We start from the raw sequence: 56,022 nt of genomic DNA on the forward strand, positions 1-56,022 counted from the left end.
CACCAACTTCTCAAAACTCTTCAATCACATAAAACAAAACCCCGCCGAAAATCGACGGGGTTAGTCAGCAGTCTGGGGCCCGCCACGCGGCGGGCCTTTTTGCGTGCAGAGACAACCGAACACACGGGCAATCGCCTGCGCGTGTTCATTAGGCATGCGTTGAATGTTGAGCCTCGGGAACGATTTGGCGCAATTCCCAGTTGTCACACCGGAAGTCCTGCGTCCCTAGTCCCTATCGGATCGGACGAAAGGGCGATGGGCCCGCCGGCAAATCGTTCAAGCTTGCGGTCCACTAGGAAAAGGTGCATGGGTCGAGATGGGTAGAGATATGGGCGAGATCGTCGACGACCGAATGTGGCCGCGGCGCTCGGATGGGCAGATGTATTTTCCGCAGTTTCTTGTGGGAATGGTGGCAACGCTTCTGGTGATCCTCGGTTGGACTTACGCCTCCACGGGATCTGTCTGGATGGCGATCGGCTGGACATTCCTGGCGGCAGTGGTTCTGCAGGCCGGCTATTTCGTGGCCGTGCTCTGGCTCGTGCATGGCGAGACCCGCGTGACCGACGAACGCAAGGCGGACGCAAGCTCGGCACCGGCCAAGATACCCGGCCCGTTCGAGCGCGACGGCATCATCCACGCTCTCATCTTGTGGCTGTTCCCGAAACTGCTGCCTTAATCGCTTTGAGCGGCGCTTTGCGGCCGGGCTGCTGACCGACCGTCTTTTCGTTTTCGAGAGGTCGTCGCACCACAATAGCCGGCGCTCCGCATTCTCCGCTCGAACGCAGGGACCGGGCTACGCCTCGGTGCTAAAGTTCCGAGGCGCCATCAAATTTGTATTGTCGCCGGCCGGCCGCCTTTCACCACGTCAATGCGGCGCAACGCAAACGGCCGGCTTGCAGCCGTCGGAACCGTGGTCCGAGCCGGCTGCAATCCTGTGGTTCGCCGAGTTAACGCGCGTGGCCGGCGAAGCCGAGCGGACCGTCTCCGAAGACGAGAAGACAACGAAGCCAAAGACCAGCACCGCAGCGGCGACGATCAGCGAGCCGATCGCCACGACCGGCTCGATCTCCGGATGGCCTGCCGCCAGCATCCAGTAGAGCGCCGGCAGCATGATCACGATGCCGACCGTATAGAGGCCGTAATGGATCATTGCGATGCGGCGCTCGGCCTTGGCCGGGTTGAGCGCATAGTAGCCGCCGAAGATGGCGCTGGTGACCCAGCCAAGAAGGTTGATGTGGGCATGCGCCGGAAAGGCACCGTGATCGCCCGAAATCGCCATCTGCAGCCCGGCGGCGATGCCCAGAATAAGAAAGACGATGGCCGTCTTGAAGAAAAGCTCCGATACCCGTGGCATTTTGTTGTCCTCCCAATGCCTCTGTAAACCCGACTCCGCGAAGTCTACATCCTGCAAGCCATATTAGCCATGGCGTACCTAAGTCAGTGGGGCTTCGGGCGAAAGCCGCGAGATGTCGACGGCTTTGCAAAAAAATGGCCCGCCTCTTTCGAGGCGAGCCAAAAAGGAGCCGGGCTTGAGGTCGGCCCCATCCAGGTTGCCACCTGAATTTCAAACGGCGCTAACGTAACAGAACCCGGAATTTATTCCACCGCTATAGCGGACTGACACGGTAAGGTTTTCCGACCTTGAACAGCGCAAGCCCTTGCCGATCGGCCATCGGAACCAAGGCACTACCAGACAGGACGTCGCCCCTTTTTCAGCCGGCGGGTGAAAGCATGGGCTTCAGCGTCCCATCCTTCTGCTAGAACCGATGGTGCAGCACGGCAAGGCGATGCGCCTTGCACGTCCGCAGCATTTGAGCAATGCTTGGCGACGGGGGTGGTTTCCGTAATTTCGGAAGCACGATTACATGTTCATTGACTACTACGAACTTCTGGAAATAAGCCCGAATGCCAATTCTGAGACCATCGAGCGGATTTTCCGCTACTTTGCCATGCGCTACCACCCCGACAATCGGGAAACAGGCAACGAAGCGCGCTTCAGCGAGATCGTGGAAGCCCACAATACGCTGCGGGACCCAGTCAAACGGGCTCAGTACGACATCCTTTACCGGGAGCATCTTGGCCTTCGTCACGAACTCACGGAAGGAGCCCGCGACGGCGGCGGCATGGAGAGGGATACCGTCATCCAGGCCAATCTGCTGTCGCTCCTCTATGTGAGGCGCCGGCGGGACGTCAACAATCCGGGCATCGGCGACGACGAGCTCGAGCGCCTGTCGGGCTGCCCTCGCGAGCACCTGGAATTCCACCTGTGGTACCTCAAGGCGAAGGGCTTCATCGGCAGGACCGAGAACGGGACATTCGCGATCACCGTGGAAGGCATCGATCACGCCGGGACCAAACAGGGCCGGGATCGCCCCGACGCCACCCGCCTGCTCGATCACGCGAGTTAGGCCGACCATCAAAAGCCCGCCGACTGGCGCCTGAACCAGTGGCGGGCTCGATGAAGGAACAGCTACATCCCTGAGGAATCGACTGTCGTCTTCTCAACTCCCCATATCTGGGCTCGGTTCGCCGGGGCGGCGGAGTCTAAGCCATGCACCATGACGGGCAAGACGAGGAGTGCAGGGTTACATTGGCGTTATATTTCGCCGAATACAAGGTGACCGAGGTCTGACGTGCCGACGCATTGGGCCGGTGCCGACCCGTCGGGGGTGATTACGAGGACGCCCCGCCAACAGCTTGTTTGAAGCAATACCCGCGTGGCTGGCGTTCGAACATCAAAAGTTGTGGCCGGCCTGTCATGCCGACGATAAGTGTATCGTAACACGACATTTTGCGAAAGCCGTCAGCGATACCCGAACATCCTCACCGCCAGGGCCGGCGCCCATGCTTTTCATCGTCCAAGAAAGCAAGCATTCGTGAAATCAGGTGGCAACCTGTAGCGGGAGCCGACACCAACAGTGCTCCGCTTTGGCTCGTCTCGACCGAGGCGAGCCATTTTCTTTCTGAAATCGCGAGTGCGCGGCCGGCGACATACCGACAAAAAAGCCGCCGGGCGGGCCCGGCGGCCTTTCGTTCACCCTCTGGTCGGTTCGCCCGGCCTTACGGTGTTGTCGTCGCCGTGGCAGCGGCTTGCGCGTCGATCTTGCCCGCCAGCGTGTCCTTGGCCCAGGCGGTGACGTCGGGGTCGACCGGCTTGTTGGCCATCTCGGCAAGGGCCGCATCCAAGGACGCGTCAGTGGGGGGCGGCGCGTTGTCAACCGCGGCCTGGGCATCGGTGACCGCCTGATTGTCGGCGGTGATTGCCGTGTTCTGGGCGTCAATCTGCCCCTGAACCTCGGCAACCTGCGCATCGAGAGCGGCCTGCTGTTCGGTCGTGAAGCCGGTCGTGTCGGTCGCGTTGAGATCGGCGAGTTGCTGAGTGAGGTCGGCGAGCTTGCTCTGGTCGGTGGTCAATTGGGCGTTCGCGGCGTCGAGCTTGGCCTGCGCGTTCTTGGCCGCCGCGGCCTGCGTCACGTAAGCTTGGACGCCGGCGAATTTCTTGCTCTTGGAATGCTCGTAGGCGCTCAGATTGCGCTTCAGCGAGTTCAACCGGCCGAGCTTGGCGTGAAGGTTCTTCTCCTTCGACGTGGCGGCCGTGGTCGTGTTGTCGGTCGAGCTGTCGTCGGACGCGCTGTCGTCCGAGGCGCTGTCGGTGCCCTTGTTGTGGCCCGGAGCCGAAGCCGACTTGCCGTGCGAGGCGCCGCTGTTGCCGTTGCCATTACCACCGGCATTGCCGCCGCCGTTTCCATTGCCGCCATTGCCATTGCCGCCGCCATTACCGCCGCCATGGCCGTTGCCGCCGCCATTGCCGCCAGCGTCGGCAAGCGCGGGGGCCGCGGCAAGCGCCAGAATGGCAAGAGATGCCAGAAGTGTCTTTCGCAATGTCATTTTGCTTCTCCGCAGATGAATCGTCGTCATGGCCCAACCGCTAGGCAGCCTCTTATGAGAATTTCCTAACGGCGTCGGATAAACTTTAAGCAATTGCGGTCGCGAAATGAGAGCATGGCCGCCGCGGCCCGGCGATCTCCATCAGATAGCGTGTTAACCCATTGAAATTTAATGAAAATACAAAGGGCCGAGCGCGCTTGGGCCGTTTGGAACAATGAGGGCCCTTGTCTCGCCAGACCATGGTCCCAAGGACATTCCCGCCCGGGCGAAACCGTGCAAACCCGGAACGTCCGCCCGGCGCGAGAACCAGTCCCGGTCGGCCAGAAATGCGCCCGGCGCGACGCGCCTAAAGCGAAGGATCCGAGGCTTGCGTGTCGCCTGCATCCTGATCCGTGGGTACCGCGGCGCCCGGCTCCTGGCGTTCACCTGAACCGGTCGGGGAAAGGACCGTCAGATCCATCCGAGCTATGCGGGACGCGGCTTTTCCTTGCGCATTCGGCTCGCTGTCATCCGTCTCGCAAACCGAGGCCTTTGCAAGGTGGCCAACGCTTTCGCCACTCTTGCCGGGAAGGCTTCCGACGACGCAGGAGGTTTGCTCGGATGATGCACCAAGCCGGTGCCGTGCTGGCTTCCAACAACAGAGGTCATGGCTGCGCTTCCGATATGGATGACAGGCAAATTTCTAGTTTAGCACTCCGGGCTGGCGCGAAACTTACGAGATTTAGAGATCGCTAATGTTCTAGCTTGATACCGGGCGGCGATCGACCTTCTAGCCGCCGACCAGCGGCACGGTCACCGAGGTGGTATAGCTGATCGGATAATCGCTGAAATAAGGAAAGCTGATGACGAAGGCGTAGCTGGCGTTGACGTGCGCCATGCGGAAGCCGCCGCTCGCCGGGTCGGTGGTGATGGTGACGTTCACGTTCTGCAGGCCCAGCGCCTGCAGTTTCTGCGTCGCGACCGCCTGTATGTCGGCCTGCGTCAGCGTGTTGTTGAGCTGCAGGGAGCGCGCGGAGGCTTCAAGCGCATAGCGTACGCTGGAGATGTTGTTCATCGACCAGCCAAAGGCGAAGATGCCGAACAGCAGCATGATGAGGAAGGGCGCAACCAGCGCGAACTCGAGACCGGCGCCACCCGAGATGTCGCCGACAAATGCTTGACGCCTTTGCTTAGCGGACACGGACCACCTGCAGATGACCGATCGACGTGTCGCGCGGGAAGACGCCGAAGATGAAAGGCGGCTTCCAGGTGCCCGACGCCTGGATCTGGACGAAGACCGAGGGCACTTTCGGCCCGCTGCAGATGGTGGTCGAGGTGACCACGGTCGTTCCGCATTTGTAGGCACGGCTCACCGCGATCGCCGCATCGTCCGGTTTGTGTTCCCAGCTCGCCAGCGCCGCGGCCTGGGTGGCGCTGTCGTCGGTGCCGCCTGCCATGACAAGGTTGGCGGCCGTCTTCACCCCGGCCCGCATCGCCAGCGAGCTGGTGACGTAGGACCAGCCGTCCAAGACGCCCAGAAGAGCGGCGCACAGCACCGGCATCACCAGCGCGAGCTCCACCGCGGCGATGCCGGCGCGGTCTCTGCCGAAGCGGATTGCCCGTAGCCGCATGGCCGCTACTCGACCACCGCAACCGACTGGGTGGCCGGGATGTCCTTCATCCCGAGGCTCGAGCAGTCCTGGTTGATGGTCGAGTTGCCCGACCACTGAATGGTGTCGGCAACAACCTGGGTGCAGCCGTTCTTACCCGAGAAATTGCCAAGGTAATTGACCTGCTGCCTGGGAAAATAGATTGCGCCGGTCAAAAGCGAAGTCGCGTTGCCGTTGAAAGTGCTTTGCGCCGCCGTCCCTGTCCGGTCGCCGTAGAACAGCACGCCGGAATAGGTGCCCGTGGTCGGGGCGGCCAGCGTCACGGTGGCGTTGCCGTTCATGCTGACGGTGTTGCTGCCGGCCATGAAGATCGTGACGTCGCTGCCTTGGATGACGGCACCCGCATTGATCTTCAAGTCGCCCTGGACGACGTAGACACCGGGGGAAAGCGTGATATTGCCGTTGAGGTTCATGCCGCTGCAGTAGGTCCCGGGCTGGATCGTTTGCGTCGTCTTGTTGCCGTTGATCTTCTGGCATGGGTTTGAGGTCGCGGGAGCCGGCAAGCTGGCGAACGGGTCGGCCGCTGGCAGGGCTTGGGTGATCGGAGACTTGCAAACCATCGTTGGCGGATTGTTCAGCACCATGCCGCCGACGGTGATCAGACAGTCGGTCTGGACAGCCGCCGAGCCCTGGATCTTGATTGCGTCGGAGGCGTTCGAATTCGCCATGTCAACGCAGCCGATTTTCTTCGCGTTGGTGTTGCCGGAGAAGAGCAACGCCTGCGAAGCCGTGAGACTGAGAGCTATGTCGCAAGCTTTGGAGGCATCGGTGATCAGTGCCACCGCCCTCGCCTGCTCCGGCACCTTGGTCTGCGTGAAGATGGAGGTGAACATGCGGTCGAGGTTCTGGTTGAGGATCACCTCGACCGCCTTCTTGGCCGTGTTCGGCCCGGACGCCGGCGGGGTGTTGACGACGATGGTGCCGCCGCCCAGCCCGTTCGAGGCGGCCGATGTCGTGGCGGCGGCGGTGATGGTGGCGGTGTCGGACCCCGCGATCTTTTCCAACGCGCCGGCATAGGCGGCCGCGTCGGCGATCGCCTGCAGCTTCAGGCTCGAATAGTACCAATAGGAGGTCTCGACGCCGAGCCCGGCGCCGCCGATGACGACCGGCAGGGTCAGCGCGAAGATGGTCGCGACATTGCCGCCCTTGCCTTCGCAAAAGCGTCGAGAGACTAGTCCAGAAAAAAGATTTCTGATGAACCGACCTGAAAAGGCCATGGCCGAGCGCACCCAAGCTATCCCAGCCGTTACGTCATCATTGTCATATGAACGAATGCCTAATTATTTCGCTCGACTTGCGCTGTTAGGACTGCATCGGGCCGCCACCCCCGCCTTGCGCCGTGCACACTAAGACTTAAGGCCCAGAAAACTCTCGGACTTAAGGTGTAACCATTAGTAAAACCATATAATTTAACACTTTCTGCATTTTATCTTTTTTGGAAATCGCCCGTAGAGACAGCGTGCCTATCACTCTCGAATATACGACGAGGGCGGACTTCCATGTTTGCACGTTTCTGGGCTTCGAGGCGCGGCAACTTCGCGGTCGCGACCGCGGTGGCCATGGTGCCGCTGATGCTTGCCCTGGTAGGGTCCATCAACTTGATCGGCACCAGCGACGACGCCGCGCAGTTGCAGAATTCGCTTGACGCGGCCGACCTTGCAATCGGTACGAAATACCAGGCGAGCATGTCGGCGAGCGACGTGCAGCAACTCGGCCAGACCTTCTTCGCGGCCAATATGAGCACCGCCGACGCGCAGGAATATGCGGGCAGCGTCGCCGCCTTCCAGGCCGGGGCCAGCGGCGATCCGAGAGCCTACTTCATTTCGGTGTCGTCGAGCATCAGCCGACCGGCCTTCGTCCCCGGCATGCCGGCCTGGCCGGCGACGCGCTCCGCCTCGGTCAAGATCAAGCCCGGCGCGCAGGCCTGTGTGCTCGCGCTCGATCAGAATGCCGACGGCGCGGTCAGCCTGCAGGGCTCCACCAATGTAGCGATGAGCGGTTGCGTGATAGCGGCCAATTCGGATGCCGCCGACGCCGTCAGCCGGGGTGGCTCGGCGATCGTCAGCGCTGGCTGCGTCTCGACGGTCGGCGGCACGCAAGGGTTGACGCCGCCCAGCGCCACCCTTTCCTGCGGCGCGCCGCAGGAAAACCAGTATGCCTCGTTCGATCCGCTGGCCGACGTCGTTCCGCCTCCCTACACGCTCTGCCTGCCCGTGCCGAACGGCAAGACGATAACGCTTTCGCCGGGTACCTACTGCGACAAGACGCTGTCGGGAAATATTACCCTCAATCCGGGCACCTACATCATGCGCAACGTCACCATAAAGCCAGGCGGCAACGGCAGCCTGAGCGGCCAGGGCGTGACGATCTTCCTGATGGAGAACTCGCAGCTCATCATCAACGCCAACGAGCAGGTGAACCTGTCGCCGCCGGCCAGCGGCCCCTACGCCGGCATCACAATCTACCAGGCGCGCGGCAACACCCAGGCGCTGACGCTGAACGGCGGATCCGGCTCGGTGGTGAGCGGTTTCATCTACGCCCCGGACGCTGCCATCACCTATGCCGGAAATTCGGACATGAACGCCGAGGGCAGTTGCCTGCGGCTGGTCGGCGACACTGTCGCAATGACGGGGAGCTCCGCCGTTAAATCGGATTGCACGGCCGAGCTTGGGAACCGCGCTATGTATGCGGGACGGATGATCACCCTGGCGAAATGAACGCCAATCTCGTCATCCCTTTGAACGCAATTCCGGACGGAAAACCGCTCGCGCCTTTCCTGGAATTGCTTCTAGGGAAGATCACAACTCGCCTATGATATCCGCGCCCGCCTGCTCGTCGAAGAGCACCGCGCAGCCGCGCTCGAGCGCGACCTGCGTCAAGGCGTTGGCCGCATCCGCATCCGACGAGACGAAATCGCCGGTCAGGACGCGAAATTCCTCGACGGCCTTCGACATCGGCACCAGGCGCCCGGCAGACAGGTCGCTCGCACATGCGTCGATGACGCACAAAAGATCGATGAGTTCGAAATTATGCATGGCGGCCTCCGCCTGCGCCATCCCTTCGCTCAATCAACGGTACGAGGCGCGGACTGGTTCCCTCGCCTGCGTTCGGCGGATGGCCTGACTGGCGCAAGCTTGAGATCGAAGCGAGCAGGCAGGCATGGCTCGGCACAGGCCTTGCGCACCGATCTGGTGGCCATCGTGTCGATCGGAAGAAGGACCACCATCTGGGCATGGCGTTGTGGCCAGAGCGGCCTTCCGAAGAGGAGGAAGACGCCGCCGATCAATCCCGCCAAAAGCAGCGCGGCAAACAGGTTCGCGATCACGTTGCCGGGTTGCACGGCCAGCAACTCCAAGAGAGTTTCCAGGGCGAAAGGAATGCCCGCCATATCGCAGGAATGGCGGGCACCCATCGTCAACCGCCGATGAAGGGACTTTGTCCGGCGGCTTGCTAGCCAATGAAATGGGGCCGTTGTTGTTTCCCGGAAATCGGCACCTCGGGCCTCTGCGTTCGGCGGGTGAGACTTCGGTCGGAGCATGGCCCCGGACCGTCGCCCGAGGGCTTGGCATATCCGTCTTCCACGACGACGCGCCAAGCGCCCGGCCGAGCTCGCTCCGATTACATTAGCAATAACTCATAATAAGGCTTATAAATAACGTCGCGGTCGCCGACGATCGCAACGTCAGGCGCCGCTTCACGCATGGAGGGATACCATGGCCGAAGCTGCAATGCAGGTTACAAAACTCGAATCCAAATCGCACAACACTCCCGACGAGGTCCGCGCGCCCGCCAAGACGCGCGTCGAAATCGTCCGGCTGCCGGGCTATTCCCTGGCGCGAATGAACATGCAGCCGGGCTGGAAATGGTCCGAATGCGTCAAGCCGGTGGTCAAGACCGACAGCTGCCAGGTCTCGCATGTCGGCTACGTCGTGTCCGGATCGATCACCGTGCGCATGACCGATGGCACGCAAAAGACCTTCGAGGCCGGCACGTCCTATACCATCCCGCCGGGCCATGACGCCTGGGTGGAAGGCAATCAGCCCTTCCAGTGCATCGAGGTGCTGAGCGCCGAGCAATACGCCAAACCAGCATAGGCCGGATCCAGCCGATGGGCGGCTATGAAGCTGCACCAGCCAAGCTGCGGGATCAAGGCGACGTCACCTTGATCCCGTTCGCAGGTGCGATCGCCGCCTCATTCGAATGAATGAGGCAGGCTCATTCATTTGTATGAAGACACAGAAAGCAGGCTCATAGGGGCCTTGACACTAGACTGCTTTTGTTCTCTTTATGTTCCCTAAATCAGCCTTTTCCAACAGAGAAATCTAATACTGCACCGCGGCAAAGCGGGCGCTGCAGACGGGAGCGCAGGATGCTCGCTAAGGACGCCGCTGCCGCCACCATCCTGCATGCCGATCTCGATGCCTTCTACGCCTCCGTCGAGCAATTGCTCGATCCGTCATTGCGCGGCAAGCCGATCGCCGTCGGCGGCGGCGTGGTGCTGGCGGCTTCCTATGAGGCCAAGGTCTTCGGCGTGCGCGGCGGCATGTCCGGCCGCAAGGCGCGCGAGCTCTGCCCGCGGCTCATTTTCGTCGGCGGCCATTTTTCCGAGTACCAGCGTCTCGGCGATGCGGCGATCAAGGTGCTCGACGATTTCACGCCGGTGGTCGAACGCATCTCGATCGACGAGGCCTTTGCCGATGTCGCCGGCTGCACGCATCTGTTTGGCCCTCCGCAAGAGATCGCGCGAAAAATCCGCGCGCGGGTGAAGATCGAGCTCGGCCTGCCGATCTCGATCGGCGTGGCGCGGACAAAACATCTCGCCAAGATCGCCTCGCAGGTCGCCAAGCCAGACGGATTGGTGGTGGTCGAGCCCGGCACCGAGCTCGCCTTCCTGCACGATTTGCCCGTCACGCTGATGTGGGGCGTCGGCCCCGCGACCAAGGCCAGGCTCGCGGAAATCGGCGTCGAGACGATCGGGCAATTAGCGCGCACGCATAGCGGGGCGCTGGAGCGGCTGATCGGCCATGCCGCCGGCCAGAAGCTTGCCGCGCTTGCCTGGAACCGCGACCCGCGCAAGCTCGAGACGCATCGGCGCGCGCATTCGGCCGGCGCGCAATCGGCGCTGGGCAGGAAGCCGGCGCTGCCGCGCGTCTTCGTGCCGACGCTGCTCCATCTGGCCGACCGTGTCGCCAGCCGCTTGCGCGCCAAGGACCGGCCCGGGCGCGCGGTCACGGTGCGCGTGCGCTTCGCCGACATGCGCGCGGTGAGCCGCTCGATTACGCTCGAGCAGCCGATCCAGGCGACCGCGATGCTGGCCGAGATCGCCGAAGAGCTGGTGCGCGGCGTGCTGGCCGCCCATCCGGGCGAGCGCGACATCTCGCTGCTCGCCATCTCTGTCTCGCATCTGGAGGAGCATGCCGAGCTGCAGCTCGAATTGCCGCTCGGCCTGGCGGACGAGAAGCTCAGGCCCGGCAGCCGAAAAGGTCTCGCGCGCTTCGGCGCAGACCGCGCCATCGACAAGATCCGGCAGCGCTTCGGCAAGGAGGCCGTCGGCTACGGGACGGTGGCGCTGGAAGGCGCGCGCTCGGTGCCGGACGGGTTCAGGGAACTGGCGGAGAAGGAGTTGTAAAGGGGCCTGCGCCCACCTCCACCCAATCCATCCGCATCGTCACACTCATCGTCGCCCCATCATCGAGCACCGTCAGCCCCTGGCCATGATGCGCATCGACCGGGTGCGACACCGGCTCGAAGCAGAAGAAGCCGGCATCATGCGACGGGGAATAGAGGATGAACACGCCCAGTTCGGGCGAGGCTGCCAGCTCAAGCACAATCCCCTGCGCCGGCTGGACGATGGTAGCGCGACGATCCCAGCCGACAAAGGCGTTGTTTACCCAACCCGCCGGCAAAAGCGAGAGCCGCGAGAAATCCCACCACGGATGCTCAGCAAGCGGCGCGACGCCCGTTGGCAAATGGCGCTCATCCTCCAGCCAAACCCGCCCTGCCTTCGCCTTCAGCGTGGTCCTGGCGCCGCGTGGAAACCAGGGATGGAAACCGAGGCCATAGGGCAAGCGCATGCCGGCACTGTTCTCCACCGTAAGGTGGGCCTCGAGAGCGCCGTCGTGTAGCGAGTACACAACGGAGGCCGCGTAGCGGTAAGGACCGATCGCGCCGTCATCGAGCATCAGCTCGGCCTCGGTGTCGATATGGCGGGCAAGCCGCCAGGGCTTCTGGAAACCGTCGCCGTGGATCGGAAAGGCTTCGCCGGGCACATTCGGCCCGATGGCATGGAAGCGGCCGTCGAAGGTGAAGCCGCCGCCGGAGATGCGGTTCGACCACGGCACGAGGAGTTGGCAACCGGACGCGCCGGCGCCGTCCCCTGCCCGCAAAAGCGGAACCCGCGCACTGCCGACAAGCGCATCATAACGGGCGATCGCGCCACCCTTGTCGGGCGCGAGCACGAGCCGCGCGCGGCCATCGCGAAGCTCAACCATGCCAGCCCTCACCAGCCGCCGTCGACGGCGATGTTCTGGCCGCTGATCATGTCGGAGGCAGGCGAGACGAGGAACAGCACGAGATCGGCGACGTTGCCCGGCTCGATGCGCTTCTTCAGGCTCTGGTTCGCGAGAATCCAGTCATTGTATTCCTTCAGCCGATCGCCGAAGACGCGCTCTTCCGCCTCCGAGACCACCGCGCCCGGCGATACGGCGTTCACCCTGATGCCATGCGGCCCAAGCTCGCGCGCCAGCGATTTGGTGAGGCCGAGCATGGCGCCTTTCGACGCGACATAGGGGCACGTAGCCGTCCCAGCGGCCGTTGAGCGTGATCGAGCAGAAGTTGACGATCTTGCCGTGACCCTTGGCCTTCATGCCTGGAGCGCAGGCCCGCGCCAGCGCGAAGGCGGCCGAAGAGTTGACGCGGATCTGGTCCTCATACTCGGCGAGCGAGAATTCCTCGAACGGCCGGTTGATGATCAGCGCCGCGTTGTTGATCAGGATGTCGATGCCGCCTTCCTTCGCCGCAAGCGCGGCAACCGCCGCTTCCGCCTCGGCCAGCCGGTTGAGATCGCAGCCTATGAAGGCAATGTCGCCTGCGGCCTCGCCGGCCAACCCGGCGACTATCTCCGCCGCGCCCGTGGCATCAGGGCGGTCGAGCAACAGCACGCGCGCGCCGGCTCGCGCCAGTGCCACCGCCTGGGCCCGGCCGAGCGAGCCCAGCCCGCCCGTCAGAAGCACCTTACGACCAACGAGCGCCTTCATCGCCTATTCCTCACAGCACGGAATGGACTTCGTCGATCGAGGTATCCTCGATACGCTTGTCCAGCACCACCTCGCCGCGCGCCATAGCCACGATGCGGTCGCAGCAGTCGAAGACGTGATGCATGTTGTGGCTGATGAAGACGCCCGTCACCCCCTGCTCCTTCAGGCCGCGCACGAAGCCGATCACCTTGTTTGTCTCCTTGACCGAGAGATGGTTGGTCGGCTCGTCGAGGATCATCACCTTCGACTTGAAATGCATGGCGCGCGCGATGGCGACGCCCTGGCGCTGGCCGCCGGAGAGCTCACCGACCAGCGCCTCCGGCGAGCGCAAATGCAGATCGACATTGGCGATGGCGCGGATGCTTTCCTCTGCCATCTTCTTCTGGTCGAGGATGCCGACGCCGAGGATCGAGAAGCGGGTCGGCTCGCGGCCGATGAACAGGTTCCTGGCGATCGACATGGTGGGGACCATGGAGTTGTACTGGTAGATGGTCTCGATGCCGAGATCCATGGCGTCGCGCGGCGTGGCGATGCTGACCGCCCTGCCCTCGACCTGGATTTCGCCCTGGTCGGCGCGGTGGACGCCGGACAGGATGTTGATCAGCGTGGACTTGCCGGCGCCGTTGTCGCCGACAAGGCCGAGCGCCTCGCCGCGCTTGAAGTCGAGCGAGACGCCCTTCAGCGCATGCACGCCGGAATACCATTTGTGCAGGTCGCGCACCGAGATGATCGCGTCGCCCACGGCTCAGCCCTCCATCTTGATCGCCTTGGCGCGTTTTCGCATCCAGGCATTGGCGACGACGGCGAAGATGGTGAGGAAGCCGATGGCGAACTTGAACCAGTTGGCGTCGACGTGGCTGAGCACAAGCCCGTTGTCGATGACGCGGATCAGCGTCGTGCCGATGATGCCGCCCATCACGGTGCCGATGCCGCCGGTGAGCGAGGCGCCGCCGATGACCGCGGCGGCAACCGCCTGCAGCTCCATCCCCTCGCCGATCGAGGGCAACGGCGAGCCCAGCCGCAGCACCTGCAGCATGCCGGCGAAGCCGGAAAGCACCGAGCACAGCATGAAGCAGACGATCTTGACCCTGGCGGTCGGGATGCCCATCGAGGCGGCGGCCGGCAGGAAGCCGCCGGTGGCCTTGATCCAGTTGCCGAAATTGGTGCGCGACAGCATCAGCGAGGTCAGCACCGCGACCGCAACGAACCACAGGAAGGACATGCGGAACATGTTGCCCGGCCCGACGAAGGAGGTGAACAGCCAGTTGGGCAGGTCGGCGGGTAAGAGCGGCGGGAAACCGCCCGAGACCACGACTGTCAGCGAGCGCGCCATGAACAGCATGCCGAGCGTGGTGATGAAGCTGGGGATGGCGAAGCGGATGGCGATGTAGCCGTTGATGAAGCCGATCGCCGCCGCGACCGCCAGTCCGGCGAGCAGCGCCAGCGGGAACGGCCAGCCATGCACCATCAGCACCGCCATCGACATCGGCATCAGCGCGAACACCGACCCGACCGAGAGGTCGAACTCGCCGCTGATCATCAGGATGGTGACGCCGATGGCGACGAGGCCGGCCTCCGGCAGGATGCCGAGGATGCCGCGCAGATTGTCGGCGTTCAGGAACACGCCGTGCGAGCGCACCTGGAACAGGACGATGAGCAGCACCAGAAGGATCAGCCCGGCCAGCTCCGGTTTTTCGAGATAGGTCTTGAACAGGCGCTTCAACGAAAGGCTCCGGGGTTCGGGATTAAGACGCATCGGCGACGGCTGGCGCCGCCGATGCGGGTCTCGCTGTTGGAGAGCTTATCTCAGTCCCTGGGCGGACAGCGCCATGATGCTGTCGGCTTCCTTCGGCCGCACGATGCCCTGGCCGGTGTCGATATCCGACGGAGCAAGGCCTATCTTCTTGTTCAGATAGGCCTCCATCACCGGCATGAAGCCCTGCATGTAGGGCTGCTGGTCGACCAGCGCCTGGACATAGCCCTTCTGCATCTGCTGCAGCACTTCCGGAACGAGGTCGAAGCCGCCGAGCAGCACCTTGCCGGGCGCCACGCCGCGATCGGCCAGCACGCGCGCCACGCCGGCGCACCAGAAGCCGGTGTCGAAATAGGCCGTGGTGTCGGGATGGGCGTTCAGATAGGCGCCGACGCGGTCGGAGGTGATGGCGAGATCGGTGCCGCTGTCAATGCGCTCCCACGACACGTCACGGTCTTTATGCGCGGCCTTGTACTCATCGAGGAACTGCATGATGCCGGCGCCGCGGCTTTCCGACCAGTTCTGGCCGGGCGCCGAAATGCCGACCAGCACCTTGATCGGGCCGTCCTTCGGGAAGCTCTCGGAAATCGCCTTGGCGAGCGAATAGCCGGCCGGCTTGAAACCCTGGCCGACGAAGGCCTGCCGGGCGTTGCCCTTGGCGCCCTCGGTGTCGTCGACATTGACGGCGATCACCAGCACGCCCGCGTCGCGCGCCTCCTTGATGACGTCGTCCAAGGCGTGGTCGTCGACGATGGAGGTCAAAAGCGCGTCGGGCTTGGCGGCAAGCGCGGCGCGCATGTTCGCGACCTGCTGCTCAACCGAGCCCTCGGTCTGGGTGAAGACCATGTTGCAGTTCGCCTCGACCTTGGCGCAGGCATCGTCGAAGCCTTTCTTCACCGCCTGCCAGAACGTGTTCGAGGCCGACGAATGATGGGTGAAGACGATGTTGAGCCCGTCGGCACGGGCCACGGTTTGGCCACCGATCAGGGCGACGCCGAGCAATAGCATTGCGGTGAGTTTCTTCATGTCTGTTCCTCCCTTTGGATTTTTCAAATGCTTGCCCCGTCGCTGACGCGGCGATGGACGGTGTAGGCGCGGCCGAGGTCCGGACTGAGCGCCAGCCCCAGCCCCGGCCCGGGCGGCACGGTGATCATGCCGTCCTTCACTTCCGGCAGCGCGGTGACCAGATCACGGTACCAGGTGCGGTAGAAAGCGCGCACGCTTTCCTGGACGAGCGCATTGGGCGCGTTGAGCGAAAGATGCGTCGAGGCGGCGAGCACGACTGGACCGGTGCAGTCATGCGGCGCCACCGGCAGCCGCCAAGCCTCGGCCATCGAGGCGATCTTGCGCGCTTCCGACAGGCCGCCGCACCAGGAGATGTCGAGCATGACGATGCCGGCCGCTCCCGTCTCCAACAGGTCGCGAAAAGCCCAGCGGCTGCCCAGCGTCTCCGAGGCCGAGATCGGCGCCGGGCTTGCCGCGGCGTAGCGCCTGAGGTCGCCGAGGCTGTCCATGCGGATCGGATCCTCGTGCCAGTAGGTGGCGTAGGGTTTCAGCGCTTCCGCGATCCTGATGGCCGGCAGGAGCTGCCACATGGAGTGGAACTCGACCATGATGTCCATCTTGTCGCCGACGGCTTTGCGAATCTTTTCAAACGGTTCCAGTGCCGCCTTCAGGTCGGCGGCGGAAATGTCGTTGCCACGCGTCTTTTCCGCGGCGTGGTCGAACGGCCATATCTTCATGGCGGTGATGCCGTCCTCCAGCAGTTCCCCGGCCAGGTCGCCGGCGCGGGTGAGGAAGGCGTTGAGGTCGTCATAGTCGCGCCCGGCGCCGATGCCGTAATTGGCCGTCGTCTGGCCCTTGGCGTCCTTGATGTATTCGGTGCCGGCGCAGGTGTTGTAGGTGCGGATCGAACGGCGGCTGAAGCCGCCGAGCAGTTGCGCGACCGGCTGGCCGGTGGCTTTGCCGAAAATATCCCACAGCGCGATGTCGAAGGCCGAGTTGCCGCGCACTTCGGCGCCGCTGGAGCGGAAGCCGAGATAGCCGACGAGGTCGGCGGCCAGGAGGTCGATCTGCAGCGGGTCGCGGCCAATCACCCGCGGCGCAACATATTCGTGCAGATATTCCTCGACGGTGCGCGACAGGAAGAAGGTCTCGCCGAGCCCGATGATGCCCTCGTCGGTATGAACCTCGACCCAGAGCAAATTGGGCCGCTCCTCGATGCGGACGGTTTCGATGGCGCGGATCTTCATCAGGCAATCCCCGCGTCGAGCAGCGCCTTGACGCTCTTGTCGAAATGCTCGGCCATGTGCTCGGCCGCCAGCCGTGGATCGCCCTTGAGGATGGCGTCGGCGATGTCCTCATGGCCCTTGATCATCTTGAGCTGGGCCTCGCCGGACGAGCGGGTCCGCCAGCCGATCACCCAGGTGCGGCGCGTGACACCGCTGAAGGCGGTGACGATCAGCGAAAAGACCGGGTTGTGCGAGGCCGCCGCGATCGCCTCGTGGAAGGCGATGTCATGTTCCATGACGGCCTCCGGGTTCGTGAAATTCTCGCGCATCAGCCGGGCCGACCGGGCGATCGCCTCGGCCTCCTGGTCGGTACGGCGCAGTGCGGCAAGCGCAACCGTGCGCATCTCGATGGTGCGCCTGACGTCATAGACCTGCTGGACGCTTATCTGCTGGGTGGTGATGCCGTGCTCGATGACCATCGACATGGCGCCGGTATCGAGCTTGGCGACGGTGGCGCGGCGCCCGGCGCTCATGTCGATCAGGCGCATCGCCGACAGCGAGCGGAAGGCCTCGCGCACGACGGTGCGGGAGACGTTGAGCTGGCGCGTCATGGCGGCTTCGCTGGGCAGCGGATCGCCCGGCGCCAGGCCTTGCGAGCGGATGTGCTGGGAGATCGCCTGGATCGCCGTGCTGACCAGTCCGGGATTCGGTTCGCCCGGTGGATCTGTCTGCTCCTGCATGCCGCTCCCTCAAAACCTGTATGACAGGTTGTTATTCAATTGCTCATATTTCATGCAAAAGCTATATGTCAAGCCGATTTCTGGAACCCTGCCCCTGGAGAAGCCTCATGCACGAAACGGAAGCCGGCCTGATCTTCGACGCGCGCGACGTGGTCGGCGAGAGCCTGGTGTGGGATGACCGCTGCGGCAGGCTGGTCTGGGTCGATATCATCGGCCGCCGGATCCATCGGCTGAACCCGTCGACCGGAGCGCATGAGAACTGGCCGACGGACGACCTCGTCACCTCGGTCGGCCTGCGCGCCGATGGCGGCGCCGTCGTCGGGTTGCGCAAGGCGATTGCGCTGTGGGATTTCGGCGGGCCGTTCCGGACGCTCGCGACGATCGAGGCCGACCGGCCGGGCACAAGGCTGAACGAAGGCGTGGTGGCGCCGGACGGCTCGTTCTGGGTCGGCACGATGGCCAACAATATCGGACCTGACGACGCGCCCTTGGCCATCGCAAGCGACGAGGGCCGGCTCTACCGGGTCGGTTCCAACGGCAAGGCGGCGTCGCTCAGCGAGGACCGCTTCGGCATCACCAACACCATGGCGTGGCTGCCGGACGGCCGCTTCGTCACCGCCGACACGACGAAGAACGCGCTCTACAGCTATGAGTGGGATGAGAAGGCCGGCCGGCTCGGCGAACCCCTGCCCTTCTTCACCGGTTTCGAGCGCGGCCTGCCGGACGGCTCCTGTCTCGATGCCGAGGGTTATGTATGGAACTGCCGGGTGGTGGGCGGGAGCTGCCTCGCCCGCATCGCGCCCGACGGCAGGCTGGACCGGATCGTCGAACTGCCCTGCAGCTGGCCGACGAGCTGCGCCTTCGGCGGCGCGGGTCTCGACACGCTGTTCGTGACCTCAGCGCGCTTCACGATGAGCGCGGAGCATCTTGTCGCCAATCCCTCGGAGGGCGGCCTGTTCGCGCTCAAGCCCGGCGTGCGCGGCGTTGCGGCCAACCGCTTCGGATAATCTCGCATCGGCCGGCGCGTGGCCGTCGAAGATGGCGATGAGCGCCTTTGGGGTGTGAGCCAGCGCGCGAACCGCCAATCGCGGACGCCTTGGCGCAATCCAATCCGGTTCATCCCCCGCGCTCCGCATGCTAACAGGATCGCTTTCAACCTAACACCCGGGATGGACAGCGACATGGCAGTAGAAAAAGTAGCTCTGGTGACGGCGGGGGGCAGCGGCATGGGGGCTGCCGCGGCCAAGCGGCTGGCGGCGGACGGTTTCAAGGTCGGCGTGCTCTCCTCCTCCGGCAAGGGCGAGGCGCTGGGCAAGGAACTCGGCGGCTTCGGCGTCACCGGCTCCAACCAGTCGAACGAAGACCTGAAGCGCCTTGCCGACGGCGCGCTGGAACGCTGGGGCCGCATCGACGTGCTGGTCAACAGCGCCGGCCACGGGCCGCGCGCGGAGATCATCGAGATCAGCGACGAGGACTGGCACAAGGGCATCGACACTTATTTCCTCAACGCCGTGCGCCCGACCCGGCTGGTGACGCCGGTGATGCAGAAGCAGAAGTCAGGCGTCATCATCAACATCTCGACCGCCTGGACATTCGAACCGAGCGCGATGTTTCCGACCTCGGCCGTGGCGCGCGCCGGGCTTGCCGTCTACACCAAGATCTTCGCCGACACCTATGCCGCCGACAACATCCGCATGAACAATGTGCTGCCCGGCTGGATCGACAGCCTGCCGACGACCAATGAGCGTCGCGACAGCGTGCCGATGAAGCGCTACGGCACGTCGGAAGAGATCGCCGCGACGATCTCGTTCCTGGCTTCCGATGGGGCCGCCTACATCACCGGGCAGAACATCCGCGTCGACGGCGGCATCACAAGGGCGCTGTAAGTCACGCCGCAGCGGACGGCGCCCGGTATTATTGCCGGGCGCAACGTCATTTGCGACGGCGAAGGTGCAGCAGCCAGAGAAAGCCCAACAAGGCAACGACAGCGGCGACATTGCCGAAAACGTTGCTCCAAAAACGCGCCGGGTCGTCTACACACGAAATCCAGCTGAGCCTGCCCCGGATTTCGCCGGTCTTGAGGCCGTAGGCAAGGTTATAGATGGCGAAGGCGGCGAGTGCCGCCACCAGGACAAAGACGGCGTCGTGCTTGTTGCGGTCCATGGAGCACGTTTAGCCGCGCCCGATGAAATTTTGCTTATCGTCGTGTGAAAGGTATGTCGCCTCGGATCATCCGAGCTTACGGGATTTTAGCACGCACAGAACGCACAGGAAGGCTATCGACGCCACCAGGACAATCGAATTGCCGACCACGATGTTCCAGAATCGAGTCGGATCGTCCGCGAGGGCGACCCAATGCAACTTGCCGCGGACTTCGCCTGTCCTTATGCCGCAGGCGATGTTGTAGATCGCGATGGCGGCGAGCGCGGCCATCAGGACAAACAGGTCGTTGTTCTTGTTGCGATCCATGGAAGCGGCTTTTAACAGCGCTTGGTGAAATTTTACTTACCTTGGGTAAGGCGGCGGCCGTTGCACCGGCCGCCGCCCACCACAACTTTACTGGTTGATCTCGGGCTCGACGAGCTTGGCCAGGTTGCGCAGCGATTCCTGCCAGCCGAGATAGCAGGCCTCGGCGGGGATGGCGTCCGGGATGCCGGCCTGGGTGATGTTGATCTCGGTGCCGACCGACACTTTCTTCAAGGTCACGGTCACTTCGATCCGGCCCGGCAGGTTGGGATCGTCGAAGCGGTCGGTGTAGCGCAGGCGCTCGCCCGGAACGAGCTCGACGAATTCGCCGCCGAAGGCGTGGCTGTCGCCGGTCGTGAAGTTGCGGAAGGACATCTTGTAGGTGCCGCCGACCTTGCCCTCGAACTGGTGCACCGTGCAGGTGAAGCCGTTCGGCGGCAGCCACTTGGCCAGCGCATCGGCCTCGATGAATGCGCGGTAGACTTTTTCCGGCTTGGTCGCCAGGACGCGATGCAGGTGGATTGTGCTCGGCATATCTCGGTATCCTTGCTTTGTTGATCGATGCCCCAAGGACGGGCGGCCCCCCAGCCGATCCGACAGAGGCCGTCAAATTTTTTGACTAGAGCATGGTGCCGAAAGTGTGAGGCGGTTTTTCGGATGACATCATGCTCTATCTTTTTGATCCAGAGTCGGGCGGCTACCGTGCGCCTTCCACTGAAGGGGAGCAGACATGAACGCTTCGATCAGACTCGGCATCGTCGGCGGCGTGGGCTGGCTGGGCGGCGCCATCGCGGATGCTGCGCTTCAGGCCGGCATCGTTCGCGCACAGGACCTTGCCCTCTCCTACCGGAGCGCCAAGCCGGATCGTTTTGCCGGCGCGTTCTGGACCGACGACAACCAGGCGCTCGCCGACCGCTGCGACATCATCATGCTTTCGGTACGGCCGCAGGACTGGCCCTCGCTCGCCATCGACGCCAAGGGCAAACTGGTGATTTCGGTGATGGCCGGCATCCGCCTTGCCGAGATCGGCGCGAAGCATGGCACGCGCCGGGTAGTGCGCACATTGCCCAACGCCGCGGCCGAGGTCGCGAAATCCTACACGCCCTGGATCGCCAGCAGCGATGCCACCAGCGAGGACCGCGCCATCGTGCGCGCGATCTTTTGCGCCTGCGGCAGCCAGGACGAGGTCGGCAGCGAGCGCGACATCGATTATCTCACCGGCCTGACCGGATCCGGTCCGGCCTTCCCTGCCCTTTTGGCCGACGCCATGATGCGCCACGCCGTCGCGTTTGGCCTGAAGCCCGAAGTCGCGCAGCGCGCCGTCAACACGGTGCTGACCGGCGCCGGCCGGCTGCTCGAGATGAAGGACGCCGCGCCCGCCGACACGGTGGAAGCCTTTCTCGGCTATCGCGGCACGACCGCCGCCGCGATCGAGACGATGCGCGAAGCCGGCTTCGACGAGGCGGTCGCCAAGGGGCTCGAGGCGGCGTTCAGGAAGTCGATTGCGATGGGCGAAACGTGAGCGGACGCTCCAATCCTAAAGGCCAAGACTCGATCGGCCACCACCTGTGGCTCCGCTGCGACAAACGCATCCATTCGCGGCTGTCTGCACAATCTTTTGGCAGAAAATCTTGCAAAATTAAGTAAATTGAGAATAACTCACGCCATGATTGTATTAGATACCACTTATTCTATCTTCACAAAATATCGATAAAAATACTGGCAATTTTCTCTGTACTAATTGCTTGTTTTCGGGAACCATAGTCCACGTTGCAAATTGGTTCGAAGTGGTCGTTTGAACCTGCAATGAACCTCCGGGCGGGGCAGCGCGGAAGGATTCTCCGATGAGCTTCGTCGTCAACGCGGTAGGCGTTCCTCTTTACTATAGCGGCGCTTCCAACCATTGGCTTTCGGCGGCCTCGTCCGGACCTGCCTTGTATGGCACCTCCGGCAACGACTCCATCTGGGGCGCCAGCGGTGTCAACGTCACCATGTATGGCGGCTCCGGCGACGACATCTATTACCTCTATTCGGCGAGCAACAAGGTGTTCGAGAACCCTGGGCAGGGCGTCGACACGATCAACACATGGATGAGCTACACGCTGCCGGACAATGTCGAAAACCTCGTCGTCACCAACGCCCACAACTACGCCTTCGGCAATGCGCTGGACAACATCATCACCGCCACGGCGGGCGGCCAGACCCTGGACGGCGGCGCGGGCAATGATGTCCTGATCGATGGCGGCGGCGGCGCCGACACTTTCATCATCGCGAAGGGCAACGGGAGCGACTCGATCGTCAATTTCGCGTCGAACGATACCGTGCGCCTCGATGGCTACGGATTCACGTCGTTCGCCGCCATCCACGAGAACCTGATCCAGGCGGGACCCAATGTGATGCTGAATCTCGGATCGGGCGAGATTCTCGAATTCAAGAACATGACGATCGACAAGCTGCAGCCCAACCAGTTCGAGCTGCCGATCGACAAGTCCGGCATGACGCTGTCCTTCAGCGACGAGTTCAACACGCTGAACCTTCACAACAGCCAGGGCGGCACCTGGGACACCAACTTCTGGTGGGGCGCGGCGAACGGCAGCACGCTCACCCGCAATGGCGAACTGCAATGGTACATCGACGCCAATTACGGCCCGACCAGCTCGGTGCATCCGTTCAGCGTGCAGAACGGCGTGCTCTCCATCACCGCCGCGCAGGCGCCGGCCGACATCAAGCCGTTGATCAACAATTACGAATACACCTCCGGCATCCTGACCACGCATGACTCGTTCTCGCAGACCTATGGCTATTTCGAAATGAAGGCCGACCTGCCGGAAAATGCCGGCGCCTGGCCAGCCTTCTGGCTGCTGCCGGAGGACGGCTCCTGGCCGCCGGAGCTCGACGTGATCGAAAAGTATGGCCAGAACCCGAATTCGCTGCTGATGACCGCGCATACCAACCAGACGGGCCAGCACACGACTGTCGGATCCACGGTGAACGCCATGGACACCGCCGGTTTCCACACCTATGGCCTGCTGTGGACGCCGGACAAGCTGGTCTGGACCTATGACGGCGTGCAGGTCGCCGAAGCGGCGACGCCGTCGGACATGAACAAGCCGATGTACATGCTGGTCGACCTTGCGATCGGCGGCCAGGCCGGCGCGCCGCCGGACCATCTCGCCACACCGGCCGAGATGAAGATCGACTATATCAGGGCCTATACGCTGAACGACTTGCCAAGCCAGGCGGCGGCGCTGACCAGCCACACCGCAAGCAGCACGCAGCAGCATCTCGGCACGGCAAGCGAGCATTCGGCCTGATTCGGACGTTAGGCGACTGCCCGTGATCCGGGTTGGAGAGGAGTGCGGGAAATGACGGGACAGTCGGGATTGCGGCCAGTCTTGCGTCGCGCGATCGCCGATGTCGGGCTGTTCTCGCTGCTCATCAACCTGCTGCTGCTGGTGATCCCGCTTTACCTGCTCCAAATCTATGACCGCGTCCTGCCCTCCTCCAGCCTCGAGACGCTTGTCTATCTGTCGGTCATCGCGGTCGCGGCGCTCGGCTTCCTCGGCTTCCTCGACGCCATCCGCGCGGTCTACACGCAGCGCGTCGCCGCGACGGTCAATGACAGGCTTGGCGCAAGAATGTTCGCCGCTTCGCTCGGCGCCAGGAACGCGCCGTCGCCGCTCACCGACCTTGCCTCGGTCTGCGCCTTCATCCGCTCGCGCGGCGTGGCGGTGCTGTTCGACCTGCCCTTCGCGCCGGTCTTCCTGGCGCTGCTCTACCTGATCCATCCGTTGTTGTTCTGGGTGACGCTCGGCGGCGCGGCGCTGCTCGTCGTGCTGGTCTTCGCCAACCAGTTCGCCATCGGCAGGAACGATGCGCTCTCGGCGGAGCGTTCGGCCTTGGCCAGCCGGGCCGAGCAGGCCTTTGCCCGCAACGCCGAGACGCTGCGCGCCATGGGCATGGTGGAAAACGCCGCGCGCGCCTGGGGACGCCATGTGGCGGAGGCGCTTGTCCTGCATGACCGTTCGGCCAGCGCCAACGCCATCTTCAGCGGCGCTTCGCGGGCACTGCGCATGATGCTGCAGCTGGCGATCCTCGGCACCGGCGCATGGCTGGTGCTCAAGGGCCAGATGACGGCCGGCATGATCTTCGCCTCCTCGCTGGTGTCGTCGCGCGCGCTGCAGCCGCTCGACCAGTTGATCGGTTCCTGGCGGCAGCTCGTCGAGGCGCGGCGCGCCTGGGCGCGGCTCGAGGGCGCGCTTTCGGCGCAGCCGGCAGAGGCGCGCAAGCTCGTCTTGCCCGACCCGACCGGCGCGATCTCTGCGCAGGATCTTTTCTTCATCGCGCCGAATGCCACGTTCGGCGCCGAGCCGATCCTCAAGCGGTTGAGCTTTGCGATCAAGCCCGGCGAGGCGGTGGCGATCATCGGCCCGAGCGGCGCCGGCAAGTCGACACTGGCGCGGCTGCTTGTCGGGGCAGCCCAGCCGAGCGGCGGCTCGGTCAGGATCGACGGCGCGGAACTCAGGACCTGGGACGAAAATCAGCTCGGCCGGCATATCGGCTATCTGGCGCAGGAAGTGGAGCTTTTCCCCGGCTCGGTCCGCGAAAACATCGCCCGCTTCGACGCGGACGCGGACGACGCCGCAATCGTCGAGGCGGCAAAACGCGCCGAGGCGCATGAGCTGATCCTTTCGCTGCGCGACGGCTACCAGACGGTGATCGCCGGGACGCTGTCCGGCGGCGAGCGGCAGCGGATCGGGCTCGCGCGCGCCTTCTACGGCAACCCGCGCATCCTGGTGCTGGACGAGCCGAGCACGCATCTCGATGGCGCCGGCGAAGCGGCACTCGAGGCAGTGCTTGCCGCCGCGCGCGCCGCCGGCGTCACCACGATCGTGATCACGCATCGCCCTTCCATCGCCGCGGCCTGCAACCGCGTGATGGTTTTGCGCGGCGGCGTCATCGAGGCGTTCGGGCCGAGCGCGGAGGTGCTGCGCCAGCCAGGCAAGGGCACGCGGCAGAGCACGGTGGTGACCGGATCGTTCGCACCGACCATCCGCGCCTCGCAGAGCATCCGCTATGGGTCCTGAACGATGACGCAGAGCCTCACCTTCGACGGCCGCCCGCGCACCGACTTCCGGCGCACGGCCTTCGCCGGCTACGCGGCAATCGCGTTGATGGTCGGCGGCTTCGGCTATTGGGCGGCCAAAGCGCCGCTGGCCGGCGCGGTGATCACGCAAGGCACGATCGCGGCGACCGGCGGCAACATCCTGATCCAGCACCGCGAGGGCGGCATCATCAGGCAGTTGCTGGTGCATGAAGGCGACCGCGTGCGGGAAGGCCAGAACCTCATCCTGCTCGACCGGACCGCCGCGGAGGCCGATCTCAACCGCCTGACAAGGCAGTGGATCGCGCTGAAGGCCAGTGCCGCGCGGCTGGAGGCCGAGCGCGACGGCCTCGCCAGGCTGGCGCCGATCGCCGAGCCCGCGCCAGCGCCGTTCCAGCCGGAATTCGAAGACCTCATCCGCGAACAGCAGAAGGAGTTCGACGCCAGGCTTGCACGGTTCCGCTCGGAGCAGTCGATCCTGGCGCAGCGCGTCGCCATGCACCGCGAGTCGGTCAAGGGCTTGAACGCGCAGAAACTCGCCATCGAACAGCAGGCCGAGGTGGTGAAGAAGGAGCTCGGCATCAAGACCGACCTTCTCGATAAGGGCCTCACCAACCGCAGCGAATATTCGCAGCTGCTGCGCTCGGAGGCCGACCTGGTCGGCCAGGCCGGCGCGCTGGAGGCGGACCTCGCCTCGGCCAACACGCAGATCGTCGAGGCGGAGGCGCAGACCGAGCGCGCGACCACGCAGCGCGTCGAGGAAGCGCTGACCAAGCTCGACGATGTGCGCACCAATCTCGCCGACATCGAGGAGCGGATGCGCGCGGCGCAAGCGGTGCTGCAGCGCACGACGATCACCGCGCCGGCGGCGGGGATCGTCGTGTCGTCGACCTACAATTCGCAAGGCAGCGTGGTGGCGCCCGGGGAAAAGATCATGGAGATCCTGCCCACGTCATCCGGCCTTGTGGTGGACGCCAGGCTGCGGCCGAAGGACATCGACCAGGTGCATGTCGGCCAACAGGCGAAGCTCAGGCTCTCCGCGCTCAACGCCCGCCTGACGCCGGAAGTCCCGGCCACGGTGAGCGAGATTTCCGCCGACCGGCTGATCGACGAGGCTACCCACGAATCCTATTTCCGCGCCAGGTTGAAGATCACCGATGCCCTGCCCCAGGGCGTGAAGAGAGAACAGCTCTATCCCGGCACCCCGGTCGACACCTTCATCAGCACCGGCGACCGGACCTTCTTCGAGTATCTGGTACGCCCGATGATGGATTCTTTCGCAAGGGCGTTCAGGGAAAGGTAACGGCGGCTTTTCGCAGGTTCGCACGCCGCTTCGCAGCGCTATGCTCAGCTTGCCGCGGTAAGCTGGATTTCGACAAGTATTTCGGGCAGCGCGAAGCTTGCTCCGACCGTGGCACGGGCCGGTGGCTCGGCGCCGTCGAGCCAGTCGACCCAGGCCTTGTTCATCGCATCGAAATCCTCGACGTCCTTCAACCATATCTGCGCGAACAGCAGTTGCGATCGATCCGCGCCGACGCTATTCAGAAGCGCATCGGCCTTTCTCAGTATCTGCCTGGTCTGGCCGGTCGTGTCGGCTTCCTTGTCATCGGCGGTCAGGCCCGAAAGATAGATCGTTCCGTTGTGGACGACGATCCGGCTGAGCTTCTCGTTCTTCTGGTATCTTTCAATCTTCGCCATCGTGGGCCTGCGTTCGAAGAGGGATCATGCGTGCGCGGCGGCGGCGCGTTTTGCGCTGGCCTGGAAGAAGCGCTGCGGACGAAACGTGTCCATCTCGTCATGGATCTTGCCGCGTACGACCTCGTCGGCGACCACCCTGCCCAGTTGCGGACCGATGGTGACGCCGCTGTGCGTCACGGCCATATAGTGGCCGGCGACGTCCGGCATCGCGCCGGCGCAGGTGTAGCCGTCCTCCGGGAAGGGTCGCACGGTGGTGCGGATGGCTTCCACACCCACGGCGCGAAGCGAAGGCAAGACCTTGCCTGCCGCCTCCAGCAGCGTCTTCGCCTCCTCACCGGCGGGGCTCAGCGGCTGCGGCTTCTTGAAGGTCAGATCCACCGAGACCTTGTGGATCATGATACGGCCCGCACCGTCCGGCCGTATATCCAGATCGTCGGCATGCAACTGGCTGCGCAGCGTCAACGCCACCGGCGGGGTGAAGGCGAGCACGCCGATCGTCGAGGACAGCGGGATGCCCTGGGCATCGCCGAGCCTCTGGCTGGACCAGCCGCCGGTGCAGTTCACCACGGCATCGGCGGCGTAGCGCTCGCCATCCGCCGTGCGAACCGCCCGGACGCGGCCGCCTTCGGTCTCGATCTCGGTCACGCGCGCGTTGACCCTCACCTTGGCGCCCCAGCGCTCCTTGGCCGCCCGCAAAAGCCAGGCCGAATAAAGGACCGGATCGACCCAGCCCTCCTCTGGATAATAGGAGACCGGACAATCGCCAATGGCAGCGATGTCGATATCGGGCTCCATCTCGGCGACCAACTTCTTGTCGACCCACTCGACGCCGTAGCCCCACTCCTTCATCTGCCGGAAGTTCTCGAAATAATCATCCATCGACTCCGGCACCGTGCGCCAATCGAAACTGCCGGTTTGCGTGAACCAGGGAGCGGCGCCGAAGTCGCGCTTCAGTTCGAGATGGGCGCGCATGCCCGCGACGTTGAGATCGAAATAGGGCCGCGGCCGCTTGGTTGTCGCGTTCGTCCAGGCAAAGCTTACCGCCGACGTACCTCCCGCTATCCTCTCGGCCTCCAGCACGACAACCTCCGCTCCCGCCTTGGCGCATTCATAAGCAGCAGAGCTGCCGACAATGCCGGAACCGATGACCACGACGCGCATATTGATAATCTCCGATAATCTTTTACTCTTCCTGCCAATCAGTTATTTTAATATTGGCTAGGCATTTCATTCCACTCGATGGTCGAATTATCAACACCCCGAGTGTATTTCTATCTCTGATATTGCCTATTCGATCGAAACTATTTTTTCGCTCGCCAGATGATTTGCCGCGGATATCCAGCTCGACATCTGAGTTGGCTGAAAAACATTGCAACGGGCGGGCAATCACGGTCAATTGAACTGGCCGCTGCCGTTGGTGGCCAAAAGTTATGAACCGACGCGTGCCGCGATCCGACGGATGCATTCGTCAGCGCATGATGCCGCATGGGCAGCTTCTCGCACGAAGTTATGAAAGTCGTGGGCAAGAGCTTGCGAAGGCGATGCTAGGCTCGGCGAAGCCTGGCGCACACGCTGGCATATATGAAGGTCGGTGGAATGGAAGAGACCGCAAGGTGAATGCCGAGACCGAATTCCTGCTGATCGACAGGAACGCGATCCGCCAGGCATTGACGCTTCCCCTGGCGCTTGAAGCGACCGAGGCGGCGCTGCTCAAGACCTCGAACGGCGCAGCCCGCCAGCAGATCAGGCGCACGCTCGACCTGCCGGGAGCGGCAGGCAGTTGCCTGTCGCTGATGTATGCCGCGCTTGACGACCGGCCGCTGTTCGGGGCGAAGGTGCTGTCGGTGTTTCCCGGCAATTTCGCCCACGGGCTCGCGTCTCACCGCGGCGGTGTCTTCCTGTTCGATAAGGATCACGGGCGGCCCGTGGCCTTGATCGACGGGGGAGAGTTGACGGCGTGGCGAACCGCGGCCGCCAGCACGGTCGCCACGAGGGCGCTGTCGCGCCCGGGCAGTTCCATGCTGACCGTCCTCGGCTATGGCGAGCAGGCCCGCCGGCACGTCGAGGCCATCTCGCAGGTGCGGCCGATCCGGGCGGTCCATGTCTGGGGCCGCGATCCTGCCAAGGCGCGGCGCTTCGCCGCGAACCTATCGACTGACGGCTTCGAGGCGGAGGCGCATCGCGATGCCGGCGAGGCCGTTCGCCGAGCCGACATCATCTGCACGACGACATCGTCCAAGCAGCCGGTGCTGTTCGGCAGATGGCTGCCGCCCGGCGTCCACGTCAACGCGGTCGGCGCGAGCGTCGCCTCATGCCGCGAGATCGACGTCGAATGCGTGCGCAGATCGAAGATCTGGGTCGATTACCTGCCCATGGCGCTGGTGGCCGCGGGGGAACTGGTCGAGGCGATAGAGAGCGGCGAGATCGGCCGCGACCATATTCGCGGCGAGATCGGCGACGTGCTGGCCGGCATCAAGCCCGGCCGTGCCGGCGATGCCGACATCACCCTCTACCGGTCCCTCGGCGTTCCGGCCCAGGACATCGAGCTTGCCAATCTTGTCTATGCTCGCGCCCGCGAGGCCGGGCTGGGCGCTTCGATCGATTTCAGGTTGTGACGCCATGCTGAGCTGCCAGCGCGATCTCTTTTCCATACCCCGCGAGACGGCCTATCTCGACGCCGCCTACATGTCTCCGATCCCGAATGCCGCGGTCGCGGCCGGAGAGGCAGGCGTCAGGGTGAAGGCCGAACCCTGGAAGATGACCATCGCATCCTATTACGACGATGTGGAACAGGCGCGGCAGCTCGCCGCCTCGATGGTGGGCGCCGCCACCGACGACATCGCCATCGTCGCCGCCACCAGCTACGGCATGGCGATCGCGGCCGCCAACGTGGCGGTTCCGGCGGGTTCGGCGATCCTTCTCATGGAGAACGAGCACACCTCGCACCGATATATCTGGTACGATCTGGCGCAGCGCTCGGGCGCTCTTGTCGACATCGTTGCTGAACCGGCCGACGGGGATTGGACCGGCGCGATCATATCGGCAATCCGCAACTCGGCCCGTCCGATCGCGGTCGTTGCCGGCACCCTCGTCCACTGGTTCGAGGGCATGGCGATCGACCTCGAGGCCGTGGCGGAAGCCGCGCGGGCGGCAGGCGCCGCGCTTGTCGTCGACGGCACCCAATGGGTGGGCGCGGTACCCTTCGACGTCCGTCGCGTGCGGCCGGATTTCCTGGTCTTTGCCACATATAAATTCCTGCTCGGTCCCTATCGCCTGGCCTTCCTCTACGCCGATCCGCGCTGGCACGAAGAGGGCCGCACGCTGGAGCATCATTCATGGAACCGCCTGGGCGGCGACCGGTCCGACTTCTACAAGGTGACGGTGGCGGAGTTTCTGCCGGGCGCGCGGCGGTTCGACATGGGCGAACGCTCCGACTTCGCGGTCCTGCCGGTGGCGATCGCCGCCATGACACTCATCCGCGAATGGACCGTCAGCCGGGTGTTCGAGCGCCTTCGCCACCTCAACGAGTGGGTCTGGGCCGAGGCGGAAAATCGGGGGCTCCCGGTCGCGCGTCCGCGCCACCCAACGCCGCATATCTCGATCCTCGATATCGGCGATCGCCTGTCGCCGGACGCGGCGCAGGAATTGAAGCGCGTCAATGTCCATGTCACGCTGCGCGGCACCAAGATGCGCGTGTCGCCGCATGTCTACAATGACGAAGCCGATATCGAGCGCCTGTTCCGCAGCCTGCCGCTCCGTTAGATCTCGATGCCGGCTAAGTCGACCTCGACCTCAAGGCGCTGATTCCGGCGTCCACTCCGTTCATGAAGCTTCGCGTGGTCTGGATGAGATGCTCGGTGAAGGCGTCCGCCGCCGTCGATGCGATGACGCCCCAGGGCCGGTAGACACTGAGATTCAAATCGAGATGCGGCCGGAAGTCCCTGATCTCGATCGGCAAGTCGCGCGCCAGCCAGGCGGACAGCCGGTCGACGACCGTCACGCCCGCCCCGGCGGCGACGAGCGCGATGCAGGCGCTGGAAAGGCTCGCCTCCACCTTCAGCAGGCGCTTGACGCCGCGTTCCTCGCACAAGGCATCGAGCTGCCGCCGCATGGGATCAGCGGAACCCATCGAGATGAAGTCGAGACCGTCGAGATCGTCCGCCTGGATGACGTCGAGCTCAGACAACCGATGCCCCGTCGGCATGACGCATACAGGCGGCGTCGCGGTCAGCGCGCGCCTGACGATGGAGGGGTTCTCATCCGACGCGGTGACGCCGATGCCGATGTCGAGCTGGTTGCGGCTTGCCCTCTGCACCACCGTCGCGGAGCTGCGGATATCGAGCGAAATGGATACGGACGGATGCTGGTTCGAGAAGCTGGTTATGATGGACGGCAGCAGCGTGGAGCCGAAGGCCGGCAGCGCGCAGATATTCAGCCTGCCGCTGCGCAGCTCGCGGATTTCCCTGGCGGCGCGGGAGATGCCGCGCGCGGATTCGAAAACCCGCTGCACCTCGGCATAGAGCATGTGTGCTTCGGGGGTCGGGATCAGCCGCTGGCGGCTTTTCCTGAAAAGCTGGAAATCCGCCTTGTCGGTGAGCTGCTGAAGCATCTTGCTGACGGCGGGCTGCGTGATGTCCAGCGCATCGGCCGCCTTCGTCGTCGTGCCATGAAGCATCACGGAAGCGAAAATCTCGATCTCGCGGGGCGTGAACTCCGCGTCTTTCGCAATCGTGTCCTTTTCAGTGAACTTCATGGCCGCTGACCACCCGTCGATACGCCGCCGAGGCAACCCACGGCGAGACCGATGTTAACGAAGCATAGCCGTCGTTCCAATAGCCCCACGAATGAAGTTTATTCCCGCAGGTTATGAACTTCGGCTGTTCGCGAGAAGCGGGTCAGCTTCCGGTCAACGCCTCGACCAGATCGAGCAAGGCCGCATCCCGGCCGGGAAGAGCGGCAAGCTGTACCGATACCGGAAGGCCGCCCGGCACATCCAGGGGCACAGCCAAAGCCGGCATGGCGAGCATGTTCGCCCAGCGGCGGAACCGGCCGCCGGCCATGCCCCACGGCACCAATTCCCCATTCACCTGCGTGAGCTCGTCCGCAAGCCGCGGCGCCGATCCGGGCGCCGTCGGGACAGCCAGCGCATCCAGGCCCGCCATCCTTGCCATGACCCGCCTGCACGCTTCCTCGCGAACCTCTACGGCTCTGTCATAGACGTCAGCGCCGATGCCGATGCCATCCTGCAGGAAAGCGCGAACCGCCTCGCCAACCAGATCAGGATTCCGCTCGATCGGCTCCCGGTAGATCTGCGCAAATTCGTATTGCAGGATCGTCAGGCCCGCGGCAACGAACTCCTCCCTGTCGCCGAAGGCGACTTCCACCGTGCGAACGTTTGAACGATCAAACAGCGCGGCCAATGCGGTCTCGACAGTGCTGTCGACGGGAGCGCCGGTCAGCTCAGGGCAAACGCCGATGGTCAACCCGGTTCCCGATGCGCTTTGCTTCCCATCCTGAACGCTGAGCCGCGTTCCCGCCAGCGCCTCGGTCATCAGGCGAACATCCCTCGCCGACCGCGCCAGCACGCCGACGCAGTCCAGCGAAGGCGCGATGCCCATCACGCCGTTCGTATCGATCAAGCCGTTGCTCGGCTTGTAACCAAACAGTCCCGTTGCGGCGGCCGGCGATCGGTTCGACCCGCCCGTATCGGTGCCGATCGCCGCCGCGCAGAAGCCCGCGGCGACCGCGGCGGCCGATCCGCTGCTGGTGCCGCCCGTGCCACGGCTTCTGTCGAGCGGATTGACGACCTTGCCGAACCACGGATTGTCGTGACCGCCGGCGCAGAGTTCGTGAAGGTTGGTCTTGCCGATGACGATCGCGCCCGCCGCCTGAAGGTTGGCGACGCAGGCCGCGGTGTTTTGGGCGACCCGGTCGCCGAACAATCGGGAACCCCCGGTGGTCGGCCAGTGCTTCACATCGACAACGTCCTTGATCGCGATAGGCACGCCGTGCAGCGGACCGCGCCGGCGGCCCGATCGGATTTCGCGCTCTGCCTGAAGCGCGGCATCGAGGGCTTCGGTTTCGCTCACGAAGATCATCGCCCTGATCTGCCCATTCAGATCGTGGATCCTTTCCAGGCAACCTTCCACGACCTTCACCGGCGAGAGGCCGGAAGCGATCCTCTCGCCCAGCTCCTCGATGGACCCGCAAGCATCGCTTTTCATCTGGCAAGCTCAAGTCGCACGAGATCTCGCTACCGTCATTTCCGTCGCCATGGGAAAGAACTGATCGACGATGCCACAATCGAGATTTGGCGGACAGGGCCGAGCCTATTTCCTTCGAAACGAGGCTAGCGGGGAAAACTTATGGTTGGACCGATCGCAGCACTCCGACGACGGCTTCGATCGCGGTCGAGGCTTGGGCCTGACTGCACCATCCAAAGCCTCATCACTGTCATAACTATTGGTGATGAACCCAGCCGCAGAGGGCATTAGATCGCCTTGATTTGACCTGTTAGCGTTTTCGAACATCGCCTGAGAAATCATCATCGCGAAAAGATAATCCAACAGAGACAATAAAGGGGAACCATCATGAAAAAGCTTGCAGTCATCGCATCGCTGATAGCGGCGGCCCTCGGCGCCGCCAGCGCTCCCTCGGCAGCCGACGACGTCATCCGTTTCGGCGTCGCCGCCGAGCCATACGCGCCTTTCTCGGTCAAGGACGCCAGCGGCAAATGGCAAGGCTGGGAAATCGACCTGATGAATGCCGTCTGCACGCAAATGAAGGCGAAATGCGAGATCGTCGATATCGCCTGGGACGGCATCATTCCCGCGCTGTTGGCCAAGAAATTCGACGTGATCTGGAGCTCCATGTCGATCACCGACAAGCGCAAGGAGGTTATCGACTTCACCGACAAGTACTACTATTCGCCCAACGTGCTTGTCGGCGCAAAGGCCGACACCCGACAATTCGACGTAGCAAAGCCGGACACTTTCAAGGGCGTTGCCGTGGCGGCGCAGAGTGCGAGCCTGCAGGCGACTTACATGCAGGACAAGTTGAACGGCATTGGCGACGTGAAGATCTATCCAACACTCGACGATGAAATCGCCGACATGACAGCCGGTCGCGTGGACCTGATGGCGGCGGCGGGAATCCAGATCCAGGACTTCCTGAAAAAGCCGGAAGGCCAGGCCTATGAAATCAAGGTCACCCTGCCGCATGAGAAGATGTTCGGCTACGGAGACGGCGGCGGCGTGCGCAAGGAAGACACAGCCCTCAGGGACCGCCTCAATGCGGCGCTCAAGGCGGTGAAGGCCAGCGGCGAGTACGACACGATAACCAAGCGATATTTCGACTTCGACATCTACGGCGATTGATCATCGGATGCACGGAGCCGGATGATTTCAGGTCGTATCGACCTGAAATCTGAATCCGTCTCCAAATCCGAGAACTAGAGCATGATGTCGTCCGACAGCCGCTTCGCACCTTTCGGCATCATGCCCTAGTGCCGGTCACCCGTTCTGGCCGGCACCATCCTCATGGGAACCTGCCGCATGGATTCGATCGTGTCTTGGCTGACCTTGCTCGGTTTCGGTGACAAGGGCTGGGGCGACGAATTGCTTCGCGGCGCTTTGCTAAGCGTCGAAATTTCGATCAGCGCCTATATCGTCGGCCTGGCGCTTGGCCTTGCGGGCGCCTTGGCCAAGCTTTCGAAGCGCCGGACAGCCGTCTTCGTCGCAGTCGCCTACACGACGATCATCCGCTCCATCCCGGACATCCTCATCATCTTTCTCGTCTACTATACCGCGACCGATGCAGTGCGTTCGGTCGCGACCCTTACCGGGCTCGCTTCCGAGTTTCAGATCAACGGCTTCGTCGCGGCGACGCTGTCGCTCGGGATCGTTCAGGGCGGCTACAGCACGGAAGTCCTTCGCGGCGCGATCGCCGCCATCCCGCGAGGCCAGGCCGAAGCGGCCGACGCGCTTGGCTTGACCCGCCGCCAGACCTTCTTCCTGGTGACGCTGCCGCAGATGATCCCGCTGGCATTGCCGGGGCTCGGCAATCTGTGGCTGGTCGTCCTGAAGGAAAGCTCGCTGGTCAGCCTCATCGGCTTCACGGAGCTGGTTCTCGCCGGCAAGATGGCCGCCGGGGCGACGCGCGCCTATTTCCTGTTCTATTGCGCGATCGCCCTCGTGTTCCTGGTGATGTCGAGCCTGTCGGCGATGCTCTTCCACGCTCTGGAAACATCCACCGCCAAGACCGGGAGGCGCAGATAGCGTGACAGAATTCGGGCAATATCTTGCCAGCCAGCTCCTGGCCGGCATCCAGACCACCGTCATCCTGTTTGTCGGCTGCGCCCTCGTCGGCAATCTGCTGGCCATTCCGGTGGCGCTTGCCCGCTTGTCGGCCAAGGCATGGCTTCGCTATCCGGCGGTCGCCTTCATCCTTGCCTTCCGGGGCACGCCGCTGCTTGTCCAGCTCTACCTTTGCTACTTCGGCGTCGGCCAGCTTCTGGCCGGCGTGCCTTCGATCCGCTACAGCCCGTTGTGGCCCATGTTGCGGGGCGCCTATTGCTATGCGTTCCTCACCCTGTCGCTCAACACCGCTGCCTATTGCGGCGAGATATGGAGAGGCGCGATACGGTCGATACCGGACGGGCAGCGCGAGGCCGGCCAGTCGCTCGGCCTGTCGAAAACACGGATCATGATTTCCGTGCTTCTGCCCCAGGCTTTCCGGTTGGCGCTGCCGGCGATCGGCGGCCAGAATATCCTGCTCCTGAAGGGGACGGCGCTGGCCTCTACGATCACGGTCTTCGAACTCATGGGCGCGGCGAACCTCGTCCGCGCGCAGACCTTCCGCGTCTACGAGCCGTTGTTTGCCGCGGCGCTCGGATATTTCCTGCTGGCGGTATTGGTGACGACCGGCTTCGGCTTCTTCGAGCGACGGTTGGCCCGGCGGTATTAAGTGGCGCCGATATGGCATCACCAGGGTCTTCGACAGCCTTGCCGGGCCGGAGATTTGCAACGGTCAGAACCTGTAGTTCAGGCCGGCCCGAACCCGGTGGAATGCGACGTCGTTTTCAAGAGGGATATCGGGGCTGACGGTCGATTTGCCGAAATCGGTGTAGAGATATTCAGACTTGAACGTCCAGTTCGCATCGAGCGCGTATTTGGCGCTGGCGCCATAGACCGCCTTGTCGGACTGCTAGTTATAGTCAGCCTGGACACCCCCAGGCCCACATGTTCCTATCGGCGCGCGACGCCCTGGCTGAATCGAATTTGGGCCACCGCCTGTAGACATCGCGGCGGCAATGAAACAATCTTCACTGCGGGAACATAAGCGCGCCTCGAAGAAGGCGCCTACCTCCGGGTGCGCATGAACAATCGCTGGACCTTGTACGATCCACGCCTGGCCTGGATGCTGGTTGCACCGGTGCTTCTGCTGCTGATCTTCTTCCTGGTGCTGCCGATCGCGGTGATGGCGGCCTATACCTTCTTCACCTTCGTCACCGCCGGCGTCGAGACCAGCGCGCTGACCACCGCCAACTGGCAGGAATTCTTCACCGACAGCTATTATTCCGGCTTCCTTCTGAAGACGCTGAGGGTCGGCGCGATCACCGCGCTGCTGTGCGGCGTGCTCGGCTATTTCCCGGCCTATTTCATCTGGGCGACGAGCTTCAGGCACAAATGGCTGCTCTTGCTCCTGCTCATCGTGCCGTTCTGGATCAGCTTCACCATCCGCACCTTTTCCTGGATCAACATCCTGGGCGAACAGGGCGTCATCAACGTCGCTCTGCTCAAGATGGGCATCATCAACGAGCCGCTGCAGATGCTCTACAACGAGGGCGCGGTGATCCTGGGACTGCTGCACTTCCTCCTGCCCTACATGATCCTCAACGTCTATGTCAGCCTCGAGGGCATCGACCGCACGCTGATCTCGGCCGCGCGCTCGATGGGCTGCACCAGCGCGCAGGCGTTCCGCGAGGTGACCTTGCCCCTCTCCCTGCCGGGCCTGGCGGCGGGGCTGCTGCTCTGCTTCGTGCTGGCTGCCGGAAGCTATGTGACGCCGCAACTGCTCGGCTCGGGCCGCGACGCGCTGTTCGGCAATTTGATCTACGACACCATCATGGGCGAATTGAACTGGCCGATGGGCGCCACTTTGTCGATCGTACTGTTCGTCGTGCTCGGCTTCTTCGCCGCCATCTACACCCGTTACATGGGCATGTCGCAGATTGTGAAGGGGTTGGCCGGATGAAGGCTGCGCGACCGAACAGGGAAGGTAAATGGGCCTGGCGGCTGACCGGCTTCGTCACGCTCTGCGTCTACATCTTCATGTTCGCGCCGATCGTGGCGACCGTCATCCTGTCGTTCAACGCCTCGATGTTCGGCGGCTTCCCGATGACCGGCTTTTCGCTGCAATGGTACGCCAAGCTGATGAACAATGACGCGGTGCTGACCGCCTTCCGCACCTCGCTGTGGATCGCGTTGGTCACCGCTGTCGCCACCACGGCGATCGGCGTCGTCACGGCCTTCGCGCTGGTGCGCTTCGAGTTCCCAGGCAAGCAGACGCTGAGCACGCTGGTGATCCTGCCGGCGCTGGTGCCGGAAACCATTCTCGGCGTCGGCCTTCTGGTGCTGATCAAGGCGATCGACCAGCCGCGCACGATGCTGCTTCTGGTGCTCGGCCATATCCTGCTTGCGGTGCCCTATGTGGTGCTGATCGCGCAGGCGCGCATGGTGGGCATAAGGCGGGTCTATGAGGAGGCGGCGCTGTCGCTCGGCGCCTCGCGCTTCTCGTCCTTTCGCGAGATCACGCTGCCGCTGCTGATCCCGGCGGTCGTCGGCGGCGCCCTGCTCGCCTTCACCATCTCGTTCGACAACACCTCGGCCAGCCTGTTCTGGCGTCCGGCAGGCGTCGAGACCATGCCCACCCAGATCCTTTCGATGCTGAAAATCTCGATCAGCCCGGAGATCAACGCCCTCGGCACCGTGATGATCCTGGTGACCGTCGGCATCCCGTTGATCGGCGGCCTGATCCTGCAGAGCCTGACGAAGTTGAAGAGACGCGGCGAACCAAAGGAGGAAGTACGATGAAACTGACGACGACCAAGCGGCTGGAACGGCTGCACGACCGGTATGCCAATGGCGATCTGAGCCGCCGCACTTTCCTGACGCTGACGGCGGCCGCCGCCGCATCGGCGGGGCTTTCCATGCCGTGGATGGGCCGGGCGCTCGCCGCGGTCGAGGAAGTCCGCTTCGACGGCTGGGGCGGCACGGTGCAGGACGCGATCGACAAATTCGCCTTCCAGCCCTACACGGCCAAGACCAAGATCAAGGTGGTGCAAGGCACGTTCGGCGACGAGGACGAGATCATCACCAAGATCAAGACCGCGAAGCCCGGCGACTACCAGGTCATTCATTCCTCGGGCGTCAACTACTACATCAAATACGTCAATGGCGGTCTGACCTCGGAGATCAACGAGGCCAACATTCCCAACATGGCGAATGTGCTGCAGCCGATGATCGAGCCCTTCCGCAAGCTGACGCCGAAGCTGTCGGCCGTGCCTTACGACTACGGCACCACCGGCATCGCCTACAACACCAAGGTGATCTCGCCGGAGGAAGCCAAGGAAAAGGGCGCAGCACTTCTGTTCGACAAGAAATATGCCGGCAAGGTCGGCGGCTATTCCGACATGACGACGCGTGTCTGGTACGCGGCTTTGGCCACCGGACAGGATCCCAACAACCTCAAGGACATGGACACGATCTGGGCCAAGGTGCGCGAGACGCGCGACCTCGCCAAGAAGTTCTGGAGCTCCGGCGCGGAACTTATGGACCTGCTTTCCAAGGGCGAGATCGTGGTGACCGACGCCTGGTCGGGCCGGGTCGCCGCGCTGCAGGACCAGGGCCATCCGATCGGCTATCTCGATCCGGCCGGCTCCTATGCGTGGATGGAGGACATGCTGATCCTGAAGGGCTCGCCGATGGCCGAATGCGAGGAGCTGATCAACTTCATGCTCGACCCGGCGACCTCGATCGCGGTGGCCGAGGGCCAGAGCTACCCGCCATCGCTCGACCCGACCAAGGTCAAGCTGACCGACAAGATCGCGAAGCTGCCGGCCTTCGACCCCACCGGCACGATGAAGGCGTTGACCTTCGCCGATCCGACCTACTGGGCGACCAACGAGGACGCCTGGACCAAGCAGTGGAACAGGATCTCGAAAGGTGCCTGACGGCCAGGATACGACACTCAATCCCCGGCCGACCTCGGCCGGGGCACAAGGCGCGAGCGCGGCCGCCAGGGCGAGCAGCCCGGCGGTCGAGTTCCGCAACATCGACATCGCTTACGGCAAGTTCGTCGCGGTGCGCGATTTCTCTTTGTCGATCCGCAAGGGTAGCTTCGTCACGCTGCTCGGGCCGTCTGGCTGCGGCAAGACGACGATCCTGCGCTCCATCGCCGGGCTGGTCGACATTTCGGCCGGCCAGATCATGATCGGCGGCCGGCGTGTCGACGACGTGCCGATCTACAAGCGCAACATCGGGCTGGTGTTCCAGAGCTATGCGCTCTTTCCCCACAAAACCGTGTTCGACAATGTCGCCTTCGGCCTGAAATACCGCAACGTCGCCAAGCCTGAGATCAGGCGCAAGGTCGGCCAAGCGCTCGATATGGTGCGGCTGCCCGGCAGCGAGAAGAAACTGCCCTCGCAGCTGTCGGGCGGCCAGCAGCAGCGCATCGCGCTGGCGCGCGCCATCGTCTTCGAGCCGCAGGTGCTTTTGCTCGACGAGCCGCTCTCGGCGCTCGACGCCAACATGCGCGAGGAGATGCGCGTCGAGATCAAGAAGATCCAGAAGGAAACCGGCATCACCGCCATCTTCGTCACGCACGACCAGGAAGAAGCGCTGTCGATGTCGGACCGCATCGTGGTGATGAATGCCGGCTCGGCCGAGCAGGTCGGCACGCCGGAAGAGGTTTATGAGCGGCCGGCCACCGCCTTCGTCGCCGACTTCCTCGGCAAGGCCAACATGCTTTCGGGCACGGTGAGCAGATCGGACGGGCCGACGATAGTCAAGCTGGCCAGCGGCCAGACGGTCAATGTGCTTTCACCCAAGGCGCTGCCGCAGGGCAGCGCCGTAACCGTCGTGGTGCGGCCGCAGAAACTCGCGGTGGGTGCCAAGGCGGGCGCCAACCGGTTGCCTGGCCGGGTCGTGTCGGCCTCCTATCTCGGCGGCAGCGCCATCTACGAGGTCGACATAGGCGCCAAGACGAACATCCGCGCCAACGCCCCGATCGATGGCCGCGTTCTGCGCGAAGGCGAAGCGATCGAACTCGGCTTCGACGCGGACGATTGCGTCTTGCTGGACGAGGCCGGGCGGCGGATTTCCTGAGGCCGCCACCGCCCTGTAATCAGTACGACCCTTGATGGCTGTTACAGTTCATTGCTTGGAGAGAAACGCTTTGCAAGCAGGAGTGAGCTCACTGATGTGCTGTTTAAGACAGCTTAACCCCTTTGCATTGTCGACCATCTTGCACACTCGCTGGGCATCCGCCCTGCATGGTGTTTTGTAGGCATCTTTCGCTAAAGCGACGTCGGCGAGGAAAAGCGAACTAGAAGCCAGAAGCGCCAGTCCAAGCGTTTTCTGTTTGCGCATAATTTAATTCCCCTCTGAACATGAGCATAGTAACACAGCCATATATACGCTAGCCCTGATATAATAAGAAGGCCAAGGACTTCGCGACGAAGCGCTCCGTGCCGCATTGGCAAGGCACGATATTTTCAAACTGAGATACCACCAGATTCCCACGGCAATTTCGACGCCCGCTCCAACGCTCGCTCCCCCGGTCGTCGGCGACAAGTCCTCCCATTGGTGACGTGAATGATCACGCCGCAAAGAGATGGAGACGACAATGACGAGTTTGGAGCACACCGCCTGTGAACCCAGCCGCGCGGACCTAAGCCTGATTGGCTTTGCCGGCCGTGCGCTGCGGCTTGCCTATCGTGCGATGAGGATGCGCAGCGACCGCGCCGCCATGCAGGCCATGCCCGATCATCTGCTCAAGGACTTGGGTATCGCCCGTTCGGAAATCGACCATTACACCTCAATGCGCTACGCCTCCGACGCCGACGGGATGGACTTCCGCAACGCCGGATGACCCCCGATGGCGGTCGTCACCGCGCTCTCGACAGGCCCCAGGGCTTCCCCACGCCGGGGCTTTTGCGTCCCGGCGCATTCGGGCGTCGACATTCGTTTCAAACGATACATCCAACGCAATTTCCACGGTAGACGTATGAAAAATTCCACGGTCGCACCCACTCTCGTTCAAACGCTCCATCGGCAAACAGAGGCCGTCACGGCAACCAAGCCGCAAACGAACCTTTGGAGATGAAGATGCAACCCAACACCAAACCTGCACGGCTTCCGCTCAATGGCGTCGACACGCCGAACCTTCTGGCGACGATCAATTTCGTCGCCGGGCAGCCGGAGCTGGCAAAATTCCAGTTCCGCGCCCACAACGAGTGGATCGAGGGCACGCACAGCAAGACCGTCATGAATGGCTTCTTCGGCGCCGGCCAGGAACAGAAGCACGAGAAGCCGCATTATGCCGACGCCGACCATCCGGCGATCCTGTGCGGCGCCGACAATGCGCCGACCCCGGTCGAATGGCTGCTGCACGGGCTGGCGGGCTGCCTGATGGCTGGCGTCGCCAACATTGCCGCCGCACGCGGGATCAAGCTCACCAAGGTGAAGTGCTCGGTCGACGGCGACATCGACCTGCGCGGCATCCTCGGCATTTCCGACGAGGTCCGCAACGGCTTCCAGAACATCCAGGTGTCGTTCGAGATCGAAGGCGACGCGCCGGCCGAGAAGCTGCAGCAGCTGGTCGAGCAGTCGCGAGCCCGTTCGGCCGTGTTCGACGTGCTGACCAAGGGCGTGCCGGTCACCGTCGGCATCAAGACCATCCAGTAAGCCGAAGCCGGCAGGCGATCCGGACCGATCCGGGCCGCCTGCTTCCTCCCAAACGGACCAGAACCATGAGACGCGCGGTCGTCATCATCGGCGCGGGCCAGGCTGGCCTTGCGCTCAGCCATTGCCTCGGCCAGGCCGGTATCGACCATGCCGTGCTGGAGCGCGGCCGCATCGGCGAGCGCTGGCGCTCGCAGAGCTGGCGCTCGCTCGGGCTGCTCACGCCGAACTGGCTGAACGCCCTGCCCGGCTCGCCCTATGAGGGCGGCGATCCCGACGGCTTCATGAGCAAAGGGGCTTTCGTGGAAAGCCTGGAGCGCTACGCCTGGCAGTGGCATGCGCCCGTCGAGACCAATGTCGAGGTCACATCTGTCAAGCGGACCGGCGACGGCTTTGCCTTGCGCACCAGCGCCGGCGAGTGGTCGGCGCGCGCGGTCGTCGTCGCGACGGGACATTGCGACCGGCCGGTCATCCCTTTTTCGGCTGAGACCCTTCGCGGACCGCTCAGTATTCACGCCTCGCAATATCGCTCGCCCGGCGAGCTGCCGGGCGGCGGCGTGCTGGTCGTCGGCGCCTCGTCGTCCGGCGTGCAGATCGCCGACGAGCTCGCCCGCGCTGGGCGGCGCGTGGTGCTTTCGGTCGGCAAGCATACGCGCCTGCCCAGAACATGGCGCGGCCAGGATATCTTCTTCTGGCTGTGCGCAATGGGCCTGATGGCGCAGCGCCGGGAAGACCTCGCCAATCCGGAAGGCGCGCGACGCCAGCCGTCGCTGCAGCTCGCCGGCCGGCCCGACAGGGCCGATGTCGATCTCGCTACGCTGCAGGCGCTCGGCGTGGAGCTGACCGGGCGGGTGCGCGGCGTCGGCGACCGCGAGATCGCCTTCGCCGGCGACCTTGGCCAGCACATCGCTGCGGCGGAAGCGAAGCAGGCGCGCCTGCTCGACCAAATCGACCGCTTCACGGGCGCGGCGACACCATACCGGCCCGAGCCGGTTGCGATGCCGGCGGCGCGCGCAGAACAGCTGTCGCTCACCGACGGATCGATCCGCAGCATCATCTGGGCCACCGGCTATGCGCGCTCGCTCGGCTGGCTGGAGCCGCTGGCGCTCGGCGCCGACGGCGAGCTCGCGCATCAGGGTGGGATCACCTGCCTGCCCGGCCTCTACGCGCTCGGCTTCCGCTTCCTGCGCAAGCGCGATTCCAACTTCATCGGCGGCGTCGGCGCGGACGCCGAGGCGATCGCCGCCGAAATCTCGCGTCATCTCGACTGCAACGGCCGCAAGGCGGCCTGAGGATCACGACCACCATGGCAACCAATCCCATCTCCCTCATGGCCACCCCCAGGCGCGGCCACTACGACGCCATCATCGTCGGCGCGCGCTGCGCGGGTGCGGCGACCGCGATGCTGCTCGCCCGCGCGGGTCTCAAGGTGCTTGCGATCGACCGCAAGCCGTACGGCTCCGACACGCTGTCGACGCATGCGCTGATGCGGCCGGCCGTGTTGCAGCTTTGGCGCTGGGGCCTGCTCGAGCCGCTGCTCAAGGCCGGGACGCCGCCGATCGAGACGACGACCTTCCACTATGGCGAGGAGGAGATCGCCATCCCGCTCGCCGCCGGTTCGGACCTTCCCGGGCTGATCGCGCCGCGGCGCACCGTGCTCGACCGCATCCTGGTCGATGCGGCGCGCAAGGCCGGCGCGGAGGTCCTGCATGAGGTGGCGGTCGGCGACCTCTTCGCCGACACGCGCGGGCGCGTGCGCGGCATCGAAATCCGCGCCGCCGGCCGCGCGTCCGTAAGGGTCAGCGCCGATATCGTGGTCGGCGCCGACGGCATCGGCTCGCTGGTGGCGAAATGCGTGGACGCCCAGCCATTGCGGCGCGGCGCGGTATCGGCCGCCCATGTCTATGGCTATGCGCCGGTCGAGCCGGGCGCCGGCTATCACTGGTACTTCCGCGACGGGATCGCCGGCTCGTTCATCCCGACCAATGACGGCCTCGCCTGCATCGTCGCCTCGGTGCCGACGAGCCTGTTCGACCAGCGCTTCCGCCTCGGCCACGCCCGCGCCCGCATGGACGTGCTCGAAGCGCTTTCGCCGGCGCTGGCAGCACAAGCGGCCCAGGCGCCGAAGGACGCCCGCCTGCAGGCGTTCCGAGGCGTGCCGGGCTATATCCGTCAGGCGCACGGCCCCGGATGGGCGCTGGTGGGTGACGCCGGCTTCTTCCGCGACCCGATCACCTCGCACGGCATTTCCGATGCGCTGCGCGACGCCGAGAGCCTCGCGCGCGCCATCCTCGACGGGTCCGACGCGGCATTCGCGATCTGGCAGCAGCAGCGCGACATGATCGCCAACCAGATCCTGGACACCACGGACGCCGTCGCCGGCTTCGACTGGACGCTCGACGATATCGGCGAGCGGCATCGCCGCTTCAGCGCCGTGCTGAAGGCCGAGGTGCAGGCGCTGGCCGGGCAGTCCATGCCGGCCTGCCGCGCCCCTTCCCCTGCATCGCGGCCGACGGCCCACCGGGCGCCGGCCAACCAGGACGAGCCGCCGGCCTCGGCCGGCTCGAACCTCAATCGCAACCGAACCGGAGCAAGACCATGACTGTGCATGTGATGAAGGACGGGTGGGTCGGTGTCATCAAAGGGCGACCGCAATTGGGCGCTTTCGCCGAGCGCTCGCGGCGCACGCAGCCTCAGGATATCGACGTCTTCGCCGAGATGACCGGCGACCGCAATCCGCTGCATTACGACAAGGCGCTGGCCGAGGCTTCGGTGTTCGGCAAGCTCATCGTGCAGGGCGGCGTCACCTCAGGCATCCTGAACGCGGTGGTGGCGGAAGATCTGCCCGGCCCCGGCTCGGTGTTCCTCGAAGTCTCGTGGAAATTCGTCAAGGCGGTCGGCGTCGGCGAATTGATCACCGGCCGCGTCGAGGTCAAGGACGTGCGCGCCGACAAGCCGATCACAAAGCTGGAGACATCGGTGCGCAACGAAGCCGGCGAGCTTTGCCTCACCGGCACCGCCACGGTGTTCACCGTGCCATTGGCCAGGGGCTGAGAGCTTCTGGACCGCTTGGCTACGCGCCTGCCGTCTCGGCGATGAAGGCGCGGACGTGGTCGATGAACTCCTCGAAGGCGGGCTCGCCTTCGAGGAGGATGTGGTTCTGGCTCTCGAGTTCGATGAAGCGCGCGCCGGGAATGCCGGCGGCCATGGTGCGCCCGGATTCGACGGGAGCGACGTTGTCGTCCCGTGCGTGCAGCACCAGCGTGGGCACACGCACCTTCTCCAGCAAGTCGCTGACATCGATCACGGAAAAGGCGCTCTGCAGGCGCCAGGCATCGTCGGGCGAGACGGTGCGCAGCATCAGATCGTCCATCCAGGCGAAATGCTCGTGCGTGGCGCCGGGGATGAACATGGAGCAGAAGGCCTGGCGGAACATCGGGTTCGACTTGCCCCAGCTCTCGCGCATCAGCGTCGCGGCGGCCTCGCGCGTCGCGATCTCGCCCGCGTCGCCACGCGCCCGCCAGCCTTTGACGTAGCCGCCATAAAGGATCATGCCCGAGACGCGCTCGGGATGCCGGATGGCGTAGGCGATCGAAACCGCGCAGCTCTGCGACAGGCCGAGCAAGGTGAAGCGGTCGAGCCCCGTTGCCTCGACCACGCATTCGAGGTCCGACAGCATGGTCTCGAACGAGATATCGACGACATGCCTTTGCGACAGGCCGTTGCAGCGCTCGTCATAGCGCACCAGCCGGTTCCGGCGCGACAGTTCCCGCATCCAGTGACGCCAGATCGGGCTGTCCCAGTCGAAGGTGAGATGCGACATCCAGTGCGCGGCGCGCAGGATCGCAGGGCCGCTGCCGGTGCTGGCATGGGCGAGCCTGGTGCCGTCGAGAGCACGGCAGAATTGCACGGCGCGGCCGGGATCCTGCGATGACGCGGATTTCAACGGGGCTTGCGGCCGCCGGGCGGAACCGGACTGCGATGCGCGACCCGTGGCTTGAGCGGCGGCCGACCGGACCCTGTCCTCCAGCGCCTCGGTCTCGGCGGCGAGCCTCGTATCGTCGGGCACGAGGCTGCGCAGGCGCTGGGCAAAGGGCAGCGCCCGCCGCGGCTGGTCCGCCAGGCGCTCGACCAGCTCGCGCAGGATGCCGAGCTCGACGATCTCCACCTCGCTGGCGATGGCCTGCCGCCAGGCTTCATAGTCGAAGCAGCGCTCGAGCGAGAGGTCGGCAAGAAAGCCGCCACGGATCGAGGCCAGGACGGCTTCGAGCTCCTCGGTCGAGCGGGAGGAAAGGTCGGCCTTCACCAGCGGCGCCAGCCGCGCGTAATCCGTCGCGACATTGAGCGCGACCGCATTGCGATCGGCGGCAAGGGCTGTTTCAACGCCGCCCAGGACCTGGCGGATCTTGGACAGGCTCCAGCGCAAGGCACCGCGCGGATCGTCGGGGATGTCCCAGAATATCTCGCACAACCGCTCGCGCTGGTGCTGCCTGGCGGTGACGGCAAGGTAGGCGAGCAGCGCACGCGTCTTGCGCGACGGCGGCAGGTCAAGCGGCTGGCCGTCGCGCATCACCTGAAAATCGCCAAGCACGCGCAGTTCCAGCATGTGCTGATCGCCGTTCATGCGTCCACGCGCTTGTCGATCGCCATGATCCCCTTTCGGCCTTGGCCGGCGCCGCCAAAGGCAGCCGCTCGCCATAGCAAAATCGGCTAATTTAGGGAAGCGTGGTCCGGACGGCTCACGGCCCGAGGACCCAAATCGACTGGCGGCGCTGACGGCCGATCGACGCTATTTGCCGTTCCCTCACGCCTTTGCCGCAAGCGCCCTCGGCTTGATGATCGTCGCCAACACGACCCCGACTACGATGAAGGCAGCGCCGAGCAGATCGTAGTCGTGCAGGCTCTCGCCGAGCAGCAGATAGGCAAGCACGGCGACGAACAGCGTCTGCAGGTAGAGCAGCATGCTTGCCCGGCTTGCGCCCAGCGCCTCCACGCTTTTGTTGTAGAGATAATACATCAGCGCCCCGCCGGGCCCCGCCAGATAGGCGAGCGCAAGCAGGCCATTGCCGTTCAGGGCAGAGCGCTCGTCGTTGAAGATTTCCCACAGGTGGAACGGCAGCGCGACGAGCGCGCCGGCGCCGAGCAGAAGCACGACCAGCGGCAAGAGCTCGAGGCCGAACTTGGAGCGGCGCAGCAGCACCGTATAGAGCGCCCAGCAGAAGGCGCTGCCGACGATCCACAATTCGCCGATGTTGAACCGCAGTTGCACCAGCGCATCCAGCTTGCCATGCGCGACGATCACCAGCATGCCGGCAAGTGCCGCAACCGCGCCGAGCGACTTCCAGAGTCCGAGCGGCTCGCCAAGCACCAAGCGCGCCAGCACCATGGTCATGATCGGCGACATCGCCATGATGATGCCGGCCGTGGTGGCGTCGGTGTCGTTCAGGCCATGGTAGATCATGCCCTGGCAGAGCGTGAGGCCGATCGCCCCCACGGCGACGATCTCCAGCGGCCGCGAGCGCAGCAGCGCCAGCATGGCGCCGTGATGGCGGTGCACGATCGGCAAAAGGATGGCGCAGGCCAGCAAGAGCCGCCAGAAGCACAGCCCCCAGGGCGGCATTTCCGGCGCCACCCATTTGGCCGCGATATAGACGCCGGCCGAGAGCAGCCAGCACAGCACGGCGGTGGGATAGCCGCCCAGGGATGATACCGCGGCGATGGCCGGTGGTTCCGGCTGATGGACTATCGGTATCGCCTGCATCGCATGCCCCCCGTTCAATGAACGTCAGCCCAGACGTAGCCGGTAGTCTACCTCATCCCGCGGGGTGTTACATATGGCTCCGACAAAGCCGTCCGGCAGAGATCAATGCGGCGTGTCGCTGGCCATATGCAGGTGCTCCCAAGCCGAGCCGACGCGACCATGGAACTGTGATGCAAATCGTTCGGCTTCGATGCCTTCGAGGCCGTCGTCGACAAGGGCCTCGATGCTCCGCCGCAGCAAGGCGAGCTGCATCTGCCGCGCATGCCTTGCGTCGGTTTCACGCATGATGGCCGTGACGTGATAGGCCACGACCGGCTGGCCAAGGCAGGACAGAAGCGCGCTCGACCCGGCTGTCGCCGCAGTGACCGCTTCCTCGATGTTCATTCCGGCGCTCCCTCATCTAAGATGCTGGGCGCCTCCCCGGCAGACGGCGACGGTATCCGCCGCTCTTTTCTAATTTTTGGCAGTCGCGAGATCATCGCTCGCGGCCAAAATCAGTATCCTCCAGAACCCTATTAAAGGCGACCGGATAGTTAATTGATGGTTAACGGCAAAGCTCGCATCTTAGGCATCCGAGCCGGGCTTGGCGCATCGGTCAGTGACCGGGGATGTTTCGCCCGGCCGATGGCGCGAGGCTTTGCGAACCAGGGACCGAAACCGGCGCGCCGTGAAGCACCCAGTCCGCCGCGATTTGCCCTATCACAGGGGCGAGCTGGATGCCGTAGCCGCCGGCGCCGGCAGCGGTGATCAATGTCGGCTCCGAAAGATCTATCGGCCCGACGAAGGGGCGATGGTCGGCTGTCACGGGATAAAGGCCCGCCCAGCCCCGGCCGAGCCGCGCGCCAGGCAGATCGGGCATGCGCTCCAGAAGCAGCTCCGCCAGGTCGACCTTCGACTGCTCCTCGCACTGGTCATTGTAGTTGTCGGGATCCTCGGGCGCGATCGACTTCACCTTGTGGATTTCGGCGATCAGTTCGTCCGGCTTTTCGTGGCGGAAGTTGAGCCCGCTGCCTTCGCCATTCACGAGGTCCATGACCATCGGCATGGTGTAGCCGAGCGGCTCGTCGAGATGGATGACGACGGCTTCGTGGCGCTCGGGCCAGATGTGCAGACGCTGGCCGAAAAGCGCGGCCACCTGCGGCGCCCAGGCGCCGCCCGCATTGACCACGGCATCGCAATCGATCAGTCCTCGCCTGCCATCGATCGGGTCGCCGCTGGTTTCCAGCGTATAGCCGCCCGGTCGTCGTTGCACGCCGAGCAGCTTGCGATACTGGCGTATCTCGCCGCCCTTGGCGCGGACGATGCCGGCCAGGAAATTGCACATTTCGTGCGGGTCGAGGAAGCCGTTGTCGGGCCCGAACAACCCGCCTTCGAGCCCGTCAGGATTGATGTGCGGCACGAGGTTCCTGAGTTCGGTGGCGCGGAGCAGGCGCGACCTCAGCCCCGCTTCGCCCTGGATCTCGACCGATCTCGCGAACAGCGCCATCTGGGCGGGCGTGCGCGCCAGACGCAGATAGCCGATATGGTTGAAGCGGAGCCCCTCGCCCTCCCACTGGCGGAACCGGCGCAGCGAATGGACGCGCAGCATGATCTCGAACGGGTCGGTCAGTTGCGAGCCGACGACGCCGACCGACCGGCCGCTCGACCCAGAAGCGATCGACTGAGCTTCGAGCACCGTGATGCGCGCGCCCTGCTCGACAAGGTCGAGCGCCGTGCACATGCCGAGCGTGCCGGCGCCGATCACCACGACATGAGGAGCAACCGTCATCTGTGGCCCGCCTGCTTTCACGACTGCGCGGCGACGTCGCCCAAGGTCTCGTCGATCGCTTGAAGGATGGCGCCAGCATCCGCTTCGGTCATCGGCGTCGACAGCGCGAACAGGCCGTAGCTGGCGGAGAGCACGCCACGGCCAAGCAGGCCCTTGTGGAAGGCGTCGAATTTTTTCCGCTCAGCCTGGCCGGGATAGACGGAGCGGTAATCCGTGACCGGATGCGACGTGAAATGAACCTTGAACAGCGAGCCCAGGCCGACGCATTGGCCGGCAAGCCCATGCTTTTCAAACGAGGCGGTGACCCCTTCGCGCAGAAATGCGCCCAACCGGTCGAGATGGGCAAAGCTTTCCCTGGTCAGCGCCCGCATCGAGGCAAGGCCGGCGCGCATGGTGACCGGATTGGCGGTGAAGGTGCCGCCATGCGGAAGCGCTGGTTTGCCGGCGGTCGGATCGAACACCGCCATGACATCGGCGCGCCCGCCCACGGCGCCGACAGGAAAACCGCCGCCGATGATTTTTCCGAGCGCCGTCAGGTCGGGCTCGAGGCCCCACAAGCCTTGCGCGCCCGACCATCCAAGGCGAAACGAGATGACCTCGTCGAAGATGACCAGCGCGCCCGCTTCGTGGGCGATCTCCACCATGGCGTGAAGGTAGTCCCGGCGCGCCGGGATCAATCCCGCGCGGTTGGGCATCGGATCGATCAGCACCGCCGCGATGCCGTCGCCCCCGGCGGCGAAGACGGCGCGCAGCGCCTCGCTGTCGTTGAAGGGCACGGCGATCACGTCGTCCAGCACGCCGCGCGGCGTGCCCCTGGCATAGGGCGTGGACCTGGGCAGATCGCCCCAGTTGGCGGGCGACGAGTCGAGGCTGACCTCGGCGAAATCGTAGGAGCCATGATAGGCGCCCTCGATCTTGACGATCTTCGGCCGCCCCGTGAAGGCGCGCGCGGCTTTGATCGCCATCATCACGCCTTCGGTGCCGGAATTGGTGAAGCGGACCTGGTCGACCGAGGGCAGCCGCTCGACCAGGAGTTCGGCGAGCTCGATCTCGCTCAGCGTCGGGGCGCCGAAGGCCGTGCCGGAAGGCAATTGCTCGGCTACTGCCGCGGTGACGTCGGGATGCGCGTAGCCGTGGATCATCGAGGTGAAATTGTTGATGCAGTCGTAATAGGAATTGCCGTCGACATCCCAGACCCTGCAGCCCTCGCCGCGCGCGGCGTAGATCGGAAACGGATCGACGAAGACCGTGGTGCGCGTGTTGCCGCCCGGCATCACCTTCCTGGCGCGCTCGAACAGGGTCTTCGATCCGGGCATGGCGTCGGGATAATGCGGCATGGCTCTCCGAAGGCGAATTCGACTTGTTGAAACAGCGGCGCAACCGCCGCTCGTCACGAAGCTACGGTTCGTTTCCGCGCAGGCGCAATCGGCCAGGCCGGGCATGCGACCCGACCAGGGGCATCCCGATCATTTCGCGGCGGCCGCAGCCGCGCGGTTCGGGTGCCTGAGATTGGTCGGCGTGATGCCGGTCTGCTGGCGGAAGACGCGGCTGAAATGGCCGGCATTGGCAAAACCGCAGCGATAGGCGATCTCGCCGATCGCCAGGTCGCTGCCTTCCAGAAGCGACCTGGCGTAATGAACCCGCAGCGCCAGATAGGCGGCCATCGGGCCGATGCCGAGCTCGGCGCCGAACAGGCGCTCGAGCTGGCGGCGCGAGCAGTTCTGCCTGGCGGCGATCTCGGCCACGGGGATCGGCTCCTGCAGATTGCTTTCCATCAGGAGCAGCGCCCGCTTCACCGCGCGGCTCGCGGCGGCGGGAAACAGGTCGCCGACCGGCTGCACGTCGCGGCTGGAGCGGATACGGTCCAGCACCAATATCTTGGCCGCCTTTTCCGCCGCCTTCTGGCCGATGAATTGCGCGACGAAATAGCCGGCGAGGTCGGCCGCTCCGGTACCGCCGGCGCAGGTGGCGCGGCCGCGGTCGACGGAATAGAGGCTGTCGGCATGGGCGTTCACATCGGGGAACTCGGCGCGAAAATCCTTGATGTGGAACCAACTGACCGCGGCACTGTAGCCGTCGAGCAGGCTATAGCGCGCAAGCACGAAGCTGCCGGTGCAGAGCGCGGTGAGCGGCACGCCTTTCGCGGCGGCGCGCAGCAGGAACGCTTCCTTTTCCGAACTCAGCTTGCGGTTGGTGTCGAGCAGGCCGCCGACCACCACGACATTGTCGAAATCCTCCGGATTGCCCATCGCCCTGGTCGGCAGCAATTCGACGCCGCAGCTGGCGCGGATCGGCAGGCCGCGCTCGCCGACGATCTCCCAGTCGAACTCGATCCTGCGGCTGCGGTCACCCTCGTCGCCGGCCAGCCTCAGCGTATCGATGAACAGCGACAGCGGCGACAAGGTGAAATCGCGCACCAAAAGAAATGCGAACTTCTTGGCCATTCGCGAGCCAACCTCTCATTCGAGCCAGGCGCCATCCTTGACCGCCAGCCGCGACGTTTATCAATCGGCGAGCGGACTGGATAGCGCGTGGCCTTGAATAGCGGTTTGGACCGTTGCATGATTCCTCGCGCGCGCTTTCGGCGACCGCCGGGCGTCGCAATCCGGCACGGCGCCGTCATCGCCGGACCTTCATCGAAAGCCGCGGAGCCATCGGGCGATGACGACCATCCATCAGTTCGCTGTGTCGGAAGGGCAGGAATGGGTGATGCCGGTCGATGACGAGACCTACGAGGAGTTCTTCGGCCTCGACGGACGCTCGTTGGAGGGCTGGCAGCCGCCGTTGATGCGGCGCGTCGAGGAAGGCGAGCGGCTCTATTCCGATTTTCCCTGGCTCGGCGAGCACGCGCCGCTTTTGCGCCAGCCGGCCGTCAACGCGCTGGCGGCGGCGCTGCGGCCCTATGGCGAGCTCGTCGCGCTGCGCGGCGAGAAGGTCTGGCTGCTCAACGTCACCAATGTGATCGACGCGCTGGACGAGGCGCACTCGCAGATCGTGCGGTTCGAGGACGGCGACATATTGGCGATCGAGCGCTACGCCTTCGACGCGGAAAAGGTCGGGACGGCGGAAGTGTTCAAGCTGCCGATGCGGGCCTCCCCGGTCTTCGTCAATGAGGTGTTCGTCGAACGGGTCCGCAAGGCCGGGTTGCGCAATGTGTCGTTCGAGCCGCTATGGACATCGGGAACGGCAATCGCTTGACGAATAGCAGTTATTCCAATCATTGAGGTGGCGTCATCCCTCATCCGCCTGCCCGCACCTTCTCCAGGGCAATCGCATGGGTGGTTCCCCCGCTCCGTCGCTGCTTCGCAGCGCCGAGACGGAGTGGGGGAACCCCCTAGGCGATTTGCCGCATCCGCTGTGCCGCCGCCCCTGGCCCGCCCGCTGGGCGCATCTGGAGCATCGCTCTGGCCCAACCCGGACATGCACGAACGGGATGGCCATTATAACCAGACGCTTTATAACGGTCGCTGACATAGCGACGACCAAGGGGAGACGATGCGTTACATACGTCCGCTTTCAATCGAAGATGCCGTTGGCGAGCTCGCCAAGGCGGTAGGACCGGCCGCGATCCTGGCCGGGGGCAGCGACCTTTTGGTGAGGATGAAGGGCGGCTTCATCGAGCCTGAGCTGATCGTCGACATCAAGGCAATCGGCGGCCTGGCTGACGTCACCGAAACGGCCGACGGGTTCCGGATCGGCGCCGCGGTGCCCTGCGCGGTACTGGGCGAGAACAAGGCGCTCCGCAAGGCATGGCCGGGCGTGGTCGAGGCGGCCAATCTGATCGGCTCCAAGCAGGTGCAGGGCCGCTGCACCATCACCGGCAATCTGTGCAACGCCTCGCCCGCCGCCGACAGCGTGCCGGCGCTGGTGGCGGCCGCGGCACAAGCGGTGGTCGCCGGGCCTTCGGGCAAGCGCACCATCGCGGTGGAGAGCGTGCCGACGGGACCCGGCCGCACGTCTCTCGCCAAGGGCGAGATCATCGAGGCGATCCTGCTGGACAAACGGCCTGACCATGCGGGCGACGCCTATCTGCGCTTCATTCCGCGCACCGAGATGGACATCGCGGTGGTGAGCGCCGGCGTCAACCTGACACTGGACGAAAAGGGCGCGATCAAGACCGCCCGCGTGGCGCTCGGCGCTGCCGCACCCACCGTGCTTCTGGTCGAGGAAGCAGGCCAGGTGCTGGTCGGCTCGAAGCTCGACGAAGCCACGCTGGAGCGGTTGGCCAAGATCTGCTCCGGCGCCTGCCGCCCCATCGACGACAAGCGCGGCACCATCGAATTCAGACGGAAAGTCGCGGGCGTGCTGGCGCAAAGGGCCGCCGCTATCGCCTACAAGCGTGCGGGAGGCAAATAATGGCCGGTGTAGCTGTATCAACCACGATCAACGGCGACGCCGTCGAATATCTCTGCCAGCCCGACGAGACGCTGCTGGACGTGCTGCGCGACCGGCTGGGCCTGACCGGCGCCAAGGAAGGCTGCGGCACCGGCGACTGCGGCGCCTGCAGCGTCATCGTCGATGGCCGCCTGGTCTGCTCCTGCCTGGTGCTGGGCGCGGAAGCCGAGGGCCGCAAGATCGAGACCATCGAAGGCATGGCGCATGGCGACCAGTTGCACCCGCTGCAGCAGAAATTCCTGGAGCACGCGGCCTTGCAATGCGGCATCTGCACGCCAGGTTTCCTGATTGCGGCCAAGGATCTGCTGGAGAAGAACCCCTCGCCCACCGAGGAGGAAATCCGCTTCGGGCTGGCCGGGAACCTGTGCCGCTGCACCGGCTATGACAAGATCGTGCGCGCCGTCCAGGACGCGGCAAACGTGATGAAGGGAGCCTGATCATGAACTTCGATCCGCGCTACTCCGGACGCAATTTCTCCTCGGTCGGCACGCGGCCGATCCGCCCCGACGGCATCGACAAGGTGACCGGGCGCGCCCGCTACGGCGCTGACTTCAACATGGCCGGCCAGCTGGTCGGCCGCGTGCTGCGCAGCCCGCACGCGCACGCCATCATCAAGAAGATCGACACGTCGAAGGCGGAAAAGCTCGCCGGCGTGAAAGCGGTGATCACGGCGAAGGACCTGCCCGACCTCACCGACGGCGATGCCGCCATGTACGACATCCTCGACAATTCGATGGCGCGCAAGAAGGCGCTCTATGACGGCCATGCGGTGGCCGCGGTCGCGGCGATCGACGCCCGCATCGCCCGCCAGGCGCTGAAGCTGATCGAGGTCGACTATGAGGTGCTGCCGCATGTGACCGATGTCGACGAGGCGGCGCAGCACCATGCGCCGCTGATCAACGACCAGGTCTTCACCGAGGGTCTGGAGGAAAAGCCGGCGAAACCCTCCAACGTCACCAAGCGCACGCAGTTCGGCCATGGCGATGTGCACAAGGGTTTTGCCCAGGCCGATTTCGTCGTCGAGCGCTCGTTCAAGACCGAGCAGACGCACCAGGGCTACATCGAGCCGCATGCCTGCGTGGCGAGCATCAACCCGGACGGCACGGCGGACCTGTGGGTCTGCACGCAGGGCCATTTCGTCTACCGCCAGCATTGCGCCCAGCTGCTTGGGCTGGAGGCCTCGAAGCTGCGCGTCACCTCGTCGGAGATCGGCGGCGGTTTCGGCGGCAAGACCCATGTCTGGGCCGAGCCGGTGGCGCTTGCCTTGTCCCGCAAGGCCGGCCGCCCGGTAAAACTGGTGATGACCCGCGACGAGGTTTTTCGCGCCTCGGGCCCGACCAGCGCCACCTCGATCGACGTCAGGATCGGCGCCAGGAAGGACGGCACCATCACCGCCGCGGAAGCGACGCTGCGCTATAGCTGCGGCCCCTATGCCGGCTCCTGGGCCGAGATCGGCGCCATGACCGCGTTCGCCTGCTACAAGCTGGAGAACGTCAAGACCGTCGGCTACGAGGTGCTGGTCAACCGGCCGAAGACGGCGGCCTATCGCGCGCCGTCGGCGCCGATGGCGGCCTTCGCGGTGGAAAGCTCGATCGACGAGCTTGCCCGCGAGATCGGCATGGACGCGGTGGACTTCCGCATCAAGAACGCCGCGCAGGAAGGCACCCGCGCCTCCTACGGCCCGGTCTACGGGCCGATCGGCATCGGACCGACGCTGGAGGCGGTGAAGAAGCATCCGCACATGAAGGCGCCGCTGAAAGCCAACCAGGGGCGCGGCATGGCCTGCGGCTTCTGGTTCAATTTCGGCGGCCAGACCTGCACGGACCTGAACATCGGCATGGACGGCTCGGTGTCGCTGGCCGTGGGCACGGTGGATGTCGGCGGTTCCCGCGCGTCGCTGTCGCTGGTGGCGGCGGAGGAGCTCGGCATCGACTACAGCAACGTCAAGGCGATCGTCGCCGACACGTCTTCGCTGGGCTACAACGACATGACCGACGGCAGCCGCGGCACCTTCTCCTCCTCGATGGCGACGATCTCGGCCGCCCGCAACGCTATTCTGATCCTGAAGGATCGCGCCGCGCAGATGTGGGACATCCCGGTCGACGACGTAGTCTGGGAAAAGGGCCATGCCATCGCCAAGGGCGAGAAATACGGCAACCTGTCGCCGCTGTCGCTGAAGGACATCGCCGCCAAGTCGGGTACGACCGGCGGCCCGATCGCCGGCCATAGCGAGCTCGTCGCCGACGGCGCCGGCGTCTCCTTCGCCACCCATATCTGCGACATCGAGGTCGACCCGGAGACGGGTGCTGCCCGGGTGATCCGCTACACGGTGGTGCAGGACGCCGGCAAA

General features: G+C 64.4%; 55 protein-coding genes and 2 pseudogenes (1 of these 57 only partly in view). 29 read left to right on the forward strand and 28 right to left on the reverse strand.

Annotated elements, in window-relative coordinates:
* Positions 1–328 precede the first annotated feature (328 nt).
* A complete protein-coding gene (locus FJ414_RS13345; protein ID WP_226891896.1) occupies positions 329–676 on the forward strand; it encodes an exopolysaccharide production repressor protein in 348 nt (115 codons plus the stop codon).
* A gap of 276 nt (positions 677–952) precedes the next feature.
* Here FJ414_RS13345 and FJ414_RS13350 read toward each other — a convergent pair.
* Positions 953–1,354: pseudogene (locus FJ414_RS13350) on the reverse strand (hypothetical protein); the annotation flags it as partial.
* A gap of 511 nt (positions 1,355–1,865) precedes the next feature.
* Here FJ414_RS13350 and FJ414_RS13355 point away from each other — a divergent pair.
* Entirely contained in the window at positions 1,866–2,408 is a 543-nt protein-coding gene (locus FJ414_RS13355; RefSeq protein ID WP_140644851.1) for a J domain-containing protein, read from the forward strand.
* 652 nt (positions 2,409–3,060) lie between these two features.
* Here the strand turns inward: FJ414_RS13355 and FJ414_RS31445 are convergent.
* From FJ414_RS31445 to FJ414_RS13380, 4 genes are all read right to left on the reverse strand, one after another.
* Complete coding sequence (locus FJ414_RS31445; protein WP_181181607.1) at positions 3,061–3,888, reverse strand: hypothetical protein; 828 nt, start codon at positions 3,886–3,888, stop codon at positions 3,061–3,063.
* A gap of 769 nt (positions 3,889–4,657) precedes the next feature.
* Positions 4,658–5,068 (reverse strand): TadE/TadG family type IV pilus assembly protein, encoded by a 411-nt coding sequence (locus tag FJ414_RS13370; RefSeq protein ID WP_140644853.1) that lies wholly within the window; start codon positions 5,066–5,068, stop codon positions 4,658–4,660.
* Positions 5,058–5,498: a TadE/TadG family type IV pilus assembly protein gene (locus tag FJ414_RS13375; RefSeq protein ID WP_140644854.1), complete on the reverse strand. Its 441-nt coding sequence runs from the start codon at positions 5,496–5,498 to the stop codon at positions 5,058–5,060. The genes FJ414_RS13370 and FJ414_RS13375 overlap by 11 nt, the downstream gene beginning before the upstream one ends.
* A 5-nt stretch (positions 5,499–5,503) precedes the next feature.
* Entirely contained in the window at positions 5,504–6,754 is a 1,251-nt protein-coding gene (locus tag FJ414_RS13380; protein WP_140645010.1) for a pilus assembly protein TadG-related protein, read from the reverse strand.
* Positions 6,755–7,036: 282 nt separating this feature from the next.
* On the opposite strand from FJ414_RS13380, the gene FJ414_RS13385 reads away from it, so the two are divergent.
* Positions 7,037–8,254, forward strand: coding sequence for a pilus assembly protein (locus tag FJ414_RS13385; RefSeq protein ID WP_140644855.1), 1,218 nt, complete (start codon positions 7,037–7,039; stop codon positions 8,252–8,254).
* A gap of 81 nt (positions 8,255–8,335) precedes the next feature.
* Here the strand turns inward: FJ414_RS13385 and FJ414_RS13390 are convergent, their stop codons facing one another.
* The gene (locus FJ414_RS13390) at positions 8,336–8,572 is read right to left on the reverse strand and encodes a hypothetical protein (RefSeq protein ID WP_140644856.1); all 237 of its coding nucleotides are present in this window, start codon (positions 8,570–8,572) and stop codon (positions 8,336–8,338) included.
* Between the two features lie 29 nt (positions 8,573–8,601).
* Positions 8,602–8,949, reverse strand: a complete 348-nt coding sequence (locus FJ414_RS13395) for a hypothetical protein (protein WP_246672389.1) — start codon at positions 8,947–8,949, stop codon at positions 8,602–8,604.
* Positions 8,950–9,250: 301 nt separating this feature from the next.
* On the opposite strand from FJ414_RS13395, the gene FJ414_RS13400 reads away from it, so the two are divergent.
* On the forward strand, positions 9,251–9,631 hold the full coding sequence (locus tag FJ414_RS13400) for a cupin domain-containing protein (protein WP_140644857.1): 381 nt from the start codon (positions 9,251–9,253) through the stop codon (positions 9,629–9,631).
* A 275-nt stretch (positions 9,632–9,906) separates the two neighbouring features.
* Positions 9,907–11,166 (forward strand): DNA polymerase IV, encoded by a 1,260-nt coding sequence (dinB, locus tag FJ414_RS13405; RefSeq protein WP_140644858.1) that lies wholly within the window; start codon positions 9,907–9,909, stop codon positions 11,164–11,166.
* Here the strand turns inward: dinB and FJ414_RS13410 are convergent.
* From FJ414_RS13410 to FJ414_RS13440, 7 genes and pseudogenes are all read right to left on the reverse strand, one after another.
* Positions 11,138–12,028: an aldose 1-epimerase gene (locus FJ414_RS13410; RefSeq protein ID WP_140644859.1), complete on the reverse strand. Its 891-nt coding sequence runs from the start codon at positions 12,026–12,028 to the stop codon at positions 11,138–11,140. The genes dinB and FJ414_RS13410 overlap by 29 nt on opposite strands.
* Before the next feature lie 8 nt (positions 12,029–12,036).
* Positions 12,037–12,793: pseudogene (locus FJ414_RS13415) on the reverse strand (SDR family oxidoreductase).
* Positions 12,794–12,803: 10 nt separating this feature from the next.
* Positions 12,804–13,535 (reverse strand): ATP-binding cassette domain-containing protein, encoded by a 732-nt coding sequence (locus FJ414_RS13420; protein WP_140644860.1) that lies wholly within the window; start codon positions 13,533–13,535, stop codon positions 12,804–12,806.
* A 3-nt stretch (positions 13,536–13,538) separates the two neighbouring features.
* Positions 13,539–14,516, reverse strand: coding sequence for an ABC transporter permease (locus FJ414_RS13425; protein WP_140644861.1), 978 nt, complete (start codon positions 14,514–14,516; stop codon positions 13,539–13,541).
* 78 nt (positions 14,517–14,594) lie between these two features.
* The gene (locus FJ414_RS13430) at positions 14,595–15,572 is read right to left on the reverse strand and encodes a sugar ABC transporter substrate-binding protein (RefSeq protein WP_140644862.1); all 978 of its coding nucleotides are present in this window, start codon (positions 15,570–15,572) and stop codon (positions 14,595–14,597) included.
* A gap of 23 nt (positions 15,573–15,595) precedes the next feature.
* The gene (locus FJ414_RS13435) at positions 15,596–16,798 is read right to left on the reverse strand and encodes a mandelate racemase/muconate lactonizing enzyme family protein (protein ID WP_140644863.1); all 1,203 of its coding nucleotides are present in this window, start codon (positions 16,796–16,798) and stop codon (positions 15,596–15,598) included.
* On the reverse strand, positions 16,798–17,517 hold the full coding sequence (locus FJ414_RS13440) for a FadR/GntR family transcriptional regulator (RefSeq protein WP_140644864.1): 720 nt from the start codon (positions 17,515–17,517) through the stop codon (positions 16,798–16,800). The genes FJ414_RS13435 and FJ414_RS13440 overlap by 1 nt, the downstream gene beginning before the upstream one ends.
* A gap of 107 nt (positions 17,518–17,624) precedes the next feature.
* On the opposite strand from FJ414_RS13440, the gene FJ414_RS13445 reads away from it, so the two are divergent.
* Positions 17,625–18,524 (forward strand): SMP-30/gluconolactonase/LRE family protein, encoded by a 900-nt coding sequence (locus FJ414_RS13445; protein WP_140644865.1) that lies wholly within the window; start codon positions 17,625–17,627, stop codon positions 18,522–18,524.
* Positions 18,525–18,698: 174 nt separating this feature from the next.
* Complete coding sequence (locus FJ414_RS13450; RefSeq protein ID WP_140644866.1) at positions 18,699–19,403, forward strand: SDR family oxidoreductase; 705 nt, start codon at positions 18,699–18,701, stop codon at positions 19,401–19,403.
* Positions 19,404–19,449: 46 nt separating this feature from the next.
* Here FJ414_RS13450 and FJ414_RS13455 read toward each other — a convergent pair whose 3' ends face one another.
* The 3 genes from FJ414_RS13455 to FJ414_RS13465 all read right to left on the reverse strand — a co-directional run bounded on the left by FJ414_RS13455 (position 19,450) and on the right by FJ414_RS13465 (position 20,517).
* The gene (locus tag FJ414_RS13455) at positions 19,450–19,680 is read right to left on the reverse strand and encodes a hypothetical protein (protein ID WP_140644867.1); all 231 of its coding nucleotides are present in this window, start codon (positions 19,678–19,680) and stop codon (positions 19,450–19,452) included.
* A gap of 66 nt (positions 19,681–19,746) precedes the next feature.
* Positions 19,747–19,986: a hypothetical protein gene (locus FJ414_RS13460; protein WP_140644868.1), complete on the reverse strand. Its 240-nt coding sequence runs from the start codon at positions 19,984–19,986 to the stop codon at positions 19,747–19,749.
* 87 nt (positions 19,987–20,073) lie between these two features.
* On the reverse strand, positions 20,074–20,517 hold the full coding sequence (locus FJ414_RS13465; RefSeq protein ID WP_140644869.1) for an SRPBCC family protein: 444 nt from the start codon (positions 20,515–20,517) through the stop codon (positions 20,074–20,076).
* A gap of 196 nt (positions 20,518–20,713) precedes the next feature.
* Here FJ414_RS13465 and FJ414_RS13470 point away from each other — a divergent pair, with 196 nt between their 5' ends.
* The 4 genes from FJ414_RS13470 to FJ414_RS13485 all read left to right on the forward strand — a co-directional run bounded on the left by FJ414_RS13470 (position 20,714) and on the right by FJ414_RS13485 (position 26,390).
* The gene (locus FJ414_RS13470) at positions 20,714–21,505 is read left to right on the forward strand and encodes a pyrroline-5-carboxylate reductase dimerization domain-containing protein (RefSeq protein ID WP_140644870.1); all 792 of its coding nucleotides are present in this window, start codon (positions 20,714–20,716) and stop codon (positions 21,503–21,505) included.
* 322 nt (positions 21,506–21,827) lie between these two features.
* Positions 21,828–23,297: a family 16 glycosylhydrolase gene (locus FJ414_RS13475; protein ID WP_140644871.1), complete on the forward strand. Its 1,470-nt coding sequence runs from the start codon at positions 21,828–21,830 to the stop codon at positions 23,295–23,297.
* A gap of 51 nt (positions 23,298–23,348) precedes the next feature.
* Positions 23,349–25,070, forward strand: a complete 1,722-nt coding sequence (locus FJ414_RS13480) for a type I secretion system permease/ATPase (protein WP_140644872.1) — start codon at positions 23,349–23,351, stop codon at positions 25,068–25,070.
* A gap of 3 nt (positions 25,071–25,073) precedes the next feature.
* The gene (locus FJ414_RS13485; protein ID WP_140644873.1) at positions 25,074–26,390 is read left to right on the forward strand and encodes an HlyD family type I secretion periplasmic adaptor subunit; all 1,317 of its coding nucleotides are present in this window, start codon (positions 25,074–25,076) and stop codon (positions 26,388–26,390) included.
* A gap of 44 nt (positions 26,391–26,434) precedes the next feature.
* Here FJ414_RS13485 and FJ414_RS13490 read toward each other — a convergent pair whose 3' ends face one another.
* Positions 26,435–26,785: a RidA family protein gene (locus FJ414_RS13490; protein WP_140644874.1), complete on the reverse strand. Its 351-nt coding sequence runs from the start codon at positions 26,783–26,785 to the stop codon at positions 26,435–26,437.
* 24 nt (positions 26,786–26,809) lie between these two features.
* Positions 26,810–27,946 carry an FAD-binding oxidoreductase gene (locus tag FJ414_RS13495; RefSeq protein WP_140644875.1) on the reverse strand — a complete coding sequence of 379 codons (1,137 nt, stop codon included), beginning with the start codon at positions 27,944–27,946 and terminating at the stop codon, positions 26,810–26,812.
* Between the two features lie 452 nt (positions 27,947–28,398).
* Between FJ414_RS13495 and FJ414_RS13500 the strand changes: the two genes are divergently transcribed.
* The gene (locus FJ414_RS13500) at positions 28,399–29,400 is read left to right on the forward strand and encodes an ornithine cyclodeaminase family protein (protein WP_181181608.1); all 1,002 of its coding nucleotides are present in this window, start codon (positions 28,399–28,401) and stop codon (positions 29,398–29,400) included.
* A gap of 4 nt (positions 29,401–29,404) precedes the next feature.
* Positions 29,405–30,547, forward strand: a complete 1,143-nt coding sequence (locus FJ414_RS13505; protein ID WP_140644877.1) for an aminotransferase class V-fold PLP-dependent enzyme — start codon at positions 29,405–29,407, stop codon at positions 30,545–30,547.
* Between the two features lie 13 nt (positions 30,548–30,560).
* On the opposite strand, the gene FJ414_RS13510 is transcribed toward FJ414_RS13505, so the two are convergent.
* The gene (locus tag FJ414_RS13510) at positions 30,561–31,538 is read right to left on the reverse strand and encodes a LysR substrate-binding domain-containing protein (protein WP_140644878.1); all 978 of its coding nucleotides are present in this window, start codon (positions 31,536–31,538) and stop codon (positions 30,561–30,563) included.
* 142 nt (positions 31,539–31,680) lie between these two features.
* Complete coding sequence (locus tag FJ414_RS13515; RefSeq protein ID WP_140644879.1) at positions 31,681–33,009, reverse strand: amidase; 1,329 nt, start codon at positions 33,007–33,009, stop codon at positions 31,681–31,683.
* A 366-nt stretch (positions 33,010–33,375) separates the two neighbouring features.
* Between FJ414_RS13515 and FJ414_RS13520 the strand changes: the two genes are divergently transcribed.
* The 7 genes from FJ414_RS13520 (at position 33,376) to FJ414_RS13555 (ending at position 40,170) form a co-directional block, all read left to right on the forward strand.
* Positions 33,376–34,161 carry a transporter substrate-binding domain-containing protein gene (locus FJ414_RS13520; RefSeq protein WP_140644880.1) on the forward strand — a complete coding sequence of 262 codons (786 nt, stop codon included), beginning with the start codon at positions 33,376–33,378 and terminating at the stop codon, positions 34,159–34,161.
* 177 nt (positions 34,162–34,338) lie between these two features.
* Positions 34,339–35,061, forward strand: a complete 723-nt coding sequence (locus tag FJ414_RS13525; RefSeq protein ID WP_140644881.1) for an ABC transporter permease subunit — start codon at positions 34,339–34,341, stop codon at positions 35,059–35,061.
* 1 nt (position 35,062) lies between these two features.
* On the forward strand, positions 35,063–35,749 hold the full coding sequence (locus FJ414_RS13530; protein ID WP_140644882.1) for an ABC transporter permease subunit: 687 nt from the start codon (positions 35,063–35,065) through the stop codon (positions 35,747–35,749).
* Between the two features lie 411 nt (positions 35,750–36,160).
* Positions 36,161–37,039, forward strand: a complete 879-nt coding sequence (locus FJ414_RS13540; protein ID WP_140644883.1) for an ABC transporter permease — start codon at positions 36,161–36,163, stop codon at positions 37,037–37,039.
* Positions 37,036–37,878, forward strand: a complete 843-nt coding sequence (locus tag FJ414_RS13545; protein ID WP_140644884.1) for an ABC transporter permease — start codon at positions 37,036–37,038, stop codon at positions 37,876–37,878. The genes FJ414_RS13540 and FJ414_RS13545 overlap by 4 nt, the downstream gene beginning before the upstream one ends.
* Entirely contained in the window at positions 37,875–39,017 is a 1,143-nt protein-coding gene (locus tag FJ414_RS13550; RefSeq protein WP_140644885.1) for an ABC transporter substrate-binding protein, read from the forward strand. The genes FJ414_RS13545 and FJ414_RS13550 overlap by 4 nt, the downstream gene beginning before the upstream one ends.
* Positions 39,010–40,170 carry an ABC transporter ATP-binding protein gene (locus tag FJ414_RS13555; protein WP_140644886.1) on the forward strand — a complete coding sequence of 387 codons (1,161 nt, stop codon included), beginning with the start codon at positions 39,010–39,012 and terminating at the stop codon, positions 40,168–40,170. The genes FJ414_RS13550 and FJ414_RS13555 overlap by 8 nt, the downstream gene beginning before the upstream one ends.
* Positions 40,171–40,218: 48 nt before the next feature.
* Here FJ414_RS13555 and FJ414_RS13560 read toward each other — a convergent pair whose 3' ends face one another.
* Entirely contained in the window at positions 40,219–40,434 is a 216-nt protein-coding gene (locus FJ414_RS13560; RefSeq protein ID WP_140644887.1) for a hypothetical protein, read from the reverse strand.
* 256 nt (positions 40,435–40,690) lie between these two features.
* Between FJ414_RS13560 and FJ414_RS13565 the strand changes: the two genes are divergently transcribed.
* The 5 genes from FJ414_RS13565 to FJ414_RS13585 all read left to right on the forward strand — a co-directional run bounded on the left by FJ414_RS13565 (position 40,691) and on the right by FJ414_RS13585 (position 44,802).
* A complete protein-coding gene (locus FJ414_RS13565; RefSeq protein ID WP_140644888.1) occupies positions 40,691–40,936 on the forward strand; it encodes a DUF1127 domain-containing protein in 246 nt (81 codons plus the stop codon).
* Positions 40,937–41,172: 236 nt separating this feature from the next.
* Positions 41,173–41,751, forward strand: a complete 579-nt coding sequence (locus tag FJ414_RS13570) for an OsmC family protein (protein ID WP_224529713.1) — start codon at positions 41,173–41,175, stop codon at positions 41,749–41,751.
* Between the two features lie 65 nt (positions 41,752–41,816).
* On the forward strand, positions 41,817–43,040 hold the full coding sequence (locus FJ414_RS13575; RefSeq protein WP_140644889.1) for an NAD(P)/FAD-dependent oxidoreductase: 1,224 nt from the start codon (positions 41,817–41,819) through the stop codon (positions 43,038–43,040).
* Positions 43,041–43,054: 14 nt separating this feature from the next.
* A complete protein-coding gene (locus FJ414_RS13580) occupies positions 43,055–44,350 on the forward strand; it encodes an NAD(P)/FAD-dependent oxidoreductase (RefSeq protein ID WP_140644890.1) in 1,296 nt (431 codons plus the stop codon).
* A complete protein-coding gene (locus FJ414_RS13585) occupies positions 44,347–44,802 on the forward strand; it encodes a MaoC family dehydratase (RefSeq protein WP_140644891.1) in 456 nt (151 codons plus the stop codon). The genes FJ414_RS13580 and FJ414_RS13585 overlap by 4 nt, the downstream gene beginning before the upstream one ends.
* A 19-nt stretch (positions 44,803–44,821) precedes the next feature.
* On the opposite strand, the gene FJ414_RS31770 is transcribed toward FJ414_RS13585, so the two are convergent.
* The 6 genes from FJ414_RS31770 to FJ414_RS13615 form a co-directional block, all read right to left on the reverse strand.
* A complete protein-coding gene (locus FJ414_RS31770) occupies positions 44,822–46,372 on the reverse strand; it encodes an alpha/beta hydrolase (RefSeq protein ID WP_246672390.1) in 1,551 nt (516 codons plus the stop codon).
* A gap of 180 nt (positions 46,373–46,552) precedes the next feature.
* A complete protein-coding gene (locus FJ414_RS13595; RefSeq protein ID WP_140644892.1) occupies positions 46,553–47,509 on the reverse strand; it encodes an EamA family transporter in 957 nt (318 codons plus the stop codon).
* A gap of 102 nt (positions 47,510–47,611) precedes the next feature.
* Complete coding sequence (locus tag FJ414_RS13600; RefSeq protein ID WP_140644893.1) at positions 47,612–47,893, reverse strand: hypothetical protein; 282 nt, start codon at positions 47,891–47,893, stop codon at positions 47,612–47,614.
* 211 nt (positions 47,894–48,104) lie between these two features.
* The gene (locus tag FJ414_RS13605; protein WP_140644894.1) at positions 48,105–49,277 is read right to left on the reverse strand and encodes an FAD-dependent oxidoreductase; all 1,173 of its coding nucleotides are present in this window, start codon (positions 49,275–49,277) and stop codon (positions 48,105–48,107) included.
* Between the two features lie 17 nt (positions 49,278–49,294).
* On the reverse strand, positions 49,295–50,614 hold the full coding sequence (locus FJ414_RS13610) for an aspartate aminotransferase family protein (RefSeq protein ID WP_140644895.1): 1,320 nt from the start codon (positions 50,612–50,614) through the stop codon (positions 49,295–49,297).
* 129 nt (positions 50,615–50,743) lie between these two features.
* Positions 50,744–51,721: a GlxA family transcriptional regulator gene (locus tag FJ414_RS13615; protein ID WP_140644896.1), complete on the reverse strand. Its 978-nt coding sequence runs from the start codon at positions 51,719–51,721 to the stop codon at positions 50,744–50,746.
* A gap of 217 nt (positions 51,722–51,938) precedes the next feature.
* On the opposite strand from FJ414_RS13615, the gene FJ414_RS13620 reads away from it, so the two are divergent.
* From FJ414_RS13620 to FJ414_RS13635, 4 genes are all read left to right on the forward strand, one after another.
* Positions 51,939–52,475 (forward strand): DUF1629 domain-containing protein, encoded by a 537-nt coding sequence (locus tag FJ414_RS13620; protein ID WP_140644897.1) that lies wholly within the window; start codon positions 51,939–51,941, stop codon positions 52,473–52,475.
* Positions 52,476–52,772: 297 nt separating this feature from the next.
* Positions 52,773–53,633: a xanthine dehydrogenase family protein subunit M gene (locus tag FJ414_RS13625; RefSeq protein WP_140644898.1), complete on the forward strand. Its 861-nt coding sequence runs from the start codon at positions 52,773–52,775 to the stop codon at positions 53,631–53,633.
* A complete protein-coding gene (locus tag FJ414_RS13630) occupies positions 53,633–54,109 on the forward strand; it encodes a (2Fe-2S)-binding protein (RefSeq protein ID WP_140644899.1) in 477 nt (158 codons plus the stop codon). Before FJ414_RS13625 ends, FJ414_RS13630 begins: the two co-directional genes overlap by 1 nt.
* A 2-nt stretch (positions 54,110–54,111) precedes the next feature.
* On the forward strand, positions 54,112–56,022 hold the 5' portion of the coding sequence (locus FJ414_RS13635; RefSeq protein WP_140644900.1) for a xanthine dehydrogenase family protein molybdopterin-binding subunit. Its footprint extends 354 nt past the window's final position; the window shows 1,911 of its 2,265 coding nt (coding positions 1–1,911); it begins with the start codon at positions 54,112–54,114; the stop codon falls past the right edge of the window.

The organism is Mesorhizobium sp. B3-1-6, from assembly GCF_006439555.1.
Lineage (GTDB): Bacteria > Pseudomonadota > Alphaproteobacteria > Rhizobiales > Rhizobiaceae > Mesorhizobium.

Coding starts and splice junctions, on each gene's coding strand:
- FJ414_RS13485 (WP_140644873.1), top strand. CDS start 25,074: ATGACGCAGAGCCTCACCTTCGACGGCCGCCCGCGCACCGACTTCCGG.
- FJ414_RS13620 (WP_140644897.1), top strand. CDS start 51,939: ATGACGACCATCCATCAGTTCGCTGTGTCGGAAGGGCAGGAATGGGTG.
- FJ414_RS31770 (WP_246672390.1), bottom strand. CDS start 46,372: ATGAACGGCGATCAGCACATGCTGGAACTGCGCGTGCTTGGCGATTTT.
- FJ414_RS13345 (WP_226891896.1), top strand. CDS start 329: ATGGGCGAGATCGTCGACGACCGAATGTGGCCGCGGCGCTCGGATGGG.
- FJ414_RS13570 (WP_224529713.1), top strand. CDS start 41,173: ATGCAACCCAACACCAAACCTGCACGGCTTCCGCTCAATGGCGTCGAC.
- FJ414_RS13465 (WP_140644869.1), bottom strand. CDS start 20,517: ATGCCGAGCACAATCCACCTGCATCGCGTCCTGGCGACCAAGCCGGAA.
- FJ414_RS13560 (WP_140644887.1), bottom strand. CDS start 40,434: ATGCGCAAACAGAAAACGCTTGGACTGGCGCTTCTGGCTTCTAGTTCG.
- FJ414_RS13455 (WP_140644867.1), bottom strand. CDS start 19,680: ATGGACCGCAACAAGCACGACGCCGTCTTTGTCCTGGTGGCGGCACTC.
- FJ414_RS13355 (WP_140644851.1), top strand. CDS start 1,866: ATGTTCATTGACTACTACGAACTTCTGGAAATAAGCCCGAATGCCAAT.
- FJ414_RS13520 (WP_140644880.1), top strand. CDS start 33,376: ATGAAAAAGCTTGCAGTCATCGCATCGCTGATAGCGGCGGCCCTCGGC.
- FJ414_RS13380 (WP_140645010.1), bottom strand. CDS start 6,754: ATGGCCTTTTCAGGTCGGTTCATCAGAAATCTTTTTTCTGGACTAGTC.
- FJ414_RS13400 (WP_140644857.1), top strand. CDS start 9,251: ATGGCCGAAGCTGCAATGCAGGTTACAAAACTCGAATCCAAATCGCAC.
- FJ414_RS13505 (WP_140644877.1), top strand. CDS start 29,405: ATGCTGAGCTGCCAGCGCGATCTCTTTTCCATACCCCGCGAGACGGCC.
- FJ414_RS13495 (WP_140644875.1), bottom strand. CDS start 27,946: ATGCGCGTCGTGGTCATCGGTTCCGGCATTGTCGGCAGCTCTGCTGCT.
- FJ414_RS13385 (WP_140644855.1), top strand. CDS start 7,037: ATGTTTGCACGTTTCTGGGCTTCGAGGCGCGGCAACTTCGCGGTCGCG.
- dinB (WP_140644858.1), top strand. CDS start 9,907: ATGCTCGCTAAGGACGCCGCTGCCGCCACCATCCTGCATGCCGATCTC.
- FJ414_RS13630 (WP_140644899.1), top strand. CDS start 53,633: ATGGCCGGTGTAGCTGTATCAACCACGATCAACGGCGACGCCGTCGAA.
- FJ414_RS13470 (WP_140644870.1), top strand. CDS start 20,714: ATGAACGCTTCGATCAGACTCGGCATCGTCGGCGGCGTGGGCTGGCTG.
- FJ414_RS13595 (WP_140644892.1), bottom strand. CDS start 47,509: ATGCAGGCGATACCGATAGTCCATCAGCCGGAACCACCGGCCATCGCC.
- FJ414_RS13565 (WP_140644888.1), top strand. CDS start 40,691: ATGACGAGTTTGGAGCACACCGCCTGTGAACCCAGCCGCGCGGACCTA.
- FJ414_RS13525 (WP_140644881.1), top strand. CDS start 34,339: ATGGATTCGATCGTGTCTTGGCTGACCTTGCTCGGTTTCGGTGACAAG.
- FJ414_RS13615 (WP_140644896.1), bottom strand. CDS start 51,721: ATGGCCAAGAAGTTCGCATTTCTTTTGGTGCGCGATTTCACCTTGTCG.
- FJ414_RS13390 (WP_140644856.1), bottom strand. CDS start 8,572: ATGCATAATTTCGAACTCATCGATCTTTTGTGCGTCATCGACGCATGT.
- FJ414_RS31445 (WP_181181607.1), bottom strand. CDS start 3,888: ATGACATTGCGAAAGACACTTCTGGCATCTCTTGCCATTCTGGCGCTT.
- FJ414_RS13450 (WP_140644866.1), top strand. CDS start 18,699: ATGGCAGTAGAAAAAGTAGCTCTGGTGACGGCGGGGGGCAGCGGCATG.
- FJ414_RS13580 (WP_140644890.1), top strand. CDS start 43,055: ATGGCAACCAATCCCATCTCCCTCATGGCCACCCCCAGGCGCGGCCAC.
- FJ414_RS13395 (WP_246672389.1), bottom strand. CDS start 8,949: ATGGGTGCCCGCCATTCCTGCGATATGGCGGGCATTCCTTTCGCCCTG.
- FJ414_RS13490 (WP_140644874.1), bottom strand. CDS start 26,785: ATGGCGAAGATTGAAAGATACCAGAAGAACGAGAAGCTCAGCCGGATC.
- FJ414_RS13575 (WP_140644889.1), top strand. CDS start 41,817: ATGAGACGCGCGGTCGTCATCATCGGCGCGGGCCAGGCTGGCCTTGCG.
- FJ414_RS13515 (WP_140644879.1), bottom strand. CDS start 33,009: ATGAAAAGCGATGCTTGCGGGTCCATCGAGGAGCTGGGCGAGAGGATC.
- FJ414_RS13610 (WP_140644895.1), bottom strand. CDS start 50,614: ATGCCGCATTATCCCGACGCCATGCCCGGATCGAAGACCCTGTTCGAG.
- FJ414_RS13545 (WP_140644884.1), top strand. CDS start 37,036: ATGAAGGCTGCGCGACCGAACAGGGAAGGTAAATGGGCCTGGCGGCTG.
- FJ414_RS13540 (WP_140644883.1), top strand. CDS start 36,161: ATGAACAATCGCTGGACCTTGTACGATCCACGCCTGGCCTGGATGCTG.
- FJ414_RS13605 (WP_140644894.1), bottom strand. CDS start 49,277: ATGACGGTTGCTCCTCATGTCGTGGTGATCGGCGCCGGCACGCTCGGC.
- FJ414_RS13585 (WP_140644891.1), top strand. CDS start 44,347: ATGACTGTGCATGTGATGAAGGACGGGTGGGTCGGTGTCATCAAAGGG.
- FJ414_RS13480 (WP_140644872.1), top strand. CDS start 23,349: ATGACGGGACAGTCGGGATTGCGGCCAGTCTTGCGTCGCGCGATCGCC.
- FJ414_RS13510 (WP_140644878.1), bottom strand. CDS start 31,538: ATGAAGTTCACTGAAAAGGACACGATTGCGAAAGACGCGGAGTTCACG.
- FJ414_RS13550 (WP_140644885.1), top strand. CDS start 37,875: ATGAAACTGACGACGACCAAGCGGCTGGAACGGCTGCACGACCGGTAT.
- FJ414_RS13625 (WP_140644898.1), top strand. CDS start 52,773: ATGCGTTACATACGTCCGCTTTCAATCGAAGATGCCGTTGGCGAGCTC.
- FJ414_RS13435 (WP_140644863.1), bottom strand. CDS start 16,798: ATGAAGATCCGCGCCATCGAAACCGTCCGCATCGAGGAGCGGCCCAAT.
- FJ414_RS13430 (WP_140644862.1), bottom strand. CDS start 15,572: ATGAAGAAACTCACCGCAATGCTATTGCTCGGCGTCGCCCTGATCGGT.
- FJ414_RS13460 (WP_140644868.1), bottom strand. CDS start 19,986: ATGGATCGCAACAAGAACAACGACCTGTTTGTCCTGATGGCCGCGCTC.
- FJ414_RS13600 (WP_140644893.1), bottom strand. CDS start 47,893: ATGAACATCGAGGAAGCGGTCACTGCGGCGACAGCCGGGTCGAGCGCG.
- FJ414_RS13440 (WP_140644864.1), bottom strand. CDS start 17,517: ATGCAGGAGCAGACAGATCCACCGGGCGAACCGAATCCCGGACTGGTC.
- FJ414_RS13445 (WP_140644865.1), top strand. CDS start 17,625: ATGCACGAAACGGAAGCCGGCCTGATCTTCGACGCGCGCGACGTGGTC.
- FJ414_RS13475 (WP_140644871.1), top strand. CDS start 21,828: ATGAGCTTCGTCGTCAACGCGGTAGGCGTTCCTCTTTACTATAGCGGC.
- FJ414_RS13375 (WP_140644854.1), bottom strand. CDS start 5,498: ATGCGGCTACGGGCAATCCGCTTCGGCAGAGACCGCGCCGGCATCGCC.
- FJ414_RS13410 (WP_140644859.1), bottom strand. CDS start 12,028: ATGGTTGAGCTTCGCGATGGCCGCGCGCGGCTCGTGCTCGCGCCCGAC.